Origin of the sequence: Pseudomonas sp. GW460-12-10-14-TSB1 (assembly GCF_017349775.1) — a bacterium.
In the GTDB taxonomy this organism is placed as follows: Bacteria; Pseudomonadota; Gammaproteobacteria; order Pseudomonadales; family Pseudomonadaceae; genus Aquipseudomonas; species Aquipseudomonas piscium.
The window spans coordinates 1-57,076 of sequence record NZ_JACNAC010000045.1 but is presented as its reverse complement, the minus strand read 5'-3'; the positions used below and the strand labels follow the sequence as shown (position 1 = coordinate 57,076).

Annotated in this window: 49 protein-coding genes and 1 pseudogene (1 of these 50 cut by a window edge); 34 read left to right on the top strand and 16 right to left on the bottom strand. The window is 62.0% G+C overall.

Annotated features, from left to right (window positions below):
- Positions 1-633: the 3' portion of a DUF808 domain-containing protein gene (locus tag J4D52_RS22470; RefSeq protein ID WP_009042777.1), read on the top strand. It extends 294 nt beyond the left edge of the window; 633 of the gene's 927 nt are visible here — the last part of the coding sequence; the start codon falls outside the window, past its left edge; it ends in the stop codon at positions 631-633.
- Between the two features lie 36 nt (positions 634-669).
- On the opposite strand, the gene J4D52_RS22465 is transcribed toward J4D52_RS22470, so the two are convergent.
- Positions 670-2,085 (bottom strand): PLP-dependent aminotransferase family protein, encoded by a 1,416-nt coding sequence (locus J4D52_RS22465; RefSeq protein ID WP_025805246.1) that lies wholly within the window; start codon positions 2,083-2,085, stop codon positions 670-672.
- 275 nt (positions 2,086-2,360) lie between these two features.
- On the opposite strand from J4D52_RS22465, the gene J4D52_RS22460 reads away from it, so the two are divergent.
- The 10 genes from J4D52_RS22460 to J4D52_RS22415 all read left to right on the top strand — a co-directional run bounded on the left by J4D52_RS22460 (position 2,361) and on the right by J4D52_RS22415 (position 12,932).
- Entirely contained in the window at positions 2,361-3,365 is a 1,005-nt protein-coding gene (locus tag J4D52_RS22460) for an inducer of phenazine A (protein WP_025805247.1), read from the top strand.
- Positions 3,366-3,550: 185 nt separating this feature from the next.
- Positions 3,551-5,728: an iron-containing redox enzyme family protein gene (locus tag J4D52_RS22455; RefSeq protein WP_063429047.1), complete on the top strand. Its 2,178-nt coding sequence runs from the start codon at positions 3,551-3,553 to the stop codon at positions 5,726-5,728.
- A gap of 16 nt (positions 5,729-5,744) precedes the next feature.
- Positions 5,745-6,788: an inosamine-phosphate amidinotransferase gene (locus tag J4D52_RS22450; protein ID WP_025805249.1), complete on the top strand. Its 1,044-nt coding sequence runs from the start codon at positions 5,745-5,747 to the stop codon at positions 6,786-6,788.
- A gap of 14 nt (positions 6,789-6,802) precedes the next feature.
- Positions 6,803-7,429 carry a LysE family translocator gene (locus J4D52_RS22445; RefSeq protein WP_007931461.1) on the top strand — a complete coding sequence of 209 codons (627 nt, stop codon included), beginning with the start codon at positions 6,803-6,805 and terminating at the stop codon, positions 7,427-7,429.
- 65 nt (positions 7,430-7,494) lie between these two features.
- Entirely contained in the window at positions 7,495-9,336 is a 1,842-nt protein-coding gene (locus tag J4D52_RS22440; RefSeq protein ID WP_025805250.1) for a carbamoyltransferase, read from the top strand.
- A gap of 34 nt (positions 9,337-9,370) precedes the next feature.
- Entirely contained in the window at positions 9,371-9,514 is a 144-nt protein-coding gene (locus J4D52_RS22435; RefSeq protein ID WP_007931463.1) for a hypothetical protein, read from the top strand.
- Between the two features lie 27 nt (positions 9,515-9,541).
- Positions 9,542-10,864, top strand: a complete 1,323-nt coding sequence (locus J4D52_RS22430; protein WP_063429048.1) for an aspartate aminotransferase family protein — start codon at positions 9,542-9,544, stop codon at positions 10,862-10,864.
- Between the two features lie 59 nt (positions 10,865-10,923).
- Complete coding sequence (locus J4D52_RS22425; RefSeq protein WP_025805252.1) at positions 10,924-11,526, top strand: formyltransferase family protein; 603 nt, start codon at positions 10,924-10,926, stop codon at positions 11,524-11,526.
- Between the two features lie 81 nt (positions 11,527-11,607).
- Positions 11,608-12,237 (top strand): LysE family translocator, encoded by a 630-nt coding sequence (locus tag J4D52_RS22420; protein WP_025805253.1) that lies wholly within the window; start codon positions 11,608-11,610, stop codon positions 12,235-12,237.
- A gap of 89 nt (positions 12,238-12,326) precedes the next feature.
- Positions 12,327-12,932 carry a LysE family translocator gene (locus J4D52_RS22415; protein ID WP_009042782.1) on the top strand — a complete coding sequence of 202 codons (606 nt, stop codon included), beginning with the start codon at positions 12,327-12,329 and terminating at the stop codon, positions 12,930-12,932.
- A gap of 69 nt (positions 12,933-13,001) precedes the next feature.
- Here J4D52_RS22415 and J4D52_RS22410 read toward each other — a convergent pair whose 3' ends face one another.
- From J4D52_RS22410 to J4D52_RS22400, 3 genes are all read right to left on the bottom strand, one after another.
- Positions 13,002-15,032 carry an FUSC family protein gene (locus tag J4D52_RS22410; RefSeq protein ID WP_102677668.1) on the bottom strand — a complete coding sequence of 677 codons (2,031 nt, stop codon included), beginning with the start codon at positions 15,030-15,032 and terminating at the stop codon, positions 13,002-13,004.
- 173 nt (positions 15,033-15,205) lie between these two features.
- Positions 15,206-15,994 (bottom strand): VacJ family lipoprotein, encoded by a 789-nt coding sequence (locus J4D52_RS22405; RefSeq protein ID WP_025805255.1) that lies wholly within the window; start codon positions 15,992-15,994, stop codon positions 15,206-15,208.
- Positions 15,987-17,285 (bottom strand): hypothetical protein, encoded by a 1,299-nt coding sequence (locus tag J4D52_RS22400; RefSeq protein WP_063429052.1) that lies wholly within the window; start codon positions 17,283-17,285, stop codon positions 15,987-15,989. The genes J4D52_RS22405 and J4D52_RS22400 overlap by 8 nt, the downstream gene beginning before the upstream one ends.
- Before the next feature lie 241 nt (positions 17,286-17,526).
- On the opposite strand from J4D52_RS22400, the gene J4D52_RS22395 reads away from it, so the two are divergent.
- Positions 17,527-17,898, top strand: coding sequence for a hypothetical protein (locus tag J4D52_RS22395; RefSeq protein WP_025805257.1), 372 nt, complete (start codon positions 17,527-17,529; stop codon positions 17,896-17,898).
- A gap of 59 nt (positions 17,899-17,957) precedes the next feature.
- Here J4D52_RS22395 and J4D52_RS22390 read toward each other — a convergent pair whose 3' ends face one another.
- Entirely contained in the window at positions 17,958-19,511 is a 1,554-nt protein-coding gene (locus J4D52_RS22390) for a beta (1-6) glucans synthase (RefSeq protein WP_102677670.1), read from the bottom strand.
- Between the two features lie 341 nt (positions 19,512-19,852).
- Between J4D52_RS22390 and J4D52_RS22385 the strand changes: the two genes are divergently transcribed.
- The 3 genes from J4D52_RS22385 (at position 19,853) to J4D52_RS22375 (ending at position 22,863) form a co-directional block, all read left to right on the top strand.
- A complete protein-coding gene (locus J4D52_RS22385) occupies positions 19,853-20,704 on the top strand; it encodes a glycine betaine ABC transporter substrate-binding protein (RefSeq protein WP_025805259.1) in 852 nt (283 codons plus the stop codon).
- A 192-nt stretch (positions 20,705-20,896) separates the two neighbouring features.
- Positions 20,897-21,208 (top strand): DUF485 domain-containing protein, encoded by a 312-nt coding sequence (locus tag J4D52_RS22380; protein WP_009042787.1) that lies wholly within the window; start codon positions 20,897-20,899, stop codon positions 21,206-21,208.
- Positions 21,205-22,863, top strand: coding sequence for a cation acetate symporter (locus J4D52_RS22375; RefSeq protein ID WP_016702212.1), 1,659 nt, complete (start codon positions 21,205-21,207; stop codon positions 22,861-22,863). Before J4D52_RS22380 ends, J4D52_RS22375 begins: the two co-directional genes overlap by 4 nt.
- A 308-nt stretch (positions 22,864-23,171) precedes the next feature.
- Here the strand turns inward: J4D52_RS22375 and gltA are convergent, their stop codons facing one another.
- On the bottom strand, positions 23,172-24,461 hold the full coding sequence (gltA, locus tag J4D52_RS22370; protein ID WP_009047765.1) for a citrate synthase: 1,290 nt from the start codon (positions 24,459-24,461) through the stop codon (positions 23,172-23,174).
- 351 nt (positions 24,462-24,812) lie between these two features.
- Here gltA and sdhC point away from each other — a divergent pair, with 351 nt between their 5' ends.
- The 12 genes from sdhC (at position 24,813) to J4D52_RS22310 (ending at position 39,257) form a co-directional block, all read left to right on the top strand.
- Positions 24,813-25,199 (top strand): succinate dehydrogenase, cytochrome b556 subunit, encoded by a 387-nt coding sequence (sdhC, locus tag J4D52_RS22365; RefSeq protein ID WP_169915034.1) that lies wholly within the window; start codon positions 24,813-24,815, stop codon positions 25,197-25,199.
- On the top strand, positions 25,193-25,561 hold the full coding sequence (gene sdhD, locus J4D52_RS22360) for a succinate dehydrogenase, hydrophobic membrane anchor protein (RefSeq protein WP_007931497.1): 369 nt from the start codon (positions 25,193-25,195) through the stop codon (positions 25,559-25,561). Before sdhC ends, sdhD begins: the two co-directional genes overlap by 7 nt.
- Positions 25,562-25,564: 3 nt before the next feature.
- Positions 25,565-27,337 carry a succinate dehydrogenase flavoprotein subunit gene (sdhA, locus tag J4D52_RS22355; RefSeq protein WP_009047766.1) on the top strand — a complete coding sequence of 591 codons (1,773 nt, stop codon included), beginning with the start codon at positions 25,565-25,567 and terminating at the stop codon, positions 27,335-27,337.
- Between the two features lie 12 nt (positions 27,338-27,349).
- The gene (locus tag J4D52_RS22350; RefSeq protein WP_007931501.1) at positions 27,350-28,054 is read left to right on the top strand and encodes a succinate dehydrogenase iron-sulfur subunit; all 705 of its coding nucleotides are present in this window, start codon (positions 27,350-27,352) and stop codon (positions 28,052-28,054) included.
- Between the two features lie 276 nt (positions 28,055-28,330).
- Complete coding sequence (locus J4D52_RS22345; RefSeq protein ID WP_025805260.1) at positions 28,331-31,162, top strand: 2-oxoglutarate dehydrogenase E1 component; 2,832 nt, start codon at positions 28,331-28,333, stop codon at positions 31,160-31,162.
- 42 nt (positions 31,163-31,204) lie between these two features.
- Positions 31,205-32,425, top strand: coding sequence for a 2-oxoglutarate dehydrogenase complex dihydrolipoyllysine-residue succinyltransferase (odhB, locus tag J4D52_RS22340; protein WP_063429055.1), 1,221 nt, complete (start codon positions 31,205-31,207; stop codon positions 32,423-32,425).
- A gap of 112 nt (positions 32,426-32,537) precedes the next feature.
- The gene (lpdA, locus tag J4D52_RS22335; protein ID WP_025805261.1) at positions 32,538-33,974 is read left to right on the top strand and encodes a dihydrolipoyl dehydrogenase; all 1,437 of its coding nucleotides are present in this window, start codon (positions 32,538-32,540) and stop codon (positions 33,972-33,974) included.
- Between the two features lie 224 nt (positions 33,975-34,198).
- Positions 34,199-35,365 carry an ADP-forming succinate--CoA ligase subunit beta gene (gene sucC / locus J4D52_RS22330; RefSeq protein ID WP_009047768.1) on the top strand — a complete coding sequence of 389 codons (1,167 nt, stop codon included), beginning with the start codon at positions 34,199-34,201 and terminating at the stop codon, positions 35,363-35,365.
- Positions 35,365-36,246 (top strand): succinate--CoA ligase subunit alpha, encoded by an 882-nt coding sequence (sucD, locus tag J4D52_RS22325; protein ID WP_007931513.1) that lies wholly within the window; start codon positions 35,365-35,367, stop codon positions 36,244-36,246. The genes sucC and sucD overlap by 1 nt, the downstream gene beginning before the upstream one ends.
- Positions 36,247-36,629: 383 nt before the next feature.
- The gene (gene brnQ / locus J4D52_RS22320) at positions 36,630-37,943 is read left to right on the top strand and encodes a branched-chain amino acid transport system II carrier protein (RefSeq protein ID WP_063429057.1); all 1,314 of its coding nucleotides are present in this window, start codon (positions 36,630-36,632) and stop codon (positions 37,941-37,943) included.
- A 175-nt stretch (positions 37,944-38,118) separates the two neighbouring features.
- Positions 38,119-38,856 (top strand): DUF599 domain-containing protein, encoded by a 738-nt coding sequence (locus tag J4D52_RS22315; RefSeq protein ID WP_025805264.1) that lies wholly within the window; start codon positions 38,119-38,121, stop codon positions 38,854-38,856.
- A complete protein-coding gene (locus J4D52_RS22310) occupies positions 38,856-39,257 on the top strand; it encodes an MAPEG family protein (RefSeq protein ID WP_063429059.1) in 402 nt (133 codons plus the stop codon). The genes J4D52_RS22315 and J4D52_RS22310 overlap by 1 nt, the downstream gene beginning before the upstream one ends.
- Positions 39,258-39,322: 65 nt before the next feature.
- Here J4D52_RS22310 and J4D52_RS22305 read toward each other — a convergent pair whose 3' ends face one another.
- A complete protein-coding gene (locus J4D52_RS22305; RefSeq protein ID WP_009047772.1) occupies positions 39,323-39,574 on the bottom strand; it encodes a hypothetical protein in 252 nt (83 codons plus the stop codon).
- A gap of 158 nt (positions 39,575-39,732) precedes the next feature.
- On the opposite strand from J4D52_RS22305, the gene J4D52_RS22300 reads away from it, so the two are divergent.
- The 4 genes from J4D52_RS22300 to J4D52_RS22285 all read left to right on the top strand — a co-directional run bounded on the left by J4D52_RS22300 (position 39,733) and on the right by J4D52_RS22285 (position 43,447).
- Positions 39,733-40,209 (top strand): PaaI family thioesterase, encoded by a 477-nt coding sequence (locus tag J4D52_RS22300; protein ID WP_063429061.1) that lies wholly within the window; start codon positions 39,733-39,735, stop codon positions 40,207-40,209.
- Positions 40,206-40,658 (top strand): PaaI family thioesterase, encoded by a 453-nt coding sequence (locus J4D52_RS22295; protein WP_063429062.1) that lies wholly within the window; start codon positions 40,206-40,208, stop codon positions 40,656-40,658. The genes J4D52_RS22300 and J4D52_RS22295 overlap by 4 nt, the downstream gene beginning before the upstream one ends.
- 88 nt (positions 40,659-40,746) lie before the next feature.
- A complete protein-coding gene (gene htpG, locus J4D52_RS22290; RefSeq protein WP_025805268.1) occupies positions 40,747-42,651 on the top strand; it encodes a molecular chaperone HtpG in 1,905 nt (634 codons plus the stop codon).
- A gap of 67 nt (positions 42,652-42,718) precedes the next feature.
- Positions 42,719-43,447: a dienelactone hydrolase family protein gene (locus J4D52_RS22285; protein ID WP_063429064.1), complete on the top strand. Its 729-nt coding sequence runs from the start codon at positions 42,719-42,721 to the stop codon at positions 43,445-43,447.
- Between the two features lie 93 nt (positions 43,448-43,540).
- On the opposite strand, the gene J4D52_RS22280 is transcribed toward J4D52_RS22285, so the two are convergent.
- The 4 genes from J4D52_RS22280 to J4D52_RS22265 all read right to left on the bottom strand — a co-directional run bounded on the left by J4D52_RS22280 (position 43,541) and on the right by J4D52_RS22265 (position 47,669).
- Positions 43,541-44,719, bottom strand: a complete 1,179-nt coding sequence (locus J4D52_RS22280; protein WP_063429066.1) for a PLP-dependent aspartate aminotransferase family protein — start codon at positions 44,717-44,719, stop codon at positions 43,541-43,543.
- Entirely contained in the window at positions 44,716-46,092 is a 1,377-nt protein-coding gene (locus J4D52_RS22275) for a pyridoxal-phosphate dependent enzyme (RefSeq protein WP_025805272.1), read from the bottom strand. The genes J4D52_RS22280 and J4D52_RS22275 overlap by 4 nt, the downstream gene beginning before the upstream one ends.
- Positions 46,093-46,303: 211 nt before the next feature.
- Entirely contained in the window at positions 46,304-47,191 is an 888-nt protein-coding gene (locus J4D52_RS22270) for a pirin family protein (RefSeq protein ID WP_063429068.1), read from the bottom strand.
- Positions 47,192-47,252: 61 nt separating this feature from the next.
- Positions 47,253-47,669: an OsmC family protein gene (locus J4D52_RS22265; RefSeq protein ID WP_007931549.1), complete on the bottom strand. Its 417-nt coding sequence runs from the start codon at positions 47,667-47,669 to the stop codon at positions 47,253-47,255.
- 212 nt (positions 47,670-47,881) lie between these two features.
- On the opposite strand from J4D52_RS22265, the gene J4D52_RS22260 reads away from it, so the two are divergent.
- The 3 genes and pseudogenes from J4D52_RS22260 (at position 47,882) to J4D52_RS30795 (ending at position 50,109) form a co-directional block, all read left to right on the top strand.
- On the top strand, positions 47,882-48,346 hold the full coding sequence (locus tag J4D52_RS22260) for a DUF3859 domain-containing protein (protein ID WP_025805275.1): 465 nt from the start codon (positions 47,882-47,884) through the stop codon (positions 48,344-48,346).
- Positions 48,347-48,483: 137 nt separating this feature from the next.
- Positions 48,484-49,254, top strand: a pseudogene (locus J4D52_RS30800) (MCP four helix bundle domain-containing protein); the annotation flags it as partial.
- The gene (locus J4D52_RS30795; RefSeq protein ID WP_371860316.1) at positions 49,246-50,109 is read left to right on the top strand and encodes a methyl-accepting chemotaxis protein; all 864 of its coding nucleotides are present in this window, start codon (positions 49,246-49,248) and stop codon (positions 50,107-50,109) included. The pseudogene J4D52_RS30800 and the gene J4D52_RS30795, both read left to right, overlap by 9 nt.
- An 86-nt stretch (positions 50,110-50,195) precedes the next feature.
- On the opposite strand, the gene fabB is transcribed toward J4D52_RS30795, so the two are convergent.
- The 5 genes from fabB to J4D52_RS22230 all read right to left on the bottom strand — a co-directional run.
- Complete coding sequence (gene fabB, locus J4D52_RS22250) at positions 50,196-51,416, bottom strand: beta-ketoacyl-ACP synthase I (RefSeq protein WP_025805277.1); 1,221 nt, start codon at positions 51,414-51,416, stop codon at positions 50,196-50,198.
- 11 nt (positions 51,417-51,427) lie between these two features.
- The gene (gene fabA / locus J4D52_RS22245) at positions 51,428-51,943 is read right to left on the bottom strand and encodes a 3-hydroxyacyl-[acyl-carrier-protein] dehydratase FabA (RefSeq protein WP_007931558.1); all 516 of its coding nucleotides are present in this window, start codon (positions 51,941-51,943) and stop codon (positions 51,428-51,430) included.
- 248 nt (positions 51,944-52,191) lie between these two features.
- The gene (locus J4D52_RS22240; RefSeq protein WP_063429070.1) at positions 52,192-54,093 is read right to left on the bottom strand and encodes an ATP-binding protein; all 1,902 of its coding nucleotides are present in this window, start codon (positions 54,091-54,093) and stop codon (positions 52,192-52,194) included.
- Complete coding sequence (locus J4D52_RS22235; RefSeq protein ID WP_173678561.1) at positions 54,090-55,019, bottom strand: ABC transporter substrate-binding protein; 930 nt, start codon at positions 55,017-55,019, stop codon at positions 54,090-54,092. The genes J4D52_RS22240 and J4D52_RS22235 overlap by 4 nt, the downstream gene beginning before the upstream one ends.
- A gap of 1 nt (position 55,020) precedes the next feature.
- On the bottom strand, positions 55,021-57,076 hold a 2,056-nt coding region (locus J4D52_RS22230; RefSeq protein WP_207272154.1), incomplete at its 5' end, for a TonB-dependent siderophore receptor.

Sequence of the window (57,076 nt, the reverse complement as noted above, 5' to 3'; positions counted from 1 at the left end):
TGCTTCGAGGGCTTTGAAAAGCTCGCCCACAAGTTTCTCCACAGCAAGGCCGAGGATCAGGCCGAGCACCAGCAACTGATCGAAGCCGTGGCGGACCCGGCCACCGATCTGGTGGCCTTCGAGAAGACCAAGATCAAGGGCGCGATCCGCACCGACTTCATTCTCTCGGCCGAGATCATCGCCATTACCCTGGGCACCGTCGCCGACGCGCCGTTGATGCAGCAGGTGGTGGTGCTTTCGGGTATCGCCATCGTCATGACCGTCGGGGTGTATGGCCTGGTGGGTGGCATCGTCAAGCTCGACGACCTCGGCCTGTGGCTGACACAGAAGCCGGGCCAGGTGGCGAAAAGCATTGGCGGCGCCATCCTGCGCGCGGCGCCCTACATGATGAAAAGCCTCTCGGTGATCGGCACCGCGGCGATGTTCATGGTTGGCGGCGGCATCCTCACCCACGGTGTGCCGGCGGCGCATCACTGGATCGAGACTGTCACGGCGCACACGGCCGAGGCGGTTGGCGGGTTTTCGCTGATCATGCCGACGCTGCTCAATGCCGTGGCTGGCATCATCGCCGGCGCCGCGGTACTGGTCGTGGTGTCGCTGGGCGGCAAGCTGTGGCGCGCGGCCAGGGCCTGATTCGCTGAAGGCCCTCGCCGCAGCGGCGAGGGTTTGTCAGGCGGGAAGCAGTTGCGCGACCGCCAGGCCGATCTTGTTGATCGCCTGTTCGATCTTGCGGTTGGGCACGCCGGCAAAGTTCAGCCTGAGGCAATTGCGGTACTTGCCGGCCGCGGAAAAGATATTGCCGTTGGCGATCTGGATATCCTCGGCTTCCAGCAGCCGGTTCAGGGTGTAGGTGTCGAACTCGTCCGGCAGCTCCACCCACAAGGTGAACCCGCCCTGGGGTTTGCTGACCCGGGTGCCTTCCGGCAGATAGCGGCTGACCCACTCGGTCATCAGGTCGCGATGGCGCTGGTACTGTTTGCGCATCCGCCGCAGGTGCGGCAGGTAATGCCCCTTGGCAATGAATTCGGCAACCGCCAGCTGCGGCTGGGTCGCGGTGGTGCCGGAGCCGACGTATTTCATGTGCAGCACTTGCGGCAGGTAACGCCCCGGGGCGATCCAACCGATCCTCAGGCCCGGCGCCAGGGTTTTCGAGAACGAACTGCACAGCAGCACGCGCCCATCGTCGTCGAATGACTTCAGGGTGCGCGGCCGCGGGTAGCGGAACGCCAGGTCGCCATAGATATCGTCTTCGATGATCGGCACGTCGTAGCGCTGGGCCAGGCGGATCATCGCGCGCTTGCGATCGTCCGGCATGATGTAGCCCAGCGGGTTGTTACAATTGGGCGTGAGCTGGATGGCCTTGATCGGCCACTGTTCCAGGGCCATTTCCATGGCTTCCAGGCTGATGCCGGTGACCGGGTCGGTAGGAATCTCCAGGGCCTTGAGGCCGGCGGCCTTGAGCAGCTGGATGATGCCGTGAAAGCAGGGGGAGGCGATGGCCACGATATCGCCGGGTTCGCACAGGGCGCGGATGGCGATGGACAGGGCCTCCTGGCAGCCGCTGGTGACGACGATTTCCGCGGGTGTCAGGCGGCAACCTGAGTCGACGCCAAGGCGGGCAATCTGCTCGCGCAGGGTCAGCACACCTTGCAGGTGGTTGTATTGCAGGCTCGGGCTGTCGCTGCGCCGGCTGATCCGCGCCAGGGCGGTCAGCAGCGGCTTGAGGGTCGGCGCCGTGGTGTCGGGCATGCCGCAACCCAGTTGAATGGCATTGGCGTTCTGCTCCTGGCGCATCAGGTCCTGCACCAGGTCCCACTGGGAGATATCCACAGGCCGCAACGACGGCCGTCCCATCTTCGGCAACTCCGGCAAACGCCGGCCGGCCGGGACGAAATAGCCCGACTTGGGTTTGGGAATAGCCAGTCCCGAGCTTTCCAGAACCCGATAGGCCTGTTGCACGGTGGTGAGGCTGACGCCGTGCTCGAGGCTCAGGGCCCGCACCGAAGGCAAACGCTCCCCCGGCCCGTATAACCCCTGCTCAATGCGGCTGCTGATGTATTCGGCGAGATTCAGGTATCGAGTCATGCGGGGGACTGTAGCGACTCATCTGTCGTATAAAAAGTTACAGATTCCACTTTTTTTGAAAATTTTTAGTGGAGAAAAAGCAATCTGTACTGAGAAAAATCATCCAGCGTGTACCTATAAGACAGTGGTTGCCTTTGGGAAGATGGCCCGCATCGCGCTGTACTGGTTGTTCTTAAATACAGTTGCGGCGCAATTCAGAGTCCCCCCGGGCAACGTGCAACGGGCTTCCCCCTCAGGCTACTTTAGACGATGACTTCTCAAGGAAGAGCAGGGTAATGACGGCAAGGATCAAACTGACTCCACAGATGGCTGAGTACGAGCAGAAGTTCACCGACGGTGGTGAGGTTCGCTGGCTGCCTTATTTGATGTATTTCCATCCTACCGACCACAGTTCGGAGGTGGTCAATACAGATGCCTCGGGCTTCCGCTATTCCGAGTTGCTGGGCATACAGTATTCGGTGGTCAACAGCCGCCACGCCAAGAGCGTGCGGGTGCTGGCCGGCAGTTCGACCGTGTTCGGCATCGGTGCCAGTTCGGATGCCTGGACACTGCCTTCGCGCCTGGCCGAGAACGATCCGGACAGCAAACCCTGGATCAACTTCGGCGGACGCAGTTTCAACTCGACCCAGGAACTGACGCTCTTCACTCTTTACCGTCATTTGCTGCCCAAGGTCGACGAAATCGTGCTGTTTTCCGGGTTCAACAACCTGGGGCTAGCCCGCCAGCCACAAAGCAGCCGTGGCGAACACGGCGCTTTCTTCAACTGCAACCAGTTCTTCGACGCCATGCGTCCGGAGACTCAGGCACCCAAGCGCGGCATGTTCCGCGCCTTGCTCGGCAAGGAACAGGAAGAGCCGACGCCCGAGCCGCCACCGTCCATGGAAGAGCAGATCGAATACGCCGCCGACCTGACCCTGCGTCACCTGGATACCTGGCGCGCGCTGGCGGCCGACATGGGCGCCAAGCTGACCTTCATTCTGCAGCCGCTGGCCGGCTGGGTCCGGGAAAAGGGCTGCGACGAGGAAGAACAGTTGTTCGCCGAGCTGGATCGCGCCGGCAGTTTCAGCGAGGTCTATGGCGACATCCTGCAGCCCAGCGTCTGCGAGGCCTATGCCGCCCGCCTGCGCGAGGGCGCACAGAAGATGGGCGTGCGTTTCGTGAACATTACACCGCTACTGTCCGAGGCCCTGCGGCCTGAACAGTGGTTGTTCGTCGACCGTATTCACTTCACCGACCAGGGGAACGATTTCGTTTCGAAAATCATCCTCGATGTTCTTTAAAGGAGTCTGCCATGAGTTACATCAAGAGCTTGTTCCAACGCCTGTTCGGCAAGAAGAAAAAGAAGAAGCCGGACTCTTCGATCTACCCGATGTTCTGATCTCGACACCCGACGTCATTGCTTGCCGATGACTGAGGGCCGGCAATGGATTGCCTTGGTCTCCAACCTGGAAGGGAAGTAAACAGTATGTGGCGCCAGTTTTATCGATCAGTCAGCAACCCCGAGAGCTTTCTGGGGGATGTCAGTATTCGGCGTCTGATGGGCCTGGCCGCACCGGGTGAAGCCGGTGCGGATGGCTTGGCCGGGTTGCGGGTACAGATCGAGCACTGGCGTGACGAGCAGGCCCAGGCTTACCGCGAACTGGCCAGCCAGGCCGCGGAGCTGGGCAACCAACGGGAATTCGCCGAGGCACTGCTGGTGCACTCGGCGCCATTGGCCTCGGTGCTGGGCTGCTGGCTGCAAGGCATGAGCGCCCCCGGGGTCTTCGAGGACAGCGCGCAGCTCAAGCTCATGGAGCTGCTGGCCCACGACGTGGGCGTCGGGCGGCCCCTGGCATCGCGCGCCGACCACTTCAAATCGCTGTTGGTACAGGCGGGGCTGACCGCCTATGCGGTTTCGCCGTTCGAGCTTTCCACGCTCCCCGACCTGCCTGACGAACTGTTCGAATTACCCGCGTTGCTGCAAGCGGTGAGCCGCCGCAGCGATGCCTTTGGCGACACCCTGTGCGGCATCGACTATGCCTGGCGTGCCCTGGGGCTGAGCCCATGGTGGTCGGTGCTGGGTGCCCAGCAGCTGGACGTCCGCCGGCTCGACCTGAACCAACTGGATGAAACCGCGGGCGACAGCTCGGCGCTGGAGATCTCCCAGTGGGTCTGCGAGCAGGTTGCCTGCCTGGGCAGCCTGCGCCGCCTGCAACTGGAGGCGGGTGCCCAGTGGTTGTTCGCGGCCCTGAAGACTTTCAACGAGCGGCTGCTGGCGCACTGTCGGGCCGCGGTATCGCCCGAGCGCCTGATGGGCAAGATGATCCAGCGCATGGCCCGGGCCGGCGCGGTCTATCACCAGGATTACAAGATGGAAGGCCGCAGCCTGGCGCAGTGGCTGCGTGAGGCCCAGGTCGACCCCGTGCCGCTGCTGGAAATGCTTTCACGCAGCCGCCTGATCGTGCCGGGCAACGCCGAGAAGAGCCTGTTGGTCAACACCCTGGTCGCGCCGAACGGGCGCATGTTCCGGATTTTCAGCGAGGCCGACCTGAGCGTCATCCGCAAATGGATCGATGGCCTGTCCGGCCCGATCCAGCGCGCAGAAGCTGGCGAAGTACCAGCGCCAACCCCTTGCCATCCAGTGGTTCCACAGGTGCTGGGCGAGGACATTCAGGAGCAGGGCCAGTGGCCCAAGAGCCTGCGCGAGGCCTATTTCGTCTTGCAGGGCAGGGCGCTGGCGCCTCGCACCCAGGCTTTTGCCCAGGCTTATGTGACGCGCTGGCTGGAGCAGTCGCGCCGCTCGCTGCAAAACTCCGAACGCACCTTGCCCGAGCCCTGGAATGTCGGCGTATTGCGCGAATGGTTGCTGGACAAGCACGACCGCCACGGCCAGGAGTTCGAAGAAAGCGACCCGGCGGCCATGCCGTCGCGCGAGGAAATCGTCGACTCCACCCTGCAACTGGCGCCGCTGACCCTGATCGACGGCGCCTGGCTCCAGGGCTTCACCGACCTGACGCTGGCTTCGTCCCATGTCGGTTACGCGCTGTTCCAGACCTATTGGGACGAGCTGGGCAACGGCTCCTATGCGCTGAACCATCCGAAAATCTACCGCGACGGCCTGCGCCAGATGGGGCTGGAGCTGGCGCCTACCGGTGCCCGCGAGTTCGCCGAGGATGAGCGGTTGCGCGAGGCGTCGTTCCGCTTACCGGTCTACTGGCTGTGCCTGGGCAAGCTGCCGGTGACCTTCATGCCGGAAATCCTCGGCATGAACCTGGCGATGGAGCTGTCGGGGGTGGGCGGCAGCTATCGCTCGGCCCGACGCTTCCTCCGGCACTACGGCTTCAGCACGGCGTTCGTCGACCTGCACAACACCATCGATAACGTCACCACCGGGCATTCGGCCTGGGCGGTGGACGCCATCGACGCCTACATGCGCCAGGTCGCCGCGTCGAAGCCGGCGGAACTGGCAGCACACTGGCAGCGGGTCCGCGTCGGCTACGAGTCCCTGGCACCGCAGCCGGACCGTCTGACGTCCTGGTTACAGCGCCTGGGTATCGGCTCTGCGGGCGCGGTCCTGCCCCGGAGCAAGACGCGAGGCGAGGATCAGGCGCTGTTCCATCACGAACCTATTGTCCCTGCCGCGCCGGTTGGCGTAACGGCCTGAACATCAAGGAGTGCCCATGTCTCTGGTCAACGTGCACAACGAGTGGGATCCGCTGGAAGAAATGATCGTCGGCGTCGCCCAGGGCGCGCAGGTGCCTCGTCCCGATCGCGGCCTGTTCGCCCTGGATTACAGCGAGCAGCATGACTACATCGAGGACATTCCATCCGGCCCCTACCCGCAGCAGGTCATCGAGGAAGCCAGCGAGGACCTGGACGCCTTTGCCGCCTTCCTGCGTTCCCACGGGGTCATAGTGCGGCGCCCGGACGTCACTGATCATCGCGCGGTATTCGGCACCTGTGCCTGGAAAACCGACGGCGAATACAACTACTGCCCGCGGGATGTGCTGCTGCCCATCGGCCAGACCATCATCGAGGCGCCGATGGCGCTGCGCAGCCGCTACCTGGAACCGTTCGCCTATCGTCGCCACCTGGCCGAATACTTTGCCAGCGGCTCCAACTGGATTTCCGCGCCCAAGCCGCAGCTGCTGGACAGCACCTACCGGATCAACCCCAAGGACGGCTCGATCATTGCCAATGACGAGCCGATCTTCGACGCCGCCAACGTGATCCGCGTCGGCGAGGACATCCTCTATCTGGTCTCCCGCAGCGGCAACGAACTGGGTTGCCAGTGGCTGCAGCGGGTGCTGGGCGATCGTTACCGGGTGCACCCGGTGAGCGGCGTGTACGACGGCACGCACCTGGATACCACCATCACCGTGGTCCGCCCGGGGCTGGTGGTGCTGTGTCCGGAGCGGATCCGCAAGGACCAGGTGCCGGCGCTGTTCAAGAACTGGGACATCATCTGGGCGCCGGAGATGGTCGACACCGGCTATTGCTGGTCCTACCCGCGCGCGTCGATCTGGCAGGGCATGAACTTCATCATGGTCAACCCGGCGCTGGCGGTGATCAACGACCAGCAGGTGCCGCTGATTCGCGCCCTGGAAAAGCACGGTATCGATGTGGCGCCGCTGAAAATGCGCCATGCCCGCAGCCTGAGTGGCGGCTTCCATTGCGTGTCGGTCGACATTCGTCGCCGCGGCACCCTTGAAGACTATCGTTGAGCGGAGCCTGGGGCATGCAGAATCTGGACTACTACGCCGTCATCCTGTTCGCGATTTCCACCTGCGTGACGCCGGGGCCGAACAACGTGATGCTGATGTCCTCCGGGGTCAACTTCGGCATCAGCCGCACCCTGCGCCACGTCGCGGGCATCAACATCGGCTTTCCACTGATGCTGATCGCGGTGGGGCTCGGCGCCGGCGCGGTGTTCCATCGTTATCCCAGCCTGCACGACATCCTGCAGGTCGTCGGTGCCCTGTACATGCTGTACCTGGCGTACCGGATCGCCACGGCGCCCACGGTCGATCTCGACGACCAGGGCGGGCGCCCGCTGGGCTTCACCGGCGCGGCGCTGTTCCAGTGGGTCAACCCCAAGGCCTGGATCATGGCGGTGGGCGCGGTCCTGGCCTACACCACGCCGGTCGGCTCCTACAGTGCGCAGATCCTGCTGATCGCCTTGATCTTCTTTCTCTTCGGCTCGCCCTGCTCGATGGTCTGGGTGCTGTTCGGACGTTATTTGCGGCGCTTTCTCAGCGAGCCGAACCGGCTGCGGCTGTTCAACATTTCAATGAGTGTGTTGTTGGTGGTGTCGTTGATTCCGGCATTAAAAAGCCTGCCGGTCTCAAGTTGGTTGCACGGATGACGGACTGTGCACAGACACAGGGAATTTCCATGGATTGGCATGAAGCTATGAGGATGAGCGTTTAAATGGCTACTTACGTATTAGGGATTTCGGCGTTCTATCACGACAGCGCCGCGGCGCTGGTGAAGGACGGGGTGCCGGTGGCGGCGGCCCAGGAAGAGCGCTTCACGCGGGTGCGGCACGACGCGGCGTTTCCGGCCAATGCCATCAAGTACTGCCTGGACGCCGAGGGTATCGGCCTCGATGAGCTGACCGCCGTGGTCTACTACGAAGACCCGCAGGAAAAGTTCTCGCGGATGATTTCCTCCTTCGCCAGTGGCGGCATCAGCGGTGCGCGCACCTTCATCAGCACCATGCCGGAATGGATCCGCTGGAAGCTCAATGTGCTCAAGTTCATCGACGAGAAGCTCGAGGAACTGGGACGTGGTACCGGACCGCTCACCATCGCTTCGCAGCACCACCGTTCCCATGCCGCGGCGGCGTTTTTCCCGTCGCCGTTCGAGCAGGCGGCGGTGCTGTGCATCGACGGCATCGGCGAATGGCATTCGACCACGATCTGGAAGGGCGACGGCTCCAAGCTCGACCTGATGAACTCGATTTCCTATCCGCACTCGGTCGGCCTGTTCTACTCGGCGTTCACCTATTACTGCGGTTTCAAGGTCGACTCCGGCGAGTACAAGCTCATGGGCCTGGCGCCCTATGGCCGGCCGATCTATGCCGACAAGATCCGCAAGGAACTGATCAACATCCGCGCCGATGGCTCCTTCACCCTGAACATGAAGTACTTCGAGTACCTGCGCGGCGAGCGCATGGTCGGCGAGGCCTTCGAGGAACTGTTCGGCGGCCCGGTGCGCAAGCCGGAGAGCCCGATCACCCAGCGCGAATGCGACTTGGCGGCCTCGGTGCAGCAGGTGACCGAGGAAGTGGTGCTGGGGCTGGCCACCGCGGCTGTGCGGCAGACCGGTTACCGCAACCTGTGCCTGGCCGGTGGCGTGGCGCTCAACTGCGTGGCCAACGGTGTGCTCAGTCGTTCCGGACGTTTCGACGCAATCTGGATTCAGCCTGCGGCCGGCGATGCCGGCTGTGCCCTGGGGGCGGCCATGGACTATTCGGTCAAGCGCACCGGGCGCCCGCACCTGGGCAGCAAGAAGCTCGACGCCATGAGCGGCAGCCTGTTGGGACCGGGTTTTGGCGATGAAGAGATTCAGGCGTTTCTCGACGCCAACCAGTATCCGTACCGGCGCTTCGAGGGTGCCGATCTGTATGACGAAACCGCGCGGCACCTGGCCGACGGCGCCGTGGTCGGCTGGTTCCAGGGACGCATGGAGTTCGGCCCGCGAGCCCTGGGCGCGCGCTCGATCCTCGGCGATCCACGCAATCCCGAGATGCAGCGCACCATGAACCTGAAGATCAAGTACCGCGAATCCTTCCGGCCCTTTGCCCCGGCGGTGCTGGACGAGGACGCCCAGGTCTACTTCGACATCTGCGAGAAGAGCCCGTACATGCTGATGGTTTCGCAGGTCAACGACTCGATCAAAACCGCCGAGTCGTTGCAGCCCGGTGGCCCCGAGCGTGGCCTGGGCAGCATCAACTCGATCCGTTCGCAGCTGCCGGCGGTGACCCATGTCGACCTGTCGGCGCGGGTGCAGACGGTGACCGAAGAAAACAACGCGCCGTTCACCCATCTGCTGCGCAGTTTCAAGAAGCGCACCGGCTGCTCGGTGCTGGTCAACACCTCGTTCAACGTGCGCGGCGAACCGATCGTGTGCAAGCCGGAAGAAGCCTATGCCTGCTTCATGCGCACCGAGATGGATGTGCTGGTGCTGGGCAGCTTTATTCTCGAGCGCACGACCCAGCCGGAGTTCGTCGAAGAGGTCGACTGGCGCAACGAGATTCCGCTGGACTGATCGCTCACTCACTTTTTATTCAGGAGACAAGGCCATGCTCAGGTTGCTTTCGTTGTTGATGTTCGCTGTGGTGTTGCTACCGATCGGCTGGGCGCGCCGGATATTCAATTCCTCGCGCTTCAGCCAGCGTTTCCATCAAGGCTCGACGGCGTGGGACCACCCGGAAAACACCCGTTAGGCCGCATAACTGCAAGGGCTCGGATCCATGTCAACGGTCATCTACAAGAACTTGAATGCCTCACCGATTCACGCCGTCAATGGCGCTGGGGTCTGGCTTGAGGATGCTTCGGGCAAACGCTACCTCGACACCTGCGGCGGGGTGGCGGTTTCCAGCCTGGGACATGGACATCCACGGATCGCCGCGGCCATCGAGCAGCAGGCGAAAAAACTCAGTTGGGCCCATGCCGGCAGCTTCACCACGGCCGCCGCCGAGGAGTTGGCGGACCTGCTGGTGGGGGCCTCCGGCGGGTTGGCCAAGGCGCAGTTTCTCTCCGGCGGCTCCGAGGTCATGGAGCTGGCGATGAAAATTGCCTACCAGTATCAGTGCGAGCGCGGGCTGCCGGGCAAATCGATCTTTATCTCGCGCCAGCAGAGCTACCACGGCAGCACCCTGGGGACCCTGTCGATTTCCGGCAACCTGCAGCGTCGCGGGGTCTTCGAGCCTCTGCTGGGGCCCGCCGAATTTGTCTCGCCCTGTTATGCCTATCGCCATCAGGGCGCCGATGAAAGCGACGAGCAGTACGGGACGCGCCTGGCGCTGGAACTGGAGGAAAAAATCAGCGCGCTGGGCAGCGACAGGGTGGCGGCGTTCTTCGCCGAAACCGTGGTCGGTTCCACCAACGGCGCGGTGCCGCCGGTGCCGGGTTACTTCCGCAAGATCAAGGCGGTGTGCGAGCGCCACGACGTGTTGCTGATCCTCGACGAGGTCATGGCCGGCATGGGGCGTACCGGCAGGTTCTTCGCCTATGAGGACGACGGCATCGTGCCGGACATGGTCGCGGTCGGCAAAGGCCTGGCGGCCGGTTACCAGCCGATCTCGGCGTTGCTGGTCAGCAGCCAGGTGCATGAGGCCATGGCGGGCAACTCCGGGGTGCTGGGCAACGGCCAGACCCACGTCAACCATCCGCTGGCCTGCGCGGTTGCGCTGGAGGTGCAGCGGGTCATCCAGGACGAGAACCTGCTGCAGGCCGTGCGTCTGCGTGGCGAGCAATTGCGCCACGGCCTGCGCGAGTGCCTGGCGCGCTTCGAGCATGTCGGCGATGTGCGCGGGCGCGGCCTGTTCGTCGGGGTGGAGTTCGTTCAGGACCGGGGCACCCGCGAGCCGTATCAGGGTGGCGGTCGTTACGCCGCGCGGCTCAAGGCGCAGGCACTGGAGCAAGGGCTGCTGATCTATCCGGGTTCGGGAACCGCCGATGGCGTCCAGGGAAACCACGTGCTGTTCGCGCCGCCCTTCATCTCCAGCGAAGCGGAAATCGCCGAAATGGTCGAGCGCTTCACGGCGGTGGTCGAGGCCTGCCAGCAGGGCTAGCGGGGAGGGCGGACCGGGGTGTTTTCGAAATGTACCAACAGCCAATAATGGAAAAGACTATGCAGACCATCGAACCATGCAAGGACAAAGTTCTATTGTCGGTGTGCACCATGGACTGGTGCGATCACGGCGTTGAATTCGCCAAGACGGTTTTTTCCAACCTGGAAGTGTTCTGTTGGGACCCGGGCGACCCCTATCCGTATCACCTGGAAGACTGGGAAGGCGACTGGATCATTTCCTATCGCGGCGACTTCATCTTCCCGCCGAGCATCTATCAGCGGGCCCGCAAGGGCGCGATCAACCTGCACCCGGCGCCGCCGAAGTACCGCGGCCTGGGCAGCCAGCACTACGCGATCTACTACCAGGATGAAACCTACGGTTCGACCTGCCATCACCTGGCGCCCTCGGTGGACAGCGGCGACATCATCCACGTCGCGCGTTTCAACGTCGCCCCGGCGGAAACCGCGTCTTCGCTGCGCCTGCATGTCGGCGCCTATTGCCTGCAGCAGTTCATCCACCTGTTGACCGACTACATCCTGCAAGGCCGTCCGTTGCCGGTGTCGCCCGAGCGTTGGGGCGAGCGGCTGTACAAGCAATCCGAACTCAAACCCTGGATGGAAAAGATCCGGGCCGAAGAACCCGATCATCGCTGCTTCAAGTAGCGAGGATGGATGCCGGCCCGCGCGGGGCGGCATCCCCGGTTGGTAAACCCTGCTCCCGCGACTTCTACGAGAGACCGTCAAATGTTTGATTTATCGAGCTTTGGTGCTGCTATGGCCGTTTATGTCATCGGAACCGCCAGCCCTGGCCCGGGTAACCTGGCGATTGCCAACACCTCGCTCAGCTACGGGCGTACCCCGGGGCTGGCGCTGGCGGCCGGGGTCATTTCCGGTTCGTTGTGCTGGGGGGCGATGACGGCCGCGGGCGTCTCGGCCTTGCTGATGTCCAACACCCAGGTGCTGGTCTGGCTGAAGATCCTCGGCGCCTGCTACCTGTTATGGCTGGCCTACAAATCCATCCGCGGCGCTTTGAGCCCCAACGCGGTCAACCTCAACCGCGCCCGGGCCAAACAGAGCCGCACGCTGGGGTTCTACCTGCAAGGGCTGGGCATCCACCTGACCAACCCCAAGGCGGCCCTGACCTGGTTCACCGTGACCACCGTCGGCCTCAGTGCCACGGCGCCGTCCTGGGCCAGCTTCGTGCTGGTGGGCAGCTGCGCGGTCGCCGGCTTCGTGATTTTCTGTGCCTATGCCCTGGCCTTTTCCGCGCGTTCGGCGGAGCCGTTTTTCGTCCGCACGCGCAAGGCTTTCGGCCTGGTGTGCGGCGCGTTCTACACGATGGTCGCCGCGGGCTTCATCGGGTCCTTGCTGTAAGCGTGGATAAGCCTCGCCCGTGGCGATCGCCGGGGCGAAAACAATGAATCAGGGCTCTGTTCGGAGCATGTACTTCTCAGGATGACTGTATGCCGTTGTCGATCGACTTGTTGTTGGCTTTCGCCTTGTTTGCCTTTGTCACCTCGGTGACCCCCGGACCGAACAACACCATGCTGCTGGCCTCGGGGGTGAATTTCGGATTCCGTCGCACGGTGCCGCATATCCTCGGGATCAGTTCGGGGTTCCTGGTGCTGGTGCTGGCCGTCGGCCTGGGCCTGGGGGCGGTGTTCGAGGCCTACCCGGTGTTGTACAAGGTGCTGCGCTACGTCGGTGCCGCCTATCTGCTGTACCTGGCCTGGAACATCGCCCGTTCCGGGCCGGTGTCCCAGGAAGTCGATGGCAAGGGCCGGCCACTGGGGTTCTGGGGCGCCGCGGCGTTTCAGTGGGTCAACCCCAAGGCCTGGGTCATGGCGCTGGGGGCCATCAGTACCTACACGCCGTTGCAGGGTTACTTCTTCAACGTGGTGGTGATCGCCAGCCTGTTTGCCTTGATCAACGCGCCGAGCGTCGGGGTCTGGGCCGGGTTCGGCAGCGTGCTGCGCAATGTCCTGCGCGATCCGCGCTGGTTGCGCCTGTTCAACTACGGCATGGCGTTGCTGCTGGTGATTTCGCTGTTCCCGCTGCTGCAAGCCTGAGGGGCCTTCGCAGGGCGTTATGCCGCCACCCGCCGCAACCGGCGCGTGGCGGTTTTTTTTGCCCGCTCATTACCCCTGGGCGACAGCTGCCACGCCGGGTTCGTGGCGGGTCAGGCGGCACCATTTGTGCCAGGTGAATTGCAGTTGCAGCAGCGCCGCCCTGGCCATTTCCAGATCCTGTTCCGGCAGATGCGGTGCCTGCTCCAGGGCCTTGAGCAGGGCGATGGTCGGAGCGTCCAGTCGATCACTGCGGCGTGGCGTCGGTCCGCCTGACTTGAGCAGCGTGGCGATGCTCTGCAGGTAGTGTCCGCGTTCGACAGCCAGAGCGCCGGTCGCGGCGCCCAGGCTGGCGCGCAATTGCAGTAATTCGTCGCCCAGGTCGAGCCCGAGCAGGCCGTTGTCCCAGTGCTGGCGGCGTTCCTGGGGCAGGCTTTCGGAGTAGCGCGCCAGGCGGATCAGGCGGTCGGCCATGCGCCCGCCGAACCAGCTCTCGGCTTGCTCCAGCGGGCGCGAGGTGAGTTGCGCCAGGTCGAACAGCGAGGCGCGGAACATCCGCCGGTAGTGATGCTCGCCAGGGTTGAGGCTGACCAGGCGGAACACCAGGACCGCGATGCCGACGCCGACCAGGGTCGCCATGGCCTTGTTGAGGAAGTTGGCCAGGTCGTAGGTCATCAGGTTGCCGGGGCCGACGTTGTTGACGAAAAAGATACAGAACGCCGACGCGATCGGCGCCATCCGCGGCTTGCTCATGCACAGCGAGGCACAAAACAGCGGCACCCCGAGGCCCACGCACAGCAGCGGGAAACCATCCCAGCCGGGCAGCAAGCCCAGGCCGACGAAGCCGGCGACCGGTACCGACAGGGCGATGCCCTTGAGAAAGTTGAGGCTGGAGGCAGAAGGGTTTTCCCGGCCGGCGAACAGGCTCAGCACCACCCCGCAGATCGACACCGCACCCAGGCCGGAGGGCCAGGCCGAGAGCACCCAGAAGCCGGCCACGGCGAGAAACGCCAGGGCGCTGCGCAGGCCGCCAAGGATGCCTTGCTCGATATCCCGGTGCCAGGACAGGGCGCCAGGCGCGCCGTGGGGTACCCGGCCTTGCTCGACGGCCTGCAGGGTCTGCGCGCTGCGTTCCAGCAGCACCGGCACCTGAGCCAGTTGCATCAGGCACAGATGCGCGTCCTGTGACAGGCTGCGGTCCTGCAGCGCCTCTTGAAGGCGTGCCGACAATTGGACGATCGCCTCTTCGTCGTTGTGTTCCAGGGCCGTAGCCAATTGTTCGATCAGTGGCGCCACGGAGGTCTTCGCGGTGCTGTCGAGCATCAGTTGCTGGCGGGCCACGCCGCGGGCGGCACGCAGCAGGCTCAGCAAGTCGCGGCTGAGCACCCGCAGGGCCCGGGAGCGCCGTCGTCCCTGGGGGCCTTCGAACCAGGCGTGATCGCGCTGGGCATCGACCGCCACCAGCTTGCCGAGGGCTTCCAGCAGCCCCTTGCGCTGGTCCTGGCCGATCAGCTCGGAGGCTGCGGCGCGCATGCCGGCTTGCCAGGCCGCCTTGCCCTGGGTGGCCAGCGCCTGTTCGACCCGGCGCGGCCAGAGCAGGGTGCTGGCGATCGCCGCACAGATGATGCCCAGGCTGATTTCCGAACAGCGAGCCACGGCCTGGTCGAACACCAGCAGCGGATGGGCGGTGGCGGGCAGGGCGATGATCGCTGCGGTATAGCCGGCCAGTACGAAGCCGTAGGAGGCGTGATTGCGCAGCAGCGAGGCGCCGGTGGTGCAGAAGGCCAGCCACAGCGCCATCGCCAGCAGAAACAGCAGGGGCTTCTGGCCGAACAGGCCGATCAGCACGATCGAGGCCAGGGCCCCGCTAAAGGTGCCGAGCAGACGGAAGGCGCCCTTGGCCAGGACCATGCCGCTGCTGGGCTGGCTGACGATGAACACAGTGGTCAGGGCCCATTGCGGCTGCTCGAGGTTGAAACGAAAGGCCAGGTACAAGGCAATGACCCCGGCGATCATGTTCCTGATGGCGAACAGCAGGTCGTTGCGGCTGGGAGCCAGGACGGCCAGCCAGAAATCGGGGATTCGCAGGGTAGGGCTTTTCATTCGCAAGGCACATAGATAGCTAGCTAATGATTAGCATCGTATCTACTTGCCTGGAAAATTCCAATGAAGATTTTTCCGCGTCTGGCGAGGATGCAGGCGGGTAGGAGAGCAGGGTTTATCGGAGGGGGAAGAAAGAAAAAGGGCCCTGTGCGGATGGCTGGGCCCTTGAGGAATCACTCGGCGATTTGCAGCTTGCGCGATTCGGTGTAGACGTAGCGGACTTTCTCGTACTCGAATGGTGAGTCCAGCTGGCCATAGCGGAAGCTGGTCTGATAGCGCTTGTCGATGCTGCGCAGGACCCAGAGCTCCGGGTGGTTCGAGCTGACCTCGGAAACGTTGAGGAAGTTGATCGCCGACTCGGTGGTGTAGTCCACGACCAGCCCGGCGGTGTCGCGAAGGTTCGAGGGCCCGAGGATCGGCAGGACGAAATAGGCGCCGCCCGGCACGCCGTAGAAGCCCAGGGTCTGGCCGAAGTCTTCGCTCTGGCGTGGCAGGCCCATGCTGGTGGCCGGGTCCCAGAGACCGCCGATGCCGATGGTGGTGTTGACCAGCAGGCGCGCGGTGGTGTTCAGCGAGCGCTGGCCCTTGAACTGCAGCAGGCTGTTGACCAGGTTGGGCACGTCGCCCAGGTTGTTGAAGAAGTTGCTCACACCGGTGCGCAGGAAGCTCGGGGTGATGTAGCGGTAACCGTCGACCACCGGCAGGAATACCCACTGATCGAAGCGGTAGTTGAAGTGGTAGACCCGACGGTTCCACGACTCCAGCGGGTCGTAGACGTTCAGCGCGTTGAGGGTCGAACGCTCGAATTCGCGCTGGTCCAGGCCCGGGTTGAACTTGAGCCGCTTGAGCGGTTCGGTGAAGCCGTCCCCGTCTGCGACCACGGGTGTCTCGGCCTTGCTGTCGTCGGCATTGGCATAACCTGCGCAGAACAACGCAGCGATGAGCAGGAGATGTTTAGCCACGGAAGAACTCCAGCATGGCGTCGCTGTTGACGCGGTAGTTGAGGTTGCCGCAATGGCCGCCATGGGGGTAGACCGTCAGCCGGTCGCCAAAGGTCTTGCGCAGGAACCCCAGGTCGCCCGGGCCGAGGATCACGTCGTCGGCGTTGTGCATCACGGCGATTTTCGGACTGTCCCGCAGGTAGTCCTTGAGTGCGTACAGGCTCACCTGGTCGATCAGTTGCAGCACGCTGCCGCCGTCGGTGCGGGCGCGCCACATCGGGATCACCTGCTCGGTGAGGTAGCAGTCGAAGTCGCATTGCAGGGCGCGCTTGAGGAATGGCGTGAGGCTGGTGCCTTCGCTGATCGGGTACTTGGGCGGGGTGATCAGGCCGCGGCGGTTGATCAGATCCGAGGTGAAGGCGATGTCGGCGGCGGAGAAGCGGAACGAGGTGCCGATCAGCATCGCCATCTGCTCGTTGCTCAGGTGCTGCTTGGACTGCTGGAAGTCATAGAGCAGGGCATCGTTGAGGTCGATATAGCCCTTCTGCTGGAAGTAGCGGGTCAGCTTGTTCAGCACCAGCTCGTAGAAGGTGGTGGTGTTGTTGATGCCCTTGACCTCCGTCTGCACCAGCTTGTCGAGGTTGGTGACGGAGGTATAGAGATTGACCGGCGGGTTGAGCAGCAGGACTTTCTTGAAGTTGAAGCTGCGCCGGGTTTCGTCCAGCTTGCTGACGAAGGCCGCATCCAGGGCGCCGAGGCTGTAGCCGGTGAGGTAGAAGTCGGTGACCGGCAGTTTCGGGTTCTGCGCGCGCACCGCCTGCATCACGCGGTACATGTCTTCGGCGTCTTCCTTGGTCACGCCCGGCGTGGCGAACCGCGAGGCGGCGCTGATGAAGTCGAAGCTGGTGGGCGAGGACAGCTGCACCACATGGTAGCCGGCCTGGTAATAGAGCTTCTTCAGGTATTCGTTGAGGCTGCTGTCATAGCGCGCGCCGGTGCCGGCGATAAGGAAGATCAGCGGTGCGGCATGGTCCTGCTCGGCGATGCGGTAGGTGAGCTTCTTCACGGCCCAGAAGTTGTCCGGCAGGATGAACTCGCGCTCGGGGCGCAAGGTCAGGCTGCGGTCCGTCTGATTGATGTCGTCGTCACTCGGCAGCTTCGGACGCAGGTCCGGCGGAGTGGTGGCAATGGTCGCCTCGAACGGATTGGTCAAGGGGTAGCCATAGCTGGCGGCGTCGATGTCGACCGCGAGCGCGGACGCACTCGAGATAAGGCCGCCAAACAGGGCAGCGAAGCGCAAGGAACGGAGCATGACTAAATCCCTGTAGAGGAAGGTGCCGAGTGAAGTTCGCAGGCTATGACCACCGGGTTACTGCCGAAGTGCCATGGCACGGCACAAAAAACGATCGAGGCAGGGCAAAGCCGGATCGGCGGTAATAGTCGCCAGACGATACACTTTGCCGCTGTTTGCTCAACAGTTATCTGTGTAACAGGCTTGCTTACCGGCCTCGGGCGATTATGCTGGGCACCGTTTTCGCTTATCGGAGTGCTTCATGTCCCGCCGTTTTCCCGTGATTCTGCTGCTTGTTGTCCTGCCGTTGTGGCTGGCCGCCAGTTATGGCGTGCGCTATGGCTTCATGGAGGACGCTCGATGGGTCGGCGTCTGCGTCGACGAGGCCAGCCGCTGGGAGTGCCAGGCGCGTTCCAGCCTGGGGCTGCTGATCCACTTCAAGGTCATGGGCTGGGCGGCGCTGGCGGCGTCCCTGATCGCCTTCGTGATACCGGGTCGTGCCGGCTGGAGCCTGGCGGTGCTGGCGCTGCTGTTCGGCTTTCCGGCGCTGGCGCTCTACAACACCAGCCTGGCGGTGTTTGCCATTGTTATCGGTGCCTTGCGGCTGGTGCGGGCGCCTGGCGCGGTAGAGTGACTTGAATCGCCGGTAATAAAAAAGGGATGACCATGGTCATCCCTTTTTTCTGTCAGGCCTCAGGCTTTGCGAGCCCGCAAGCTGCGCCACAGGGCGGCGACCATCAGCACGCTGACCAGGGCCCAGCCCCAGGCCTGCTGGTTTTCCAGGCCTTCGCGATACAGCTGAGGGGCGATGCCGGCACCGAGGATAAAGGTCAGCAGGGCAATTTCGCGACGCGGCACCCGCACCGGACGGCACAGGTAGACCAGGGCCGGCAGGAGCAGGGCGGCGCTGGGGAAGCTGCGATAGCGTGGGTCGAACACCAGCTCCAGCATCATCACCGCGGCGGCGAAGCCGGCAGCAGCAAGCAGCCAGCCGGCACGTTTTTCCAGGCTGTCGAAAGCGCGTTGGCGCCAGCCGGTTTGTGGGCTCAGGCTCAGTGCCGCGTGGGCCAGCACCAACAGGTTCAGGGCCAGCAGCAGGCCTGCCCAGAACCATTCCCCGGCAAAGCGGCTGGTGACCCGCGCCAGCTCGCCCCAGGCGCCGATGGAGCAGGCGGCGAGGGCGCCAAGCAAGGGCAGGACCAGGGCCGCGCGAGTGCCGCGGACCCGGCCACCGAGGATCAGCGTGGCAAGGAAGATCACCCCGCCCACGCCCAGCCACAATGGCCAGTAAGGCAGGTTCGACACCGGCCCGGCGAGCACTCCCTTGTCCTGGCGATCGGCATCGAACAGCCCCCAGTAACCGCCGACCGCGCCTTCGCTGGCACGTTTCCACGGCTGGTCGAAGGCTTCGATCAGGTTGTAATGCCAGCCATTCTGTTCGGCCATGACCACAAAACCACGGATGAACTTGGCCTCGTTGACCCGGCTCGGCAGGGCGGTTTCGCGCTGGCGGCCTTCGCTGGGCCAGCCGGTTTCGCCGATCATCACGTCCTTGGGCGCGAACTTGTTGCCGAACACCTGGCGCACCTGGGCCACATGGTTCAACGCGGCATCGATGTTGGACGGATCGTCTTCCCAGTAGGGCAGCAGGTGAATGGTCAGGAAGTCCACTGCCGGCGCGATTTCCGGGTGCTTGAGCCAGAACTCCCAGACGTCCGCGTAGGTGACCGGCTGTTTGACGTGGGCCTTGACCTTGTTGATCAGCCGGGCCAGTTGCGGGCCGGTGACTTCCTTGCGCAGCAGGGCTTCGTTACCGACGATCACCGAGCTCACCACATCCGGGTTGGCATTGGCCGAGGCGATCAGCAGGTCGACCTCTTTTTCGCTGTCCACCGGGTTGCTGTTGATCCAGGCGCCGATCATCAGCTTCAGGCCGTGCTTGCGCGCCAGGTCCGGCAGGGCTTCGAGGCCGGTCATGGAATAGGTACGGATGCACTCGAAGCGGGTCGCCAGCAATGCCAGGTCGGCGTCCATGCGCTCCGGGCGCAACTTGAACGGCTGGTCGAAGGGCGACTGGTCCTTGTCGAACGGGGTGTAGGACGCGCATTGCAGCTTGTGGCTGGCGCTGGCGACATCCGGCAGCACCACCGGTTGGCCGAGGCCGTACCAGAAGCCACAGAGCGCGAAGAGCCCCAGCAGGCAGGCGAATAGATAGGGCAGAAGCGGGAAGCGGGCAATCGAGGGCATGGTCAGGCCGTCAGGAAACAAAGCCGGGCATCTTACCCGGATTTGCCGCTGCCCAGGTGGCCTGCATGATTTTGACATGCAAAGTTCGGGCGGGATTGGGCGACTGTTTTGGGCATGCCCTGATTACTGGCGAACTGGTGTCGTTGCTGAATGTTTTGAGGTCGCAGTCAGAGCAGGTCGCCTTTGGCGTCAGGTTGATGATCGACGCGTCAGAGTTCTCATAGGGCAATCGCGCTGATGTTCGAGCAAGTCGGTGGGGCGTGATGAGGGCGCTGTGCACCATAACAACAGGTTGACGCGGCTCGGCACCCGTCGGGCGCAGCACTTTCGGGGAAGTAACGATGAAGATGCGACGACTCTTAGGCGCAGGTGCCGGTCTGGTGCTTGCGATCAGCTCCACCCTGGCCAGCGCCGACAGCAAAACCCTGAGCATCGGCTATGTCGACGGTTGGTCGGACAGTGTGGCGACCACCTATGTAGCCTCTGAGGTGATCAAGCAGAAACTCGGTTATGACGTGAAGCTGCAGGCTGTGGCGACCGGGATCATGTGGCAGGGCGTGGCCACCGGCAAGCTGGACGCCATGCTATCGGCCTGGCTGCCGGTGACCCACGGCGAGTACTGGACCAAGAACAAGGACAAGGTGGTCGACTACGGTCCCAACTTCAAGGACGCGAAAATCGGCCTGATCGTGCCGGAGTACGTCAAGCCCAAGAGCATCGCCGACCTGAAGGATGACACCAGCTTCAAGAACAAGATCGTCGGTATCGATGCCGGCTCGGGCGTGATGCTCAAGACCGACCAGGCCATCAAGGACTACGGTCTGGACTACAAGCTGCAAGCCAGTTCGGGCGCGGCGATGATTGCCGAACTGACCCGTGCCGAAGAGAAGAACGACTCCATCGCGGTCACCGGCTGGGTGCCGCACTGGATGTTCGCCAAGTGGAAGCTGCGCTTCCTGGACGATCCGAAAGGTGTTTACGGTGCTGCTGAAACCGTCAACAGCATTGGCAGCAAGGGCCTGGAGAAGAAAGCGCCGGAGGTTGCGGCCTTCCTGAAGAAGTTCCAGTGGGCTTCCAAGGATGAAATCGGCGAGGTGATGCTGGCAATTCAAGAGGGCGCCAAGCCGGAAGCTGCGGCCAAGGACTGGGTGGCCAAACACCCTGAGCGCGTCGCCGAGTGGACCGCTAACTGATCAAGGAAGTGTCTAGATAGCAGGTCTTGAGGCCGTCGGGTGTTCGCACCCGGCGGCCTTTTGTTTTGGCTGGTGCAAAAGTGCCTGTAAGGGGGGCTGTCGTTCTAATACTAAGGTCGTCTGGAACCGGCCCGAGAGCTGCATAGAGTGGACTACGTTCCAACTAAAATCTGTGCTGCGAGGATAAAAACAATGAACGACAGCATTTACCTCTCGATTCAAAACAGCTCGCGTTTCAAGGAGCTGGTCAGCAAGCGCGAACGATTCGCCTGGATACTGTCGGCGATCATGCTTGGGCTTTATTCGGGCTTCATCCTGCTGATTGCCTATGGACCCCATGTGCTGGGGGCAAAACTCAGTCCTGAATCATCCATCACCTGGGGTATTCCCATTGGTGTCGGGTTGATTGTCGCGGCCTTTGTCCTGACCGGCATCTACGTGCGACGCGCCAATGGCGAATTCGACGACCTGAACAATGCGATTCTCAAGGAGGCTCAGCAATGATCCGGCGTCTATTGGCTTTTTTTAGCGTCGCGGCCTTTGCTCCAAGTCTCTGGGCGGCCGACGCCCTGACCGGCGAAGTACATAAACAACCCCTCAATGTCTCTGCGATCATCATGTTCGTGCTGTTCGTCGGGGCCACCCTGTGCATCACCTACTGGGCCTCCAAGCGCAACAAGTCGGCGGCTGACTACTATGCTGCGGGCGGCAAGATCACCGGTTTCCAGAACGGTCTGGCGATTGCCGGTGACTACATGTCGGCGGCGTCCTTCCTGGGAATTTCCGCCCTGGTGTTCACTTCCGGCTATGACGGCCTGATCTATTCGATCGGCTTCCTGGTGGGCTGGCCGATCATCCTGTTCCTGATCGCCGAGCGCCTGCGCAACCTGGGCAAGTACACCTTTGCCGACGTGGCGTCCTATCGCCTCGGGCAGACCCAGATCCGCTCGCTGTCGGCCTGCGGCTCGCTGGTGGTGGTGGCGTTCTACCTGATCGCGCAAATGGTTGGTGCCGGCAAGCTGATCCAGCTGCTGTTCGGCCTCGATTACCATGTGGCGGTGATCCTGGTGGGTATCCTGATGGTGCTGTACGTGCTGTTCGGCGGCATGCTGGCGACCACCTGGGTGCAGATCATCAAGGCGGTCCTGCTGCTGTCCGGCGCCTCGTTCATGGCGCTGATGGTCATGAAACATGTCAACTTCGACTTCAACATGCTGTTCTCCGAAGCCACCAAGGTTCACCCCAAAGGTGAAGCGATCATGAGCCCGGGCGGCCTGGTGAAGGATCCGATCTCGGCCTTCTCCCTCGGCCTGGCGCTGATGTTCGGTACCGCGGGCCTACCGCACATCCTGATGCGCTTCTTCACCGTGAGCGACGCCAAGGAAGCGCGCAAGAGCGTGCTGTATGCCACCGGCTTCATCGGCTACTTCTACATCCTGACCTTCATCATCGGTTTTGGCGCGATCCTCTTGGTCAGCACCAACCCGGCGTTCAAGGACGCGGCGGGCGCTCTGCTCGGCGGCAACAACATGGCGGCGGTGCACCTGGCCAATGCCGTGGGCGGCAGCGTGTTCCTCGGCTTCATCTCGGCGGTGGCGTTCGCCACTATCCTGGCGGTGGTGGCTGGCCTGACCCTGGCCGGCGCCTCGGCGGTTTCCCACGACCTGTATGCCAGCGTGATCAAGAAGGGCAAGGCCAACGAGAAGGATGAAATCCGCGTCTCGAAGATCACCACTGTGTGCCTGGGGGTGCTGGCGATTGCCCTGGGCATCCTGTTCGAGAGCCAGAACATCGCGTTCATGGTCGGCCTGGCGTTCTCCATCGCGGCGAGCTGCAACTTCCCGGTACTGCTGCTTTCCATGTACTGGAAGAAGCTCACCACCCGCGGCGCCATGATTGGCGGCTGGCTGGGCCTGGTCAGTGCCGTTGGCCTGATGATCCTCGGCCCGACCATCTGGGTGCAGATCATGGGGCATGAGAAAGCCATCTTCCCTTACGAGTACCCGGCGCTGTTCTCGATGATCATTGCCTTCATCGGGATCTGGTTCTTCTCCATCACCGACAAGTCCACTGCGGCTGACAATGAGCGGGCGCTGTTCTTCCCGCAATTCGTGCGCTCGCAGACCGGCCTGGGCGCCAGCGGGGCGGTATCGCACTAAGGCTCCTGTGTATCGGCTTCTATATATAAGCTGAGTTGCAAACCAATGCCCCTGTCGAGAGACAGGGGCATTTTTGTTGGCTCCAGGAATGGGTCGTTCCTTGTAGCCGCTGGCGCAACCTGCGATCGAGCACGCAGCGCTCGCAAGCTCTTCAGTGAGAGGGGGTGGAGTTGGCGTTCCATATCCGCTGTGCGGCCGAATACAGGCTGCTACAGGGAAATGGCGGGGGAGGGGGGTACAAACGAATACGGCCTCTATAAAGAGACCGTATCCGGTGCAGTCAAGACGTTAGCGCAAGGCAACAGGTCTTACTTGCGGTCTTCCAGCTTGGTGATGTCGCGCGACTCGTAGCCGGTGTACAGCTGGCGAGGACGGCCGATCTTGTAAGGGCTGGAGAGCATTTCTTTCCAGTGCGAGATCCAGCCGACGGTACGCGCCAGGGCGAAGATCACGGTGAACATGCTGGTCGGAATGCCGATGGCCTTGAGGATGATCCCCGAGTAGAAGTCGACGTTCGGGTACAGCGAGCGTTCGATGAAGTACGGGTCGGTCAGGGCGATCTCTTCCAGGCGCATGGCCAGTTCGAGTTGCTTGTCGTGCTTGATGCCCAGCTCTTTCAGCACTTCGTCGCAGGTCTGCTTCATGACGGTGGCGCGTGGGTCGCGGTTCTTGTAGACGCGGTGGCCGAAGCCCATCAGCTTGAACGGATCGCTCTTGTCCTTGGCCTTGGCGATGAACTTGTCGATGTTCGAGACATCGCCAATTTCGTCGAGCATGGTCAGTACCGCTTCGTTGGCGCCGCCGTGAGCCGGGCCCCAGAGTGCAGCGATACCGGCAGCGATACAGGCGAACGGGTTGGCACCCGAGGAGCCTGCCAGGCGTACGGTGGAGGTCGATGCGTTCTGCTCGTGGTCGGCATGGAGGATGAAGATCCGGTCCATTGCCTTGGCCAGCACCGGGCTGATCGGTTTGATCTCGCACGGGGTGTTGAACATCATGTGCAGGAAGTTTTCCGCGTACGACAGGTCGTTGCGCGGGTACATCATGGGTTGGCCCATGGAGTACTTGTAAACCATCGCGGCCAGGGTCGGCATCTTGGCAACCAGGCGGATCGCGGAGATTTCGCGATGCTGCGGGTTATTGATGTCCAGGGAGTCGTGGTAGAAGGCCGAGAGGGCGCCGACTACGCCGCACATGACGGCCATCGGGTGGGCGTCGCGACGGAAGCCGTTGAAGAAGGTCTTCAACTGCTCGTGAACCATGGTGTGGTTCTTCACGTTGCTGACGAACTGGGCCTTCTGTTCTGCGGTCGGCAATTCGCCGTTGAGCAGCAGGTAGCAGGTTTCCAGGTAGTCCGACTTTTCAGCCAACTGTTCGATTGGGTAGCCGCGGTGCAACAGAATGCCGTTGTCGCCGTCGATATAGGTGATTTTCGACTCGCAGGAGGCGGTCGACATGAAACCCGGGTCAAAGGTGAAGCGGCCCGTGGCCGTCAAGCCCCGAACATCGATTACATCGGGACCAACGGTGCCGGTTAAAATGGGCAGCTCGACGGGGGCTGCGCCCTCGATGATCAACTGCGCTTTTTTGTCAGCCATGTGGCCTCCTATTTATGCTTGAAATCATCAGACAGACCCCCCACGCAGGGCCCGCACCACTATAGTGAGATAAATCCGAATGTCAATTTGCCTAAAGTCTTGCCCCAGAAGGCTTTAACCGGACTTTTTCCTCGAAATTCCCCGCCATTTACGCCTTTTATCCGCCTAACGCAATGAGCTATTAGGGGAAGGGGATTGCGTTGTCATTAGTAGCCTAACTGTCTATACTCGGCCACCGACCGCCATGGGCTTTCGGGCCCGGTTTGATGGGGGTCGTCACTCCCTGGGTGGTGGGTACCTGACCAGTGCACTCCCCAACAACTTTGCCCTGATTGTTAGGGGCTCTTCAGTGTGAAAAAAGCCGTGAATAGCCAACGACCTGTAAACCTAGACCTAAGGACCATCAAACTCCCAGTCACTGCTTACACGTCCATCCTTCACCGTATTTCCGGTGTCATCCTCTTTGTGAGCCTTGCCATCATGCTTTATGCATTGGACAAGTCGCTCAGCTCCGAGGAAGGCTTCGGCGAGGTGAAAGCGTGTCTGACCAGTCCGCTAGCCAAGCTAGTGATTTGGGGCATCCTGTCCGCCTTGCTGTATCACTTGGTTGCCGGTGTGCGCCATTTGATCATGGACATGGGCATCGGTGAGACGCTGGAAGGCGGCAAGCTGGGCTCTAAAATCGTTATCGCCGTATCCGTGGTGGTAATCGTTCTGGCAGGAGTTTGGATATGGTAACTAACGTCACGAACCTGTCGCGTTCGGGCCTCTATGACTGGATGGCACAACGTGTGTCTGCGGTCGTTCTCGCGGCTTATTTCATCTTCCTGATCGGATACCTCGTTGCGAACCCGGGCCTTGGCTACGAGCAATGGCACGCACTGTTCTCCAACAACTGGATGCGTATCTTCAGCCTGCTGGCCATGGTTGCTCTGGGCGCTCACGCCTGGGTCGGCATGTGGACCATTTCGACCGACTACCTGACGCCGATGGCGCTGGGCAAATCGGCGACTGCAGTACGTTTCCTTTTCCAGGCAGTATGCGGCGTTGCAATGTTCGCCTACTTCGTCTGGGGTGTGCAGATTCTCTGGGGTATCTGATTCATGGCTAACATTCCAACGATTTCTTTCGACGCCATCATCATTGGTGGCGGCGGCGCCGGCATGCGTGCCGCATTGCAGCTGGCCCAGGGCGGCCACAAGACTGCAGTGATCACCAAGGTGTTCCCGACCCGCTCGCACACTGTGTCGGCCCAGGGCGGCATCACCTGCGCCATCGCGTCGGCCGACCCGAACGATGACTGGCGCTGGCACATGTACGATACCGTCAAGGGTTCCGACTACATCGGTGACCAGGACGCTATCGAATACATGTGTCAGGAAGGCCCGGCCGCGGTTTTCGAGCTGGACCACATGGGTCTGCCGTTCTCCCGCACCGAAACCGGTCGTATCTACCAGCGTCCTTTCGGCGGTCAGTCCAAGGATTACGGTAAAGGTGGTCAGGCTGCCCGTACTTGCGCAGCTTCCGACCGTACCGGTCACGCGCTGCTGCACACCCTTTATCAGGGCAACCTGAAAGCCGGCACCACCTTCCTGAACGAGTATTACGCCGTTGACCTGGTGAAGAACCAGGAAGGCGCGTTCGTCGGTGTGATCGCGATCTGCATCGAAACCGGCGAAACCACCTACATCCGCGCGAAAGCCACCGTACTGGCGACCGGCGGTGCAGGTCGTATCTATGCCTCCACCACCAACGCCCTGATCAACACCGGTGACGGTGTCGGCATGGCGCTGCGTGCCGGCGTGCCGGTACAAGATATCGAAATGTGGCAGTTCCACCCGACCGGCATCGCCGGCGCCGGTGTACTGGTTACCGAAGGCTGCCGTGGTGAAGGCGGTTACCTGATCAACAAGCACGGCGAGCGTTTCATGGAGCGTTATGCTCCGAACGCCAAAGACCTTGCCGGTCGTGACGTTGTTGCCCGTTCGATGGTTAAAGAGATCATCGCTGGCAACGGTTGCGGTCCGAATGGCGACCACGTGATGCTCAAGCTCGACCACCTGGGCGAGGAAGTGCTGCACAGCCGTCTGCCAGGCATCTGCGAACTGTCCAAGACTTTCGCACACGTTGACCCAGTGGTTGCTCCAGTACCAGTGGTTCCAACTTGCCACTATATGATGGGCGGCGTGCCGACCAACATTCATGGCCAGGCAATCACCCAGAACGCCGAAGGCGTGGATGAGATCATCCATGGTCTGTTCGCTGTGGGCGAAGTGGCTTGTGTATCGGTTCACGGTGCCAACCGCCTGGGCGGCAACTCGCTGCTCGACCTGGTGGTATTCGGCCGCGCTGCCGGCCTGCATCTGGAAAAAGCCCTGACCGACGGCATCGAATACGATGACGCAACCGACGCCAACATCGAGGCTGCCCTGGCACGCCTGAACGCTCTGAACGAGCGTACTGATGGCGAAGATGTGGCAACCCTGCGTCGCGAGCTGCAAAGCTGCATGCAGAACTACTTCGGCGTATTCCGTACCGGCGAATACATGCAGAAGGGCATTGCCCAGCTGGCCGAGCTGCGTACTCGTATCGCCAACGTCAAGATCAACGACAAGTCGCAGGCGTTCAATACTGCACGTATCGAAGCACTGGAGCTGCAGAACCTGCTGGAAGTGGCCGAAGCCACCGCCATCGCTGCCGAAGTGCGCAAAGAGTCCCGCGGCGCCCACGCCCGTGAAGACTTCGAAGACCGCGACGACGAAAACTGGCTGTGCCACACCCTGTACTTCCCGGGTGAGAAGCGCGTTGCCAAGCGTGCCGTTAACTTCTCGCCGAAGACTGTTCCGACTTTTGAACCAAAAGTCCGGACTTACTAAAGGGTGATCGATATGTTGCAAGTCGAAGTTTATCGTTACAACCCTGACACCGACTCCGCGCCGAAAACCCAGGTTTTCCAGGTCGACACCGGTGGCAAGGATCTGATGGTGCTGGACGTACTGGCGCTGATCAAAGAGCAGGACGAAGGTTTCTCCTATCGTCGCTCCTGCCGTGAAGGCGTTTGCGGTTCCGACGGCATGAACATCAACGGCAAGAACGGCCTGGCGTGCATCACGCCGCTGTCTGCCGTGGTGAAGAACAACAAGCTGGTTGTTCGTCCGCTGCCAGGTTTGCCGGTTATCCGTGACCTGGTCGTCGATATGAGCATCTTCTACAAGCAATACGAGAAGGTGAAGCCATTCCTGCAGAACGACACGCCGGCTCCGGCCATCGAACGTCTGCAGTCCCCTGAAGAGCGCGAAAAGCTCGATGGTCTGTACGAGTGCATCCTGTGCGCTTGCTGCTCGACTTCCTGCCCGTCCTTCTGGTGGAACCCGGACAAGTTCCTGGGTCCAGCTGCTCTGCTGCAAGCCTATCGCTTCCTGGCAGACAGCCGCGACACCAAGACGTCCGAGCGTCTGGCTTCGCTGGATGATCCGTTCAGCGTATTCCGCTGCCGCGGCATCATGAACTGCGTCAACGTTTGTCCGAAAGGCCTGAACCCGACTAAGGCCATCGGTCACATACGTAACATGCTGCTCTCGAGCGGCGTGTGATTCAGCTGCTGTAACCCAGCTGTTGTAAAGGCAGGACCGCTGTACCCGTAGAGGCTACGGCGCAGGCTTCAACCGGCGCCGTAGTTTTAAGCTGAGCAGCAGCTCACAAAGTTGCCGCTCGTATTTTGAAGAAATGAGACAAGCAGGGGCATCCGGGCTGGTACCCGGACTATCAGCGTGATCCTAAGTGGCTTGTTTTGGTCGCTGCACTCGGACTTTTGCAAGTTTGCTCGGTGTCTTCGCCGGTGGTGTTCCCCTAACCGAGGGTGACCAAGCATGCAAGAAAGCGTGATGCAGCGCATGTGGAACAGCGCCTACCTATCCGGTAGTAACGCTGCCTATGTGGAAGAGCTCTACGAGCTCTACCTGCACGACCCTAACGCTGTGCCAGAAGAGTGGCGCACTTACTTCCAGAAGTTGCCTACCGACGGCAGCACTGCCATCGATGTTTCGCACTCGACAATCCGCGATCATTTCGTGTTGCTGGCAAAGAACCAGCGCCGCGCCCAGCCGGTATCCGCCGGTAGCGTGAGCAGCGAGCACGAGAAGAAGCAAGTTGAAGTGCTGCGATTGATCCAGGCCTACCGTATGCGTGGCCACCAGGCAGCCCAGCTTGACCCGCTGGGGCTGTGGCAGCGTCCTGCACCTGCAGACCTGTCAATCAATCATTACGGCTTGACCAATGCCGATCTTGATACGACCTTCCGTGCCGGCGACCTGTTCATCGGCAAAGAGGAAGCGAGCCTACGCGAAATTCACGAAGCGTTGCAGCAGACATATTGCCGCACCATCGGCGCTGAATTTACGCATATCACCGATTCCGAGCAGCGCCAGTGGTTCCAGCAGCGTCTGGAAAGCGTACGCGGCCGTCCGACCTACTCCACGGATATCAAGGGTCACCTGCTCGAGCGCGTCACCGCAGCTGAAGGCCTCGAAAAATACCTGGGCACCAAGTACCCGGGCACCAAGCGTTTCGGCCTGGAAGGCGGCGAAAGCCTGATCCCGATGCTCGACGAGCTGATCCAGCGTTCCGGTTCCTACGGCACCAAGGAAGTCGTGATCGGCATGGCCCACCGTGGTCGCCTCAACGTCCTGGTCAACACCTTCGGCAAGAACCCGCGCGAGCTGTTCGACGAGTTCGAAGGCAAGAAGAAGGTCGAGCTGGGCTCCGGTGACGTGAAATACCACCAGGGCTTCTCGTCCAACGTGATGACCACAGGCGGTGAAGTTCACCTGGCCATGGCCTTCAACCCGTCCCACCTGGAAATCGTTTCGCCAGTGGTCGAGGGTTCGGTGCGCGCCCGTCAGGATCGTCGCAACGACCAGACCGGTGACAAGGTTCTGCCAATCTCCATCCACGGTGACGCGGCATTCGCCGGTCAGGGCGTGGTGATGGAAACCTTCCAGATGTCGCAGACCCGCGGTTTCAAGACCGGCGGCACCGTGCACATCGTGATCAACAACCAGGTCGGTTTCACCATCAGCAACCCGCTGGACTCGCGTTCCACCGAGTACGCCACCGACGTCGCGAAAATGATCCAGGCGCCGATCCTCCATGTGAATGGTGATGATCCGGAAGCCGTATTGTTCGTGACCCAGCTGGCCATCGACTACCGCATGCAGTACAAGCGCGATGTGGTGATCGACCTGGTCTGCTACCGTCGTCGCGGCCACAACGAAGCGGACGAGCCTAGCGGCACCCAGCCTCTGATGTACCAGCAGATCGCCAAGCAGCGCACCACCCGTGAGCTGTATGCCGATCGTCTGGTCCAGGGCAGCGTGCTCGACGCCGAGCGTGTTCAGGCGAAAGTCGACGAATACCGCAACGCGCTGGATAATGGCCTGCACGTCGTGAAGAGCCTGGTCAAAGAGCCGAACAAAGAGCTGTTCGTGGACTGGCGTCCGTACCTGGGCCACGCCTGGACTGCGCGTCACGACACCACCTTCGATCTGAAGACCCTGCAGGAACTGTCCGCCAAGCTGCTGGAGCTGCCGGAAGGCTTCGTGGTTCAGCGTCAGGTCGCGAAGATCTACGAAGACCGTCAGAAGATGCAAGCCGGCGGCCTGCCGATCAACTGGGGTTATGCCGAAACCATGGCATACGCGACCCTGGCGTTCGAAGGTCACCCGATCCGCATGACCGGCCAGGACATCGGCCGCGGTACGTTCTCGCACCGTCATGCAGTCCTGCACAACCAGAAAGACGCCAGCACCTACATTCCGCTGCAGCACCTGTACGACGGCCAGCCACGTTTCGATCTGTACGATTCGTTCCTGTCCGAAGAAGCCGTACTGGCGTTCGAATACGGTTACTCGACCACCACGCCAAACGCGCTGGTGATCTGGGAAGCCCAGTTCGGCGACTTCGCCAACGGTGCCCAGGTGGTGATCGACCAGTTCATCACCAGTGGCGAGCACAAGTGGGGCCGTCTCTGCGGTCTGACCATGCTGCTGCCACACGGCTATGAAGGTCAGGGTCCGGAGCACTCTTCGGCTCGTCTGGAGCGTTACCTGCAGCTGTGCGCCGAGCACAACATCCAGGTCTGCATGCCGACCACCCCGGCCCAGATCTACCACCTGCTGCGTCGTCAGGTGATTCGCCCGCTGCGCAAGCCGCTGGTGGTCCTGACTCCGAAGTCGCTGCTGCGTCACAAACTGGCCATCTCGACCCTGGAAGATCTGGCGGAAGGTTCGTTCCAGACCGTTATTCCGGAAATCGATGCCCAGGATCCAAAAGATGTAGGTCGCATCGTTCTGTGTAGCGGCAAGGTCTACTACGACCTGCTGGAAAAACGCCGTGCTGAAGGCCGTGATGACATCGCCATCGTGCGTATCGAGCAGCTGTACCCATTCCCTGAGGACGACCTGATCGAAGTCCTGGCTCCGTACAAGAACCTCAAACACATCGTTTGGTGTCAGGAAGAGCCGATGAACCAGGGTGCCTGGTACTGCAGCCAGCATCACATGCGTCGCATCATCAGCGGTCACAACAAGTCGCTCGTACTCGAGTACGCCGGTCGTGACGCTTCTGCTGCCCCAGCTTGTGGTTATGCATCGATGCACGCCGAGCAGCAGGAAAAACTGCTGCAAGATGCTTTCACTGTTTAACGCCTTCGCGCACCTGAAACCGAATTTAAGGAACCACAGATAATGGCTATCGAGATCAAAGCCCCCACTTTCCCGGAATCGGTTGCCGATGGCACCGTTGCCACCTGGCACAAAAAACCGGGCGACGCCGTCAAGCGCGACGAACTGATCGTCGACATCGAAACCGACAAGGTCGTGCTGGAAGTTCTGGCCACCGCTGACGGCGTGCTGGGCGCTATCGTCAAGAACGAAGGCGACACCGTTCTGTCCGACGAAGTACTGGGCTCCATCGCTGAAGGCGCCGCTGCCGCTGCTGCTCCAGCCGCTGCCGCACCAGCTGTCGCTCAGGCCGCAGCTCCAGCCGCCGAAGGCGAAGACGATCCAATCGCAGCTCCAGCCGCGCGCAAGCTGGCTGAAGAGAACGGCATCAACATCGCCTCCGTTGCCGGTACCGGCAAAGGCGGTCGCGTGACCAAGGAAGACGTGGTTGCAGCCGTTGCTGCCAAGAAAGCCGCTCCGGCTGCCGCGCCTGCCAAGGCTGCTGCTCCTGCCGCTGCTGCTCCGGTATTCGCTGCCGGCGACCGCGTCGAGAAGCGCGTTCCGATGACCCGCCTGCGTGCCAAGGTTGCCGAGCGTCTGGTCGAAGCCCAGTCGAACATGGCGATGCTGACCACTTTCAACGAAGTCGACATGACCGAAGTCATGGCCCTGCGTTCGAAGTACAAGGATCTGTTCGAGAAGTCCCACAACGGCGTACGCCTGGGCTTCATGTCGTTCTTCGTCAAGGCTGCCACCGAAGCGCTGAAGCGTTTCCCAGCGGTCAACGCCTCGATCGACGGCTCCGACATCGTTTATCACGGCTACGCCGACATTGGTGTTGCCGTGTCCAGCGACCGCGGCCTGGTGGTTCCGGTTCTGCGTAACGCCGAACTGATGAGCCTGGCTGAAATCGAAGGCGGCATCGCTACCTTCGGCAAGAAAGCCCGTGACGGCAAACTGTCGATGGAAGAGATGACCGGCGGTACCTTCACCATCACCAACGGTGGTACTTTCGGTTCGATGATGTCGACTCCGATCGTCAACCCGCCGCAAGCGGCGATCCTGGGCATGCACAACATTCTGCAGCGTCCCATGGCGATCAACGGTCAGGTGGTTATCCGTCCGATGATGTACCTGGCTCTGTCCTACGATCACCGTTTGATCGACGGCAAAGAAGCAGTGACCTTCCTGGTTACCATCAAGAACCTGCTGGAAGACCCGGCTCGTCTGCTGCTGGATATCTGATTTCGTAGCATGGGCCGATCAGTGATGATCGGCCTTTCGCCGAAACGAACAGCTTCGTCCCACGACGGCCTCCACAAGGGGCCGTCCGGTTTGATTCGAGAAGGAATGACACATGACTCAGAAATTCGACGTGGTAGTGATTGGCGCAGGCCCAGGCGGCTATGTAGCTGCCATTAAAGCTGCGCAACTCGGCCTCACGACTGCCTGCATCGAGAAATATACCGACAAGGAGGGCAAACTGGCCCTCGGCGGTACTTGCCTGAACGTCGGCTGCATCCCTTCCAAGGCGCTGCTGGACAGCTCCTGGAAATTCCACGAAGCCCAAGACGGTTTCGCGATCCACGGTATCAGCCACGCTGGCGTGTCCATGGACGTGCCTGCGATGGTCGGCCGCAAGGCCAACATCGTGAAAAACCTGACCAGCGGTGTTGCCACCCTGTTCAAGGCCAACGGCGTGACCTCCATCCAGGGCCACGGCAAACTGCTGGCCGGCAAGAAAGTCGAAGTCACCAAGCCAGACGGCTCGGTGGAAGTGATCGAAGCCGAGAACGTCATCCTGGCGCCAGGCTCCCGTCCAATCGACATTCCACCGGCTCCGGTCGATCAGAAAGTGATCGTCGACTCCACCGGCGCCCTGGAATTCCAATCCGTACCAAAACGTCTGGGCGTGATCGGCGCTGGCGTGATCGGTCTGGAACTGGGTTCGGTATGGTCCCGTCTGGGCGCTGAAGTGACCGTCCTGGAAGCCCTGGACACCTTCCTGATGGCTGCAGACACCGCCGTCTCCAAGGAAGCGCTGAAAACCCTGACCAAACAGGGGCTGGACATCAAGCTGGGCGCTCGCGTCACCGGCTCCAAGGTCAACGGCGAAGAAGTGGTCGTGACCTACACCGATGCCAACGGCGAACAGAACATCACTTTCGACAAGCTGATCGTAGCCGTTGGTCGCCGTCCGGTGACCACTGATCTGCTGGCTGCCGATTGCGGCGTGACCCTCGACGAGCGCGGTTTCGTGCACGTTGACGATCACTGCGCCACCACCGTCCCGGGCGTTTACGCGATCGGCGACGTGGTTCGCGGCATGATGCTGGCGCACAAGGCCTCGGAAGAGGGCATCATGGTCGTCGAGCGCATCAAGGGCCACAAGGCTCAGATGAACTATGACCTGATCCCTTCGGTTATTTATACTCACCCGGAAATCGCGTGGGTCGGTAAAACCGAGCAGACCTTGAAAGCTGAAGGCGTTGAAGTTAACGTCGGCACCTTCCCGTTCGCAGCCAGCGGCCGTGCCATGGCAGCCAACGACACCGGCGGTTTCGTAAAAGTCATCGCTGATGCCAAGACTGACCGCGTACTGGGCGTCCACGTGATCGGCCCGAGCGCGGCGGAACTGGTTCAGCAAGGTGCGATCGGCATGGAATTCGGCACCAGCGCCGAAGACCTGGGCATGATGGTTTTCTCCCATCCGACCCTGTCCGAAGCGCTGCACGAAGCAGCACTGGCAGTGAATGGCGGCGCCATTCACATCGCCAACCGCAAAAAGCGTTAAGACAATAAGAAACCACGGCGGATTGCCCGTCGTGAGCCTTGCGAGCAAGACTCACCGCGGAACGTCCGCTGGACTCGACCTCACGGGAATCTTCATGCGTTGTGCCGCAGCCCAGGCTGCGGAGGCGGGGCAGGGGAGTCCGGTGAGGAGCGGTCACAGGTGGCGCGGCACTCATCAAGAGCGCAGCGCCGAATGCGCAGTACCTAACGAAGACGGTAAAAAGCATGAATCTTCACGAGTATCAGGGTAAGCAGCTGTTCGCTGAATACGGCCTGCCAGTATCCAAAGGCTACGCGGTAGACACCCCGGAAGAAGCAGCAGAAGCTTGCGACAAGATCGGCGGCTCCGAGTGGGTTGTCAAAGCCCAGGTTCACGCCGGTGGTCGCGGTAAAGCGGGCGGCGTAAAGCTGGTTCGCAGCAAAGAAGACGCTAAAGCATTCGCTCAACAGTGGTTGGGCAAGCGTCTGGTGACTTACCAGACTGACGCCAATGGTCAGCCAGTCACCAAGATCCTGGTTGAATCGTGCACTGATATCGCTAAAGAGCTGTACCTGGGCGCTGTCGTCGACCGTTCGAGCCGTCGCATCGTGTTCATGGCTTCCACCGAAGGTGGCGTGGACATCGAGAAAATCGCTCACGACACTCCAGAAAAAATTCTCAAGGCCACTATCGATCCACTGGTTGGCGCTCAGCCATTCCAGGGTCGCGAGCTGGCTTTCCAGCTGGGCCTGGAAGGCAAGCAAGTTGCCCAGTTCGCCAAGATCTTCGTTGGTCTGGCCAAACTGTTCCAGGACCACGATCTGGCTCTGCTGGAAGTGAACCCGCTGGTGATCAAGGCTGATGGCGATCTGCACTGCCTGGACGCGAAGATCAACATCGACGCCAACGCCATGTACCGTCAGCCTAAGCTGAAGACTTTCCACGATCCGTCGCAGGACGATCCGCGCGAAGCGCACGCTGCCAAGTTCGAACTGAACTACGTGGCCCTGGAAGGCAACATCGGCTGCATGGTCAACGGTGCCGGCCTGGCCATGGGTACCATGGACATTGTCAACCTGCACGGCGGCAAGCCAGCCAACTTCCTCGACGTAGGTGGTGGCGCTACCAAAGAGCGCGTGACCGAAGCCTTCAAGATCATCCTGTCCGACACCAACGTCGCTGCAGTACTGGTCAACATCTTCGGCGGCATCGTTCGTTGCGACATGATTGCCGAAGGCATCATCGGCGCAGTGAAAGAAGTCGGCGTGAAAATCCCGGTTGTTGTTCGCCTTGAAGGCAACAACGCTGAACTGGGCGCTAAAGTACTGGCAGAAAGCGGCTTGAACATCATCGCTGCTACCAGCCTGACCGACGCTGCTCAACAAGTTGTCAAAGCTGCGGAGGGCAAATAATGAGCGTCCTGATCAATAAAGACACCAAAGTTATCTGCCAGGGTATTACCGGTTCGCAAGGTAGTTTCCACACCCAGCAAGCCATCGAATACGGCACCAAGATGGTTGGCGGCGTAACTCCGGGCAAAGGCGGCACCGAGCACCTGGGCCTGCCTGTCTTCAACACCGTGAAAGACGCTGTAGCTGCCACTGGCGCCACCGCCAGTGTGATCTACGTTCCAGCTCCTTTCTGCAAGGACTCCATCCTGGAAGCGGCTTTCGGCGGCATCAAGCTGATCGTCTGCATCACCGAAGGCATTCCTACCCTGGATATGCTGGATGCCAAGGTCAAGTGCGACGAGCTGGGTGTTACCCTGATCGGCCCTAACTGCCCAGGCGTGATCACTCCAGGCGAATGCAAGATCGGCATCATGCCAGGTCACATTCACTTGCCAGGCAAGGTCGGTATCGTTTCCCGTTCCGGCACCCTGACTTACGAAGCCGTTAAGCAGACCACTGACGCCGGTTTCGGTCAGTCCACCTGCGTCGGCATCGGTGGTGACCCGATCCCAGGCTCCAACTTCATCGACATCCTGAAGCTGTTCCAGGAAGACCCGAAGACCGAAGCGATCGTGATGATCGGCGAGATCGGCGGTTCGGCTGAAGAAGAAGCGGCTGCCTACATCAAGGCTAACGTGACCAAGCCGGTTGTTTCCTACATCGCTGGTGTGACTGCTCCTCCGGGCAAGCGCATGGGCCATGCTGGCGCAATCATCTCTGGCGGCAAAGGCACTGCAGACGAGAAATTCGCTGCTCTGCAAGACGCAGGCGTGAAAACCGTGCGTTCGCTGGCAGACATCGGCAAGGCCTTGGCCGAGCTGACTGGCTGGGCTGTCAAGTAAGCCTCGCGCTTAGCTTGTAACTCTGCTGACAAAGGCCACCTTCGGGTGGCCTTTGTGCTTTGTGGGGAAGGGGAATTGTGGTGTTCGACGGCCTGATCGCGAGCAAGCTTCGCTCCTGAAAACCGGCGGGACCTAGTCATAATCATGGCAAACGGCTATTTATCTATATAAACGCGACACGGAAATGTCGCTTATCGGACAGTTCGCCCTCTAACAGTGCGTTTGTCTTACAAATTCGGTAGTCTAGCCGCCTCTTTTGCGTCTGCGTCCCACAAGGAAGCTGCGCGCTAAACGGGTCAGTCCTATACGGACCGACAGCATTTCCCTCACCCATAAGGGAAATCCCTCTCTAAATTCCGATTCAGTAGTGTGGTATTTCCCTAATGAAAGTGTTGAAAGGCCAGGACATTCTGGCACTGGGTTTTATGACCTTTGCCCTGTTCGTCGGGGCCGGCAATATCATCTTCCCGCCTATCGTCGGCTTGCAGTCCGGACCCAACGTCTGGATCGCGGCGCTGGGCTTTCTGATCACCGCTGTGGGCTTGCCGGTGGTGACCGTCGTGGCCCTGGCCAAGGTCGGCGGCGCGATGGACGCGCTGAGCAGCCCGATCGGCAAAATCGCCGGTGGCCTGCTGGCGGCGGTCTGCTACCTGGCGGTCGGCCCGTTGTTCGCGACGCCGCGTACCGCGACCGTATCCTTCGAAGTGGGCCTGGCGCCGCTGACCGGCGAAAGCCCGCTGGCGCTGTTCCTCTATAGCTCGGCTTACTTCCTGCTGGTGTTTTTCATCTCCCTCTACCCGGGACGCCTGCTGGACACCGTTGGGCGTTTCCTCGCGCCGCTGAAGATCATCGCCCTGGCCGTACTGGGCATCGCCGCGTTCGCCTTGCCGGCCGGTGATATCGGTGTGGCGACTCCCGAATACGTCGCGGCGCCGTTCTCCCAAGGCTTCATCAATGGTTACCTGACCATGGATACCCTGGGTGCGCTGGTGTTCGGCATCGTCATCGTCAACGCCATCCGTTCCCGCGGTGTCGAGTCGCCACGCCTGATCACCCGTTACGCGATCATCGCCGGGCTGATTGCCGGCGTCGGCCTGGCGCTGGTGTATGTCAGCCTGTTCCGCCTGGGCTCGGGCAGTCACGAAGTCGCGGCCGGCGCCACCAACGGCGCGGCGGTGCTGCACGCTTACGTGCAACATACCTTCGGTTCCCTGGGCAGCGGCTTCCTGGCCGTGCTGATTTCCCTGGCCTGCCTGGTGACCGCGGTTGGTTTGACCTGTGCTTGCGCCGAGTACTTCAGCCGCGTACTGCCGCTGTCGTACAAGACCCTGGTGGTCATCCTGGCGGCGTTCTCGCTGCTGGTGTCCAACCTGGGCCTGACCAAGCTGATCGCTTTCTCCATCCCGGTGCTGACCGCTATCTACCCGCCGTGCATCGCCCTGGTGGCCCTGAGCTTCTGCAAGGACTTCTGGCATGAGCAAGGCCGCATCGTCGGTCCAGTGATGCTGGTGTCCTTCCTGTTCGGCCTGATCGACGCCCTCAAGGGCGCCGGCCTGGCGGACTGGATGCCAACCCAGTTGATGCACCTGCCGCTGAGCGAGCAGGGCCTGGCGTGGCTGGTGCCTTCGGTCATGACCCTGGTGGTCGCTGTCGTCTGCGACCGCCTGCTGGGCAAGCGCAGCGAAGCGCTGGCCTAAACCGCTATCTGCCCGGGGCCCGTCACAAGCGGGCACCGAGTAGCCAAAAAAATGCCCCGTATCCAGCGATACGGGGCATTTTTTATGGGCGATGGATGGTGTCTTTTTTCCTCGATCAACGTCGAAGCAGTGCCAGTTGTATTCGCACTCTGCCAACGCCTATCTGGGAACCTGCATGTCGTTCGTCGAAGCCAACCTGATCCATCTCATCGCCGCCCTCTGGTTTGTCATCTGCTGGGGCGGCTATACCCGCTACGCGACATGGAAGGGTCGCGACACCGCGTGCCTGGCCAGCGTGCTGCACCTGTACCGGGAAGACTGGATGCGCCGCATGCTGCTGCGCGACAACCGCATCGCCGACGCCAGCGTGATCGGCAACCTGGAGCGCAATGCCTCGTTCTTTGCCTCCAGCACCCTGATTATCCTCGCCGGTATCCTCACCGTGCTCGGCGCTTCCGAGCGTGCGGTGTCGCTGCTGGCCGACATTCCCATGGTGCAGCAGGCTTCCCAGGGCATGTCGGAGATCAAGCTGCTGTGCCTGGCCCTGGTGTTCGTCTATGCCTTCTTCACCTTCAGCTGGTGCATGCGCCAGTACAACTTCGCAGCCATCCTCGTGGGTTCGGCGCCGATGATCGGTGAGCGACATGTTTCCGAACAGGAGCGAAAGGCCTTTGCCATGCGGGCCGCGCGGGTGATTTCCATGGCCGCCAACCAGTTCAACTTCGGCCTGCGTTCCTATTACTTCGGCATGAGCATGCTGGCCTGGTTCGTCAGCCCCTGGCTGTTCATGCTGATGAGCGCGGGTGTGGTGCTGGTGCTGTACCGCCGGGAGTTTCATTCCGACGTGCTGGACGTGATGGTCTATACCCCTACAGAGGCGCCATTGCCCGAGGTGAACAAGGAGATTGCCTGATGAGTATCGCGTTCTGGTGTGTGTTTATCAGCGCACTGTTGATTTACGTGGCACGGATGCCGGTGGCCAGGGCCATGAAAGAGCAGGGCGGTTACAACAATCACCTGCCACGCCAGCAACAGGCGCAACTTACCGGGTTCGGTGCCCGGGCGGTGGCGGCGCACCAGAACAGCTTCGAAGCCTTCATGTTATTTGCGGTCGGGGTGCTGATGGCCCATACCACCCAGACTCAGGGCTGGTTGATCGATGGCCTGGCGATCGTTTTCGTCATTACGCGGGTTATCTATCTGTTGTGCTATTGGGCGGATCTTGCCTGGCAGCGCAGTCTGGTCTGGTTTGTCGGTCTGCTCTGTTCAATGTTGCTGATGCTTAGTCCGATTTTTCGCCGCCTGTTGGCTTAGAGGTTATTCCAGACAAAGTAAAGCCCGCACTAGGCGGGCTTTCTTTTTGCTGCACTAAAACCGGATTAGTTGGTTTTAGGAGCGGCTTCCTTGGCAGCTTCTTCAACAGCTGCTTTGCTCGATTCAACCTGATCTTTGGCTGCATCGACGGTTTCTTTTGCGGCTTCGTTCACTTTATCCTGAGCTTCGTTCAGTTTCTGTTGAGCTTGCTCAGCATGTTGGTTGGCATCTTGAGCTTTGTCCTCGGATTTTTTATCGCAGGCAGCGAGACCGAGGGAAGCGGTCAGCATCAGGGCAATAGCTAAAGTCTTACGCATGGGGTGTTTCTCCTTATTGAAGATATCTTCTGGCCTTTCGAGCATGGCTCTACAGGTTAAGTTCCTTGAAAGCTAAAGATATATAAAGTGCCAGCAATATGGAACTTTTACCGGTCTCGTTAACTGAGCGGTTTTGACACCAACTAGAGAGTTGTCTTATGGAGCAAAACCCTGTTTTTGAGCGGGCGACGCGGTTTTTATCGGCGCTGCGCCATTGCCAGGTATTGGCAATGAGCGTGCACAGCGCTTCAAAAGACGGCATCACCCTGATGCTGCCTTACAGCCCGCAGATAGTCGGTAACCCACAGACCGGAGTGATCCACGGTGGCGCGCTGACCTCGTTGATGGACACCGCCTGCGGCATGGCCACCTTGTGCGTCCTGCCGGAATTCGAAGTCTGTCCGACCCTGGATTTGCGTGTCGACTACATGCACCCGGCAGAGCCGGGCAAAAGCGTATATGGCTTTGCCCAGTGCTATCGGGTGACCACCGATGTGATTTTCACCCGCGGTTTTGCCTATCAGGACGATCCCGAGCACCCCGTTGCCCATGTGGTGGGCACCTTCATGCGCATGGGCAAGGGCATCAAGGGCAGCAAAGGTTTTGCCGGCGCCATCAAGGGTGAGCAGCCATGAGTGACAATTTCCAGGAGCAAGTGCAACGAGCCCACCAGCAAGGCGATTACGCCGCACTGCTGCAGCTGATTCCCTACGCCAGGCTGATCGGCATCGAGTGTTCGCGGCAGGGCGATGAGTTGCTGTTTCGCCTGCCTGCCAACCGCGACAACATCGGCAACCCGTTGCTGCCGGCCCTGCACGGTGGGGTGATCGCCGGTTTCATGGAGCTGGCGGCGGCCCTGCATCTGTTGATTGGTACCGGCTCGCGCGGCGTGCCGAAGATCATCGACTTCTCCCTCGACTACCTGCGTGCCGGGCAGTTTCGCGATACCTATGCCAGATGCCAGGTCTGCCGCCAGGGCCGGCGGGTGGCGAACGTGGCCATCACCGCCTGGCAGAGCAGCGCGCAGGAGCCGATTGCCACCGCGCGAGCACATTTCAAGCTTGAAGAAAGTCCAGGCCCTTGAAATCTCAGGTATAGCCCCCAACTCTGTGGACATCCCGCCGTAAGCCCTCCGGGCGCGGCTTATGCCATCTGATTGGAGTTTGATGACCATGAGTGTGGAAACTCAAAAGGAAACCCTGGGCTTCCAGACCGAGGTAAAGCAACTGCTGCACCTCATGATCCATTCGCTGTATTCCAACAAGGAAATCTTCCTTCGCGAACTGATCTCGAACGCCTCTGACGCTGTCGACAAATTGCGCTTCGAAGCCCTGTCCAAGCCTGAGTTGCTGGAAGGTGGCGCGGAGCTGAAAATCCGTGTGAGCTTCGACAAGGACGCCAAGACCGTCACCCTCGAAGACAACGGCATCGGCATGAGCCGGGAAGATGTGATCACCCACCTGGGGACCATCGCCAAGTCCGGCACCGCCGACTTCATGAAAAACCTCACGGGCGACCAGAAGAAGGATTCGCACCTGATCGGTCAGTTCGGCGTGGGCTTCTATTCCGCCTTCATCGTCGCCGACAAGGTCGATGTCTTCACCCGTCGTGCCGGCCTCGCAGCCAGCGAAGGTGTGCACTGGTCCTCCAAGGGCGAAGGTGAGTTCGAAGTCGCGACCATCGACAAGGCCGACCGCGGTACCCGTATCGTCCTGCACCTGAAATCCGGTGAAGATGAGTTCGCCGATGGCTGGCGCCTGCGCAACATCATCAAGAAGTACTCCGACCATATCGCCCTGCCGATCGAGCTGCCGAAAGAGGCCGCTGCCGCCGAAGGCGAGGAGAAGCCTGCGCAGGAATGGGAAACCGTCAACCGCGCCAGTGCCCTGTGGACCCGTCCGCGCACCGAAATCAAGGACGAGGAATACCAGGAGTTCTACAAGCACATCGCCCACGATTTCGAGAACCCGCTGAGCTGGAGCCACAACAAGGTCGAAGGCAAGCTGGAATACAGCTCGTTGCTCTACGTGCCGGCCCGTGCGCCATTCGACCTGTACCAGCGTGAAGCGCCGAAAGGCCTGAAGCTGTACGTGCAGCGGGTGTTCGTGATGGACCAGGCAGAGTCCTTCCTGCCGCTGTACCTGCGCTTCATCAAGGGCGTGGTCGACTCCAACGACCTGTCGCTGAACGTGTCGCGGGAAATCCTGCAGAAAGACCCGATCATCGACTCCATGAAGTCGGCGCTGACCAAGCGCGTGCTGGACATGCTGGAAAAACTGGCGAAGAACGAGCCTGAGCAATACAAGGGCTTCTGGAAAAACTTCGGCCAGGTGATGAAAGAAGGCCCGGCCGAAGACTTCGCCAACAAGGAAAAGATCGCTGGCCTGCTGCGCTTCGCCTCCACCCAGGGCGACGACGGCGAGCAGAATGTTTCCCTGGCCGACTACCTGGCGCGCGCCAAGGAAGGTCAGGACAAGATCTACTACCTCACCGGCGAAACCTACGCGCAGGTCAAGAACAGCCCGCACCTGGAAGTCTTCCGCAAGAAAGGCATCGAAGTGCTGCTGCTGACCGACCGCATCGACGAGTGGCTGATGAGCTACCTGAGCGACTTCGACGGCAAGAGCTTTGTCGACGTGGCGCGTGGTGATCTGGACCTGGGCAACCTGGACTCGGAAGAGGACAAGAAGGCCGCGGAAGAAGTCGCCAAGAGCAAGGAAGGCCTGGTGGAGCGGATCAAGACCGCCCTGGGCGAGAGCGTCAGCGAAGTGCGGGTCTCCCACCGCCTGACCGATTCCCCGGCGATCCTGGCGATCGGTGAGCAGGACCTGGGCCTGCAGATGCGCCAGATCCTCGAGGCCAGCGGGCAGAAGGTGCCGGATTCCAAGCCGATCTTCGAATTCAACCCGGCTCACCCGTTGATCGAGAAACTCGACGGCGAGCGGAGCGACGAGCGCTTCGGCGATCTGTCGCACATCCTCTTCGATCAGGCGGCCCTGGCTGCCGGCGACAGCTTGAAAGACCCGGCCGCCTATGTGCGCCGTCTGAACAAGCTGCTGGTTGAACTGTCGGTTTAACTGCGTTGTATAAAAACCCGCTTCGGCGGGTTTTTTCATTCAGGTGTTTTTGAATCAGGAGTCTGAAATGAGCCAAGTCACTGTTCGTTCCCTGGTCTACCAGATTGATGGTCAATCCTATGAAAGCCGCCTGGCGTTCGATGCCAGTCAGCAGGGCCCGCGTCCGGGGCTGTTGATGGCGCCGAACTGGATGGGGGTCAGCGCCGGGGCCGAGAAGATCGCCGAGGCGGTGGCCGCCAAGGGGTATGTGGTGCTGATCGCCGACCTGTACGGGCAACAGGTCCGTCCGAGCAACGGCGACGAGGCGGGCGCCGCCATGATGCCGCTGAAGAATGATCGGGCCTTGCTGCGCAAGCGCATGCAGGCAGCCTTCGAGGCGCTGCAAAGTCAGCAGGAAGTGGCGTTGGACAAGGCCAGGCTGGCCACCTTCGGCTTCTGCTTCGGTGGCTGCTGCTCCCTGGAGCTGGCGCGCAGCGGTGCGCCGCTGAAAGCCGCGGTGTCCTTCCACGGCACCCTGGATACGCCGAACCCGGCCGACGCGCAGAACATCAAGGGCTCGGTACTGGTGCTGCATGGCGCCTCCGACCCATTGGTGCCGAAAGAGCAGTTGCCGGCCTTCGAAGAGGAAATGAATGCCGCGGGCGTGGATTGGCAGCTGCTGAGCTACGGCGGCGCGGTGCATTCCTTCACCGATCCGCACGCCAATGTGCCGGGCATGATGATGTACGACGCCAGGACTGCGGGCCGTGCCTTCACCTCGATGCACAACCTGCTGGAAGAAGTGTTCAAGGGCTGAGCCCCGGGAACGACAAGCCCGCCTGGCGATGCAATGCGGCTCTCAGCGAGCCGCCTTGTACGCCAGGCGGGCTTTTTTGTGCCTGTTACTTATTCAAATACGCGTCAGCGCCTGGGCCAGGTCGGCGCGCAGGTCCTCCACATCCTCGACTCCCACGGACAAACGCACCAGAGCATCGCCGATGCCGAGTTGTGCGCGGGTTTCTGCGGGAATGCTGGCGTGGGTCATGATCGCCGGGTGCTCGATCAGGCTTTCCACCCCGCCCAGGCTCTCGGCCAGGGCAAAGATCCGCACACTCTCGAGAAAACGCTTGGCGCCGGCCAGATCGCAGTTCAGGTCCAGGGAAATCATCCCGCCAAAAGCCCGCATCTGCCGCTGCGCCAGGGCGTGCTGCGGGTGTGACGGCAGGCCCGGGTAGTAGACCCGCGCCACCTGGGGCTGGCGTTCCAGCCATTGCGCCAGTTCCAGGGCGTTGCTGCAGTGGCGCTCCATGCGCAGCGCCAGGGTCTTCACCCCGCGCAGGGTGAGGAAGGCGTCGAATGGCCCGGCGATAGCCCCCACGGCGTTCTGCAGGAAGCCCAGGCGCTCGGCCAGGTCAGAGTTCTGCCCGACCACCGCGATACCGCCGATCACGTCGGAGTGGCCGTTCAGGTACTTGGTCGTCGAGTGCAGCACTATGTCGAAGCCCAGCTCCAGCGGGCGCTGGATCCACGGGCTGGCAAAGGTGTTGTCGGCGACGCAGATGATGCCCCGGGCGCGGCAGATGCGCGCGATGGCGGCGAGGTCGGTGAGGCGCAGCAGGGGATTGCTCGGGGTCTCGACCATGACCATCCGGGTATCGTCCTGCAGCGCCGCTTCGAAGGCCGAGAGGTCGGACAGGTCGACGAAGCTGAAGCGATGCCCGGCGCTGCGCCGGCGCACCCGTTCGAACAGGCGGAAGGTGCCGCCATACAGGTCATTGCCGGAAACGATATGCGCGCCGGCGTCGAGCAGTTCGAGCACGCTGGAAATCGCTGCCAGCCCGGAGGCGAAGGCGAAGGCCTGGGTACCGCCCTCGAGGTCCGCCACGCAGCGCTCCAGCGCCCAGCGCGTGGGGTTGTGCGAGCGCCCGTAGTCGAGCCCCTTGTGCACCCCGGGGCTCTGCTGGGCATAGGTGGAGTTGGCGTAGATCGGCGGCATCAGCGCCCCGGTGGAAGGGTCCGGCGTCTGCCCCGCATGGATCACCCGGGTAGCGAAGGCACGTGGCGCGCCGGTTTCATCCTGTTGACTCATGTTAGCGATCTCCGTAAGTGATTGAGCATGTCGACCCGGGTAATCAAGCCGTGGAAGCCCGAGGCGTCGGCGATGATCGCCACGAAGCCACGGTCGAGTTCCGCCTCCAGTTCGGCCAGGCTGGCGCTGGGAGGCAGGGTTTCCAGCTGATCGCTCATGGCGCTGGCCACGGTCTGGCGAAAGTGCGAAGCGTCTTCGTGCACGCCCAGCAGGATGTCCGACTCGTCGATCACCCCGACCAGCCGCTGCCCGTCCACCAGCACCGGCAGTTGCGACACGTCGGCCAGGCGCATGCGCTGGAAGGCGGTGAGCAGGGTGTCGTCCGGCCCTACGCTGATCACCCGGCCGTCCTCGAAGCGCCGCGCAATAAGGTCGCGCAGGTCGCCGTAGCGCTTGCGCGCAAGCAGGCCCTGATCGTTCATCCATTGGTCGTTGTAGATCTTCGACAGGTAGCGGGTGCCGGTGTCGCAGACGAAGCTGACCACCCGCTTCGGCTTGGTCTGCTCGCGGCAGTAGCGTAGTGCCGCGGCCAGCAGGGTGCCGGTCGAAGAGCCGCCGAGAATGCCCTCGGCGCGCAGCAGCTGGCGGGCGTGCTCGAAGCTTTCCTCGTCGCTGATGGAGTAGGCCTTGCGCACGCTGGAAAGGTCGGCAATGGACGGAATGAAGTCTTCACCTATGCCTTCCACCGCCCAGGAGCCAGGCGTATCCAGGGTGCCGCTGCGGCTGTATTCGGCCATCACCGAGCCCACCGGGTCGGCCAGGACCATCTCCAGGTCCGGCTGCACCCGGCGGAAGAACCGGGTCAGCCCGGTCAGGGTGCCGGCCGAGCCGACGCCGACCACTATGGCGTCCACATCATGTTGGGTCTGGGCCCAGATTTCAGGCGCGGTGCTGCATTCGTGGGCCAGCGGGTTGGCCGGGTTGTTGAACTGATCGGCGAAGAAGGCGTCGGGAATGTCCTTGGTCAGCCGCGCCGCCATGTCCTGGTAGTAGTCAGGGTGGCCCTTGCCGACATCGGAGCGGGTGATGTGCACTTCGGCGCCCATCGCCTTGAGGTGCAGGACCTTCTCGGTGGACATCTTGTCCGGCACCACCAGGACCACCCGGTAGCCCTTGGCGCGGCCGACCAGGGCCAGGCCGAGGCCGGTGTTGCCGGCGGTGGCCTCGACTATGGTGCCGCCGGGTCGCAGGCGGCCGTCGCGCTCGGCGGCGTCGATCATCGCCAAGCCGATGCGGTCCTTGATCGAACCTCCGGGGTTTTGCGATTCAAGCTTGAGAAACAGCGTACAGGGGCCGGTATCGAAACGGCTGACACGCACCAGCGGCGTGTTGCCGATCAGTTCGAGCACGGCAGGACGGGAGTCGTTTGGCATGTCGTCACCTCGCTGCGCAAAGCTGCGCTGGATGGACAGCGACCCACGGCGAATCGTCGCGCGGCGGTCGCAGGCAATACATCGCTTGGACCATAGGCCGGGATCCGGCTACCCGCAACCGCTCGCAGTCGATCGGTACCTGGTTGCGCAACCAGGCGACGGTGGAGACTGGCCGGTGTCTGGCCAGTTCCAAACCGCCGAACGCCCGCCGCTACAGGGGTGACGGCGAGCCTTTGCCTTTGGGCAGTTCGATTCTTTCGCTTTCTCCCGGCACCCTCGGCCAGTCGCCGGCGGCCCAGCGCTGGCGGGCTTCATCGATGCGGGCCGGGTCGCTGGAGACGAAGTTCCAGTTGATCCGCCGTGGACCATCCAGCGGCGCACCGCCGAACAGCACGGCATGGCAGTCGCTGTCGGCGAACAGGGTGGGGGTGGTTCCGGCTGGCAGGATCACCAGCGCATGGGGCTCGATGGGCTCGCCGTCCAGCTGGGCGTCGCCTTCGAGCACGTACAGGGCGCGCTCCTCGTGTTCGGCGGGGATCAGCAGGGTGGTCGCGGTCTGCAGCTGCAGTTCGGCATACAGGGTCGGGGAGAGCACCGGGACCGGCGATTCCAGGCAGAAACCGCTGCCGGCGATCATGCGGATCTTGACCCCGAGGTTGTCGCTGACCGGCAGGGTCGCGGCCGGGTGGTGGCTGTAGTGCCCCGGACCTTGTTCATGGGCCTTGGGGGAGGCCAGCCAGACTTGCAGGCCGTGCATGCTGAAGTCGCTGTCGATCAGCGCTTGCGGGGTGCGCTCGACATGGGCGATGGCGCTGCCGGCAGTCATCCAGCTGACATCCCCCTGGTTCACCACCTGGTCGGAACCCAGGCTGTCCTTGTGCTGGATCTGCCCCTGGAACAGGTAGGTCAGGGTCGACAGGCCGATATGCGGATGCTGGCGGATATTCATGCCCTTGCCCGCGGGGTAGCGGGTTTGCAGCATGTGATCGAAAAACACGAAGGGCCCGACGCTGCGGCATTGGGCCGAGGGCAACGGGCGCAGGATGGGCTGGCCTTCGACGTCCTCGATACGAGGACGGATCACGAGCGGTGTGTTCATGGTGCATTCCAGGCTGATCGGGTTATGCCCGGGAGCATAACCCGCTTGTGCACCCTTGGCGCTATTGGCTGAAGGCGCCTTCGGAGAGGTGGGTCTCGATGCTCACCTCGGCGGTGGTCATCAGCTTGTGCACCGGGCAGCGGTCGGCGACGCGATGCAGTTCTTCACGCTGGGCGTCGGTGAGCACGCCTTTGAGGGTCAGCTTGACGTGCAGCGCGTATTTGCCTTTCTGCTCCTGGCTGTTGTCGTGCTTGACCTCGACCGTGACGCCCGTGAGCGGAATCTCTTTTTTCTGCGCGTACAGCTTGAGGGTCAGGGCCTTGCAGGCGCCCAGGGCGGCATCGAAAAAGTCGTGGGGTTCCGGCGCGGAACCTTCGCCACCCAGGGTCTTGGGCAGGTCGGCGAACAATTGGTGGTCATCGATCTGGATGCTGTGGCGGAAACCTTCGCTGGATTCGGTGTTGACAGTGATAGTCATGACGGGCCTCGGGGCAGTGGTGAGCAGTCGGAACAGCGGTGAAAGGTGGTGCAGTTATAGAGCATTAGGCTGTCTGTGCGTTCCACTTTTTCTACTTCGCGCTGCCTGGGACGCGCTCTGCCCATCGAGGGTCGAGGGTAGCGATGCAGGTTTGTCATCAGCCTGTCATGCCTGCGTCATAGGCTCGCGCCATCTCAATCAAGGAGCGCGATATGCACCTCACCCGTTTAAGCGCATTGGCGGCGCTGATGATGCTCAGTGGCCTTGCCAGTGCTGAAGTCCGTGTCGAAGGACCGGTGGAATATGGTGTGTTCGAAGGGCCGAAGGCCGCGTTGCAGTCGGGTGAGCGGGTGCTGCGGCGCAGCAACGAAAACATCGAGCAGACCGAGATAGTGCCTGCGCGGCTGGGCACCAAGTTCGGCCTGCGTTATCAGCTGGCCGGCAAGGTGGCCGAGGATGTGCCGCTGACCCTGCTGTATTTCACGCCGGGCATCCGTACCCCGGATGGCAAGCGTCACGACAAGCTCGAAGTGACCCAGAAACTGGTGCCGGGCGCGCCGCAGGACATCATGGCCTACGAGTTCACCGAGAGTCATGAAGTGATCCCCGGCGAGTGGCGTTTCATGGTGTTCCAGGGCGACCGTTTGTTGGTTCAGCAGCGTTTTACCGTACGCTGAATCGTTTACGCCCAGGCATCGGAGTGCTTGGGCGTTTTGATATCACGTTTTCGTCTTAAGCAAATTTTCCGGGACCCGATACTTTCAACAGCAGCCCGCTGCATGGCGAATGCAGCGCTTTTGGAAGGAACCGGAGAATGAGCATCAGAAGTCTCAACATTGCACCGCGTGCGGGCCTGGGCTTCGGTCTGCTGGCGTTGATGGTGTTCGGCCTGGGGGCGTTCGCCCTGCTGCAGATGGCGAACATGCGTGCGCAGTCTGACGAGGTCGACAACAACTGGCTGCCCAGTGTGATGTCGGTGGGCGAAATGAATCAGGACCTGCTGCGGGTCCGTGCGCTGACCATGCGTTTGCTGCTCAACCGCAGCCCCCAGGCCCTGGCGCAGAACGAAAGCAAGCTCAATGAGATCAAGAGCGGTATGAAGGTGGCCCAGGAGCGTTATAACGCGCTGATCGTGCTGCCGGAAGAGCGCGTACTGTTCGATCGCTACAAAGCCGCCGAGAAACGTTACCTCGAGCACCAGAACCAGGTGATGGCGCTGTCGCAGCAGGGGCGGGTGGAGGATGCGGTCGCAGTGGTCAACGGCGAAATGAGCCAGCTGGCCGATGACCTGGCGGGCACCCTCAACGAACTGGTAGCCCTGAACCGGAACAATGCCAACCTGGCCACCGAGCTGGCCCGGGCTGTATTCAACAGCGCCAAGGTCTGGGTGGTCGTGATGATCGTGGTGGCCGGCCTGATGACCATTGTCCTGGCCCTGTTGCTCACCCGCAGCATTGTGCTGCCGCTCTCGCAGTCGCTGAGCGTGGCCGAAGTGGTGGCCGGCGGCGACCTGACCGAGGATATCCGCATCAGCGGCAAGGATGAGCCGGCCCGCTTGCTACAGGCGCTCAAGGCCATGCAGCACAGTCTGCGGGAAACCATCCGGCGCATCTCCGACTCTTCCAGCCAGTTGGCTTCCGCTTCGGAGGAACTCAGTTGCGTGACCGAGGACGCCACCCGCGGCCTGCACCAGCAGAGCCAGGAAATCGAACAGGCGGCGACGGCGGTGAACCAGATGACCGCCGCGGTGGAGGAGGTGGCCAGCAATGCCGTGGCGACGTCCGAAGCCTCCCGCCAGTCCGACCTGATTGCCCAACATGGGCGTGAGCAGGTGCGGCAGACGGTGCAGTCCATCGAGTCCCTGGCCGACGACGTGACCGCCAACGCCTCCCAGGTCGAAGAGCTGGCGCAGAAGGTCTATGGCATCAGCAAGGTGCTGGATGTGATTCGCTCGGTGGCCGAGCAGACCAACCTGCTGGCCCTGAATGCGGCCATCGAGGCGGCGCGGGCCGGGGATGCCGGCCGCGGGTTCGCGGTGGTGGCGGACGAGGTACGGGCGCTGGCTCATCGCACCCAGCAATCGACCCAGGAGATCGAGCAGATGATCGGCGGCATTCAGCAGGGCACCGACCAGGCTGTCAGCTCCATGCAGCAGAGCAACAGCCGGGCCCGTTCGACCCTGGAGCTGGCCAAGGCGGCGGGGGCGGCGCTGGAGGAAATCGCCGGGGCTATCACCCTGATCAACGAACGCAACACGGTGATCGCCAGCGCCTCGGAGGAGCAGGCGGCGGTGGCCAGGGAGGTGGACCGCAACCTGATGAACATCCGCGACCTGGCCATGCAGACCTCGGCCGGGGCCAACCAGACCAGCGCCGCGAGCCAGGAGCTGTCGCGACTGGCGGTGGACCTGAACACCCTGGTGGCACGGTTCTCGGTGTAAGGGCTTTTGCACTGGGAAAAACAATCGCCCAATAAAAAACGCCCCGAACCAGTCGGGGCGTTTTTCATGTTGCGAAGCGGCGGGGCTTACTTGCCCTGCCAGCGCTTCAGGACCAGGGTGGCGTTGGTGCCGCCGAAGCCGAAGCTGTTGCTCATCACAGTGTTGATGGTGGCGTCTTCGCGAGTCTTGGTCAGGATCGGCATGTCGGCCACTTCCGGATCCAGTTCTTCGATGTTGGCCGAGCCGGCCATGAAGTTGCCTTCCATCATCAGCAGGCAGTAGATCGCTTCGTGAACGCCGGCGGCGCCCAGGGAGTGACCCGACAGGCTCTTGGTGGAGCTGATGGCCGGGGCCTTGTCGCCGAACACTTCACGCACGCCTTTCATTTCCGCGACATCGCCGACCGGAGTCGAGGTGCCGTGGGTGTTCAGGTAGTCGATCGGTGCGTCGACGGTGGACATGGCCATCTGCATGCAACGGATTGCACCTTCGCCGCTTGGGGCCACCATGTCGTAGCCGTCGGACGTCGCGCCGTAGCCAACGATTTCGGCGTAGATCTTCGCGCCACGGGCCAGGGCGTGTTCCAGCTCCTCGACCACCACCATGCCGCCACCGCCGGCGATGACAAAACCGTCACGGTCGGCGTCGTAGGCGCGGGAGGCTTGTTCCGGGGTGTCATTGCGCTTGCTGGACAGGGCGCCCATGGCGTCGAACAGGAACGACTGGCTCCAGTGTTCCTCTTCACCGCCGCCGGCGAACACGATGTCCTGCTTGCCCATCTGGATCTGTTCCATGGCGGTACCGATGCAGTGAGCACTGGTGGCGCAGGCAGAAGCGATGGAGTAGTTCAGGCCCTTGATCTTGAACGGAGTGGCCAGGCAGGCGGAAACGGTGCTGCTCATGGTCCGCGTTACACGGTATGGGCCGACGCGCTTGACGCCTTTCTCGCGCAGGATGTCCAGCGCTTCCATCTGGTTCAGGGTCGAGGCGCCGCCGGAGCCGGCGATCAGGCCGGTACGCGGGTTGGAAACCTGCTCTTCGGTCAGGCCGGAATCGGCGATGGCGTCTTTCATGGCCAGGTAGGCGTAAGCCGCCGCGTGGCCGACGAAGCGATAGATCTTGCGATCGATCAGCTCTTCGAGGTTGAGGTCAATGGAGCCGGAAACCTGGCTACGCAGACCCATTTCGGCATATTCCGGGTTGAAGCGGATGCCAGGGCGACTTGCACGCAGGTTAGCGGAGACGGTCTCTTTGTCATTGCCCAGGCACGAAACGATGCCCAGACCAGTGATAACGACGCGGCGCATGCGGATAACCCTTAGAAGTTGTCAGTGGAGGTGAAAACGCCGACCCGGAGGCCTTCGGCGGTATAGATTTCGCGGCCATCGACGCTGACTGAGCCATCGGCGATGGCCATGTTCAGCTTGCCCTTGAGGACGCGCTTGATATGAATGTTATAGGTAACTTTCTTGGCGGTCGGCAGCACCTGACCAAAGAACTTCACTTCGCCCGAACCCAGGGCGCGACCGCGGCCCGGCAGGCCTTGCCAGCCCAGGAAGAAGCCGACCAGTTGCCACATGGCGTCGAGGCCCAGGCAGCCCGGCATCACCGGATCGCCTTCGAAGTGGCAGGCGAAGAACCACAGGTCGGGGGTGATATCCAGCTCGGCGACCAATTCACCTTTGCCGTACTTGCCACCCTCTTGGCTGATATGAGTGATGCGATCCACCATCAGCATGTTCGGGGCGGGCAGTTGCGCGTTACCTGGGCCGAACAGCTCACCGCGACTGCAGCGCAGCAGATCTTCCCGAGTAAAGGCGTTTTGTTTGGTCATGCGAGCTCCTCAATAGTCCCATGCGGCAGGGTGGGGCAAATCTTCCCGGCCGATCGAAGCGTTCATGCCTCGAGCCGGCAGCCTACTCATAGACTATTGCGTTGTGGTGAAAGTCACAGCACAAGGGACATGAATGTACACTTGTGCACTGAAATTATTATACAGGCCCTGTGAGGGGCCTGTTCGGGTGCCTAAGACTGCCGCACTTTCGCCCTTCACGCCAGTCGCAGATGGTCGATAAATGGCCGCTACTGCACCCAACGTTGGAGAATTTGCTGCAGATCCGTGCGTTTGAACGGCTTGGCCAGGTAATCGTTCATGCCCGCCGACAGACAGGCTTCGCGGTCGCCCTGCAAGGCGTTGGCGGTCAAGGCGATGATCGGCAGGTCGGCGCATCCGGGCAGTTGGCGGATCTGCCGGGTGGCCTCGTAACCGTCGATCAGCGGCAGCCTGCAATCCATCAGGATCGCCTCGAAGATCAGGCTTTCGGCGCTGCGAATGGCCTGGGCACCGTCGGTGGCGATGCTGACCGTGAAGCCCAGGCTGCGCAGCATGGCCTGGATCACGGTCTGGTTGACCGGGTTGTCTTCCACCAGCAGCACGTTGCGTCCTTCGCCATGGGCATGCCCGCTGTGCACCCGCGGCGCCAGCACCGGCAGGCTTTGCTGGTAGAGCGCCAGCGGGATCTCCAGGGTGAACGTCGAGCCGCGACCTTCCTCGCTCTGGGCGCGCAGGGTGCCGCCCATGCGTTCGGCCAGGGTGCGGGCGATCGGCAGCCCCAGGCCGGTGCCGCCGTAACGCCGGGAAATCGAACTGTCGGCCTGCTGGAAGGCGTTGAACATCAGTTCCAGGCTTTGCGGGCTGATGCCGATCCCGCTGTCACGCACGGTACAGGTGAACCACAGCAGCTCGTGGTCCAGGGCCTGCCATTGCGGCTCGATGGTGACGCTGCCTTGTTCGGTGAACTTCAAGGCGTTGCCGATCAGGTTCACCAGAATCTGCCGGATCCGCGTCGGGTCGCCCTTGACTTGCAATGACTCCATGCCGGGCGGCAGCCGCAGCTGCAGGTCCAGCCCGCGCTGCGCGGCACTGTGCTGGAAGGCCTGGGCCGAGCTGCCGATGAGTTCGGCGAGGTTGAACGGGATGTGCTCCAGCTCCAGGGCCGAGCGCTCGATGCGCGAGAAGTCGAGGATGTCGTTGATCACCTTGAGCAGGTGCTCGGTGGACTCGGAGGCCAGCGCCGCGTATTCGTGCTGCTCATCGGTCATTTCCGTGGTTTCGAGCAGTTGCAGCATGCCCAGCACACCGTTCATGGGCGTGCGCAGTTCATGGCTCATCATCGCCAGGAAGTCCGACTTGGCGTTGTTGGCCCGCTCCGCTTCTTCGCGGGTCTGGATCAATTGCGCCATGGCCTGGTGCTGCTCGCGGCTGGCCTGCTCGAGGCCGGCGGCGAGGTTGTTGATGTGTCGCGAAAGATCGCCCAGCTCGGCATCGTCGACGATCGGCAGCGGGGTCTTGAAGTCACCCTGTTGAATGGCCTTGACCGCGGTGCCCATGGCGCTGATCGGTTGCGACAGGCTGGCCGCCAGGCGGCGGGCCAGAAGGAAGGTGAACAGCAGGGCGAACAGCGCGAGGATGCCGGCTTTGAACAGGATCTCCTGCTGGCGCTGGCTGAAGGCATCGTTGGACATGCCGACGATCACCCGCCCCAGGTAGTCCGCGTTGGGGGTAGCGCTGGCGCCCGGGTCGTCCTGGAAGAAGTCGTTGTTGAGCTGGATGCGTTGCAGGCGCACCGGGGCCTGGAACACTTCCACCTGCTGTGAGCGGTTGTGGGTTTCCGAAGGCTGCTCGACGTACACCAGGATCTTGTTGCGGCTGTCCTGGACTTCGAGAAAGCGCACATGGGGCGTGGACAGGGTGGCCTTGAGCAGGCTCTCGAGGCCTTCGCTGTTGCCCGAAATCACCCCGTACTCGGTGGCCGGCGCCAGCTGGTTGGCGATCAACTGGCCGGTGTGGTTCAGCTCCTGGCGCAGATCCTGGATCCGCACGAAGGTAAAGAAGCTGATCAGCAGCAGGGTCAGCAGCAGCGCCGGGCCGAGGCAGATGATCTGGGTGCGGGTACTGATGTCCCAACGGCGACGGAAGGTCATGGGCGTTTTTCTCCTTCGGCCAGCTGGGTCGCCACCGATTGCTCGTCAATCGGTTCGACACCCAGGGAGCGTGCCACTTGCGGGTTGCTCAACACCTTGAACGGTTGCGGGTACAGGGTACGCGGCCAGTGGGTCGTGGGCCGGTCCAGCAAATCGTCGAGCACCTGCAGCCAGTCGTCCTGGTCGCTGTAGGTGCTGGCCAGGCTGCCGGCCTTGACGAATCCGGCATTGGGGCCGATCAGCGCCAGTTGCCGGGCATAGCTGCTCAATAACAGATTCTTCGCGGTTTTCGGGTTGTACAGCCGCGGGTCGTCCAGCCCCAGCAGGACGTCGCTGCTTTTCAGCAGGCTTTGCAGCGGGCGGCTGTCATTGGTGTCGTCCCAGCGCTCGGCGACGATTTCCAGCCCCAGAGGATGGGCGGCCTGGTGCAGTTCCTTGAGCAGGAATTCGCTGTCGGCGCCGTAGAGCACGCCGACCCGCCGGGCCTGGGGGAGGATCTTGCGGATCAGTTGCAATTGCCGAGCCAGCGGCGGGTCGCTCCATAACAGGCTCAGCCGGGGCGAGGAGGTTGCCCCCAGGCGCTGCTGGGCCTGGATCCGGCCGATGCGCAACACCAGCGTGGCCGGGCCCTGGGCGTCCTGCTGGCGCCATTCGAGGCTGGCCGGGTCGAGCAGGATCAATCGGGTGCCTGCTGGCAATTGACCGGGAGCAGGCAGGTTGGCCAGGGGTTCGAAGCGCACGTCGTCCTGGGGCCGCTGTTGCGCCAATGCCTGGGCAAAGGCCTGCACGCCGGCGCTGTCTTCGGCGCCGGTCAGCAACACCTGGGCCGCCCATGCGGGGAATGCACCCCAGAGGCAACAGAACAGCAGCAGGCGAACCCGGAAACGGTTCAAGGCAGGCGTCATCCCTGACTGACGGTGGCTCATGCTAGAACGTCAACTCCGCACTGAAGTAGAGGACGTGGTGCGAGTCATAGTTGTTGTCGACAAAGGTAGTGGGCTCGTCGTCGAGCCGTTGCTGGAGCACGCCGGCCAGCTCCAGGCTGCCCTTGCCCAGGGGGATACGCTTGGCGACGCGGGTATCGACCCGTTCGAAGCGGTAACCGTTGAGCGCGCTGGAACCATAATAGAAGAGCGCGCTGGACCAGCCCTGGCCCCAGTCGCGCAACCAGCCCGCCGAGCCGCTGTGGCGCGCGGTCAATTGCTCGTCCAGCGGGTTGCTGGCCTCGGCGTCGACATAGGCGTACGTCAGGCGCAGCCGGTCCGCCGGGTTCAGGCGCCAGTCCAGCTGGGTTTCAGTGCCGGCGAAGCGTGAGCTGTTGCTGTTGCTGGCGATGTACTGGTTGTTGCGCAGCGGCTCGCTGATCATCCCGCTGATTTCGTCGTAGAACAGCTTCACATCGAGGTTCAGCCCGAGATCGGCGAAAAAGCCGTTGTAGCCCAGCTCCCGTGAGCGCATGCGTTCCTGGTCGAGGTTGCCCGGGCCGCGAGTCTTGACGAAGTACTGGGCGCTGGGCTGGCCGTAGGCGGTCGGGTTCAGCTTGGTGACTCGGTAGCTCCAGTTGACGTTGTTCTCGAACATGTCCGGCGAGCGGATCGCTTCCGAATACACCGCCCGCAGGCCGTGGCGCGGATTGATCAGGTAGTTGACCGCCACCCGCGGGGTCAGCGAGCTGCCGCTCAGCTGCGAGTCCTCGAACATGGCGCCGCCCTGCAGCAGCCAGTGCTCAGTGGCGCGCCATTCCAGTTGGCCGAACGCGCGCCAGGTGCTGTCGTCGAGGGTGCCGTTGAAATAGGTTTCCGAGTCGGCGCGGTCGTAGCGATAGTTCAGGCCGCTGACCAGGCGCACGCCATCGGACAGGCTCAGGGTGTCCTGCAGTTCGAGGTCGTAGCGCGATTCGCGGGCGCTCTGGTCGATATCCCCGCAGACCGTGCGCTTGGCGCCGTCCTTCCATTGGGTCAGCACCTGGTTCGCCAGGGCCTGTTCGGCCGCGCTGCCCGGAGGGGCGCCGGAGCCGGTGAAATTGTCCATGTGCCGGGCCAGCAGTTCGGCGTAGTTCGGGTTGAGCTGCCAGAGGCGGGTCAGTTCCGGACTGAACGACACTTCGGCGTCACAGGCGCGCCAGTTCTGCTGGCGGTCCCAGTGCTGGGCCGAGCCTTGTATATAAAGGCTGTGGTCCGGGTTGATGTCCAGGTTCCAGCGCAGCGAGCCGGCATAGTCCTTGGCGATCACGTCGGAGTTGTAGCCGGCCGAGGTGATACCGGAGAACACCGGGCGGTAGGTATAGGGGCGCTGGTTGCTGCCTTCCTTGGCGCTGAGCTGCCAGTCGATGCTCTGCTGCTCGTTGAGCATCTGGCTGACCGACAGGCTGAAGCGGTTCAAACGCCGGCTGTCGCGGTAGTCGGCGCCGTTGCGATCGCTGTCGAAGCCGTCGTCCTCCTGCCCGGAGAGCGACAGGCGCAGGTCGCCGGTGTCCCAGCCGGTGCCCTGGCTGGCGTACCAGTCGCTGATACCGCGCTGGCCGCGGGTGACTTTGACCCGCGTACCGTGGCTGTTGGCGGGCGAGCGGGTGATGATGTTGATCACCGCCATCAGCGCGTTGGCGCCGTAACTGACGGTATTGGGGCCACGGAACACCTCGATGCGCTCGATGTCCTCCATAGCCACCGGAATGTCGCTCCAGTCCACTGTGGCCAGGCCCGCCCGGTACACCGATCTCCCGTCGATCAGCACCTGCATGCGCCGCGCTTCGCTGGCATTGGTGCCGTGATAGTTCACCGCGGCCTGGTTGCCGCTGATATTGCCGACCATCATCCCCGGCACCAGGCGCAGCAGCTCGCTGATGTCGCGGGCGCCGCTGGCGTTGATCAGTTCGCTGTCGAGCACGGTCATGCTGCCGGGCACGGCCGCGGGGGACTGTTTCAGACGGGTGGCGGTGAGGATTTCCGGCAGCGGCTGGCTGTCCAGGAACAGATCGTCGGCC

Excerpts from the sequence above, each read along its gene's own strand:
- J4D52_RS22375 (WP_016702212.1), top strand. The coding sequence starts at position 21,205 with ATGATCCGGCGTCTATTGGCTTTTTTTAGCGTCGCGGCCTTTGCTCCA.
- J4D52_RS22240 (WP_063429070.1), bottom strand. The coding sequence starts at position 54,093 with ATGACCTTCCGTCGCCGTTGGGACATCAGTACCCGCACCCAGATCATC.
- J4D52_RS22380 (WP_009042787.1), top strand. The coding sequence starts at position 20,897 with ATGAACGACAGCATTTACCTCTCGATTCAAAACAGCTCGCGTTTCAAG.
- sucD (WP_007931513.1), top strand. The coding sequence starts at position 35,365 with ATGAGCGTCCTGATCAATAAAGACACCAAAGTTATCTGCCAGGGTATT.
- sdhA (WP_009047766.1), top strand. The coding sequence starts at position 25,565 with ATGGCTAACATTCCAACGATTTCTTTCGACGCCATCATCATTGGTGGC.
- J4D52_RS22460 (WP_025805247.1), top strand. The coding sequence starts at position 2,361 with ATGACGGCAAGGATCAAACTGACTCCACAGATGGCTGAGTACGAGCAG.
- odhB (WP_063429055.1), top strand. The coding sequence starts at position 31,205 with ATGGCTATCGAGATCAAAGCCCCCACTTTCCCGGAATCGGTTGCCGAT.
- J4D52_RS30795 (WP_371860316.1), top strand. The coding sequence starts at position 49,246 with ATGCAGCACAGTCTGCGGGAAACCATCCGGCGCATCTCCGACTCTTCC.
- J4D52_RS22275 (WP_025805272.1), bottom strand. The coding sequence starts at position 46,092 with ATGCCAAACGACTCCCGTCCTGCCGTGCTCGAACTGATCGGCAACACG.
- J4D52_RS22410 (WP_102677668.1), bottom strand. The coding sequence starts at position 15,032 with ATGAAAAGCCCTACCCTGCGAATCCCCGATTTCTGGCTGGCCGTCCTG.
- sdhD (WP_007931497.1), top strand. The coding sequence starts at position 25,193 with ATGGTAACTAACGTCACGAACCTGTCGCGTTCGGGCCTCTATGACTGG.
- J4D52_RS22420 (WP_025805253.1), top strand. The coding sequence starts at position 11,608 with ATGTTTGATTTATCGAGCTTTGGTGCTGCTATGGCCGTTTATGTCATC.
- J4D52_RS22465 (WP_025805246.1), bottom strand. The coding sequence starts at position 2,085 with ATGACTCGATACCTGAATCTCGCCGAATACATCAGCAGCCGCATTGAG.
- brnQ (WP_063429057.1), top strand. The coding sequence starts at position 36,630 with ATGAAAGTGTTGAAAGGCCAGGACATTCTGGCACTGGGTTTTATGACC.
- J4D52_RS22265 (WP_007931549.1), bottom strand. The coding sequence starts at position 47,669 with ATGACTATCACTGTCAACACCGAATCCAGCGAAGGTTTCCGCCACAGC.
- J4D52_RS22445 (WP_007931461.1), top strand. The coding sequence starts at position 6,803 with ATGCAGAATCTGGACTACTACGCCGTCATCCTGTTCGCGATTTCCACC.
- J4D52_RS22385 (WP_025805259.1), top strand. The coding sequence starts at position 19,853 with ATGAAGATGCGACGACTCTTAGGCGCAGGTGCCGGTCTGGTGCTTGCG.
- J4D52_RS22400 (WP_063429052.1), bottom strand. The coding sequence starts at position 17,285 with ATGCTCCGTTCCTTGCGCTTCGCTGCCCTGTTTGGCGGCCTTATCTCG.
- sucC (WP_009047768.1), top strand. The coding sequence starts at position 34,199 with ATGAATCTTCACGAGTATCAGGGTAAGCAGCTGTTCGCTGAATACGGC.
- lpdA (WP_025805261.1), top strand. The coding sequence starts at position 32,538 with ATGACTCAGAAATTCGACGTGGTAGTGATTGGCGCAGGCCCAGGCGGC.
- J4D52_RS22305 (WP_009047772.1), bottom strand. The coding sequence starts at position 39,574 with ATGCGTAAGACTTTAGCTATTGCCCTGATGCTGACCGCTTCCCTCGGT.
- J4D52_RS22300 (WP_063429061.1), top strand. The coding sequence starts at position 39,733 with ATGGAGCAAAACCCTGTTTTTGAGCGGGCGACGCGGTTTTTATCGGCG.
- gltA (WP_009047765.1), bottom strand. The coding sequence starts at position 24,461 with ATGGCTGACAAAAAAGCGCAGTTGATCATCGAGGGCGCAGCCCCCGTC.
- J4D52_RS22435 (WP_007931463.1), top strand. The coding sequence starts at position 9,371 with ATGCTCAGGTTGCTTTCGTTGTTGATGTTCGCTGTGGTGTTGCTACCG.
- J4D52_RS22315 (WP_025805264.1), top strand. The coding sequence starts at position 38,119 with ATGTCGTTCGTCGAAGCCAACCTGATCCATCTCATCGCCGCCCTCTGG.
- htpG (WP_025805268.1), top strand. The coding sequence starts at position 40,747 with ATGAGTGTGGAAACTCAAAAGGAAACCCTGGGCTTCCAGACCGAGGTA.
- J4D52_RS22310 (WP_063429059.1), top strand. The coding sequence starts at position 38,856 with ATGAGTATCGCGTTCTGGTGTGTGTTTATCAGCGCACTGTTGATTTAC.
- J4D52_RS22395 (WP_025805257.1), top strand. The coding sequence starts at position 17,527 with ATGTCCCGCCGTTTTCCCGTGATTCTGCTGCTTGTTGTCCTGCCGTTG.
- J4D52_RS22295 (WP_063429062.1), top strand. The coding sequence starts at position 40,206 with ATGAGTGACAATTTCCAGGAGCAAGTGCAACGAGCCCACCAGCAAGGC.
- J4D52_RS22285 (WP_063429064.1), top strand. The coding sequence starts at position 42,719 with ATGAGCCAAGTCACTGTTCGTTCCCTGGTCTACCAGATTGATGGTCAA.
- J4D52_RS22270 (WP_063429068.1), bottom strand. The coding sequence starts at position 47,191 with ATGAACACACCGCTCGTGATCCGTCCTCGTATCGAGGACGTCGAAGGC.
- J4D52_RS22425 (WP_025805252.1), top strand. The coding sequence starts at position 10,924 with ATGCAGACCATCGAACCATGCAAGGACAAAGTTCTATTGTCGGTGTGC.
- J4D52_RS22415 (WP_009042782.1), top strand. The coding sequence starts at position 12,327 with ATGCCGTTGTCGATCGACTTGTTGTTGGCTTTCGCCTTGTTTGCCTTT.
- J4D52_RS22280 (WP_063429066.1), bottom strand. The coding sequence starts at position 44,719 with ATGAGTCAACAGGATGAAACCGGCGCGCCACGTGCCTTCGCTACCCGG.
- J4D52_RS22350 (WP_007931501.1), top strand. The coding sequence starts at position 27,350 with ATGTTGCAAGTCGAAGTTTATCGTTACAACCCTGACACCGACTCCGCG.
- J4D52_RS22455 (WP_063429047.1), top strand. The coding sequence starts at position 3,551 with ATGTGGCGCCAGTTTTATCGATCAGTCAGCAACCCCGAGAGCTTTCTG.
- fabB (WP_025805277.1), bottom strand. The coding sequence starts at position 51,416 with ATGCGCCGCGTCGTTATCACTGGTCTGGGCATCGTTTCGTGCCTGGGC.
- J4D52_RS22390 (WP_102677670.1), bottom strand. The coding sequence starts at position 19,511 with ATGCCCTCGATTGCCCGCTTCCCGCTTCTGCCCTATCTATTCGCCTGC.
- J4D52_RS22235 (WP_173678561.1), bottom strand. The coding sequence starts at position 55,019 with ATGAGCCACCGTCAGTCAGGGATGACGCCTGCCTTGAACCGTTTCCGG.
- J4D52_RS22450 (WP_025805249.1), top strand. The coding sequence starts at position 5,745 with ATGTCTCTGGTCAACGTGCACAACGAGTGGGATCCGCTGGAAGAAATG.
- J4D52_RS22430 (WP_063429048.1), top strand. The coding sequence starts at position 9,542 with ATGTCAACGGTCATCTACAAGAACTTGAATGCCTCACCGATTCACGCC.
- J4D52_RS22440 (WP_025805250.1), top strand. The coding sequence starts at position 7,495 with ATGGCTACTTACGTATTAGGGATTTCGGCGTTCTATCACGACAGCGCC.
- J4D52_RS22260 (WP_025805275.1), top strand. The coding sequence starts at position 47,882 with ATGCACCTCACCCGTTTAAGCGCATTGGCGGCGCTGATGATGCTCAGT.
- fabA (WP_007931558.1), bottom strand. The coding sequence starts at position 51,943 with ATGACCAAACAAAACGCCTTTACTCGGGAAGATCTGCTGCGCTGCAGT.
- J4D52_RS22345 (WP_025805260.1), top strand. The coding sequence starts at position 28,331 with ATGCAAGAAAGCGTGATGCAGCGCATGTGGAACAGCGCCTACCTATCC.